We start from the raw sequence: 48,760 nt of genomic DNA on the forward strand, positions 1-48,760 counted from the left end.
CGGCGCGCAAGGCTGCGGGGGCTTGAATTGGAGAGCGATTTTCCACGTCCGGACAAACTCGGATTGGTCATGAAATATTTGTGGGCGTTGAACGACTCGTCGCTCGGCGGCGGGACAATGCGTCTTGAGCCACCATCGGGCAAGATGGTCCAGCTTTGCTCGTTGTCGAGGAAATTCGCCAGCATGATCTGCTCCAGCAATTGCTGGTGCACCGTCGGATTCTGGATCGGGGTTAACGCCTCGACGCGCCGATCGAGATTCCGCGGCATCAGATCGGCCGAGGAAATATAGAGCTTGGCCTTGGCCGAGGGCAGGCCGAAGCCGGCGCCGAAGGCATAGATCCGGGTGTGCTCGAGGAAGCGTCCGACAATCGACTTGACCCGGATGTTCTCCGACAGCCCCGGAATTCCGGGTCTCAGGCAGCAGATGCCGCGCACGACGAAGTCGATCTCCACACCGGCCTGGCTCGCATCATAGAGCGCGTCGATGATCTCGGGGTCGACCAGCGAGTTGCACTTGCCCCAGATCGCACCCTTGCGGCCTGCCTTCACATGGGCAATCTCCTCGGCGATGTCGGACAGCAGGCGCTGTTTCAGCCCCACCGGTGAGACGGACATCTGCTCCAGCTCGGCCGGCTCCGCATAGCCGGTGATGAAGTTGAAGACGCGCGCGACGTCCTGCCCCATCACCGGATCGGCGGTGAAGAAGGAGACGTCGGTGTAGATGCGCGCCGTGATCGGGTGATAATTGCCGGTCGCGATATGGCAGTAGCTGACGAGTTGGCCGGCCTCGCGCCGCACCACCATCGAGAGCTTGGCGTGGGTCTTCAGCTCGATGAAGCCATAGACGACCTGCACGCCCGCGCGCTCCAGATCCTTGGCCCAGCGAATATTCGCCTCCTCGTCGAAGCGCGCCTTGAGCTCGACCAGGGCCGTCACCGACTTGCCCGCCTCGGCAGCCTCGGCCAGCGCCCTGACGATCGGCGAGTTCGATGAGGTGCGGTAGAGCGTCTGCTTGATGGCGACGACGTTGGGGTCATGCGCCGCCTGCTGCAGGAACTGCACGACGACGTCGAAGCTTTCATAGGGGTGGTGGACGAGCAGGTCCTTCTGGCGGATCGCGGCGAAGCAATCGCCGCCATGCTCGCGAATGCGCTCGGGGAAGCGGGCGTTGTACGGCTTGAACTTGAGGTCCGGCCGGTCGACGCCGACCAGCTGCGAGAGCTCGTTCAGCCCGATCATACCATCGACCTGGACGATCTCGTCGGGATCGACCTTCAGTTCGCGCACGATCAGCCGGTGCAGATGCGGCGGCATGCCGTCGCTGACCTCGAGACGGATGACGACGCCACGGCGGCGCTGCTTCAGCATCGTCTCGAAGACGCGGACCAGATCCTCGGCCTCCTCCTCGATATCGAGGTCGGAGTCGCGAATGACGCGAAACGAGCCGGTTCCCTTGACGTCGTAGCCAGGGAATAGCTTGCCGATGAAGAGCGAGACGGTGTCTTCCAGCGTGATGAAGCGGTGCACGCCGTCGCGTGCCAGATCGGGCAGCTCGATGAAGCGGTCGATCTTCCCGGGAACCCGGATCAGCGCGTCGAGCTGCCGGCCATCGCTGATCCGCTCCAGCGCCAGCGCCAGCGTGAAGCCAAGGTTGGGGATGAAGGGAAAGGGATGCGCCGGGTCGATCGCCAATGGCGTCAGCACGGGGAAGACGAGATGGAGGAAGTGGTCCTCGAGCCAGGTGCGGTGCTGCGCACCGATGTCCTTCGGCCCCAGCAGCACGATCCGATTATCGTCCAGCTCGCGCTTGAGTTCGACCCAGCGCGCCTGCTGGTCGGCGGTAAGATCGGCCGTCGCCTTGGCGATTTCGATCAGCTGCTCGGCCGGGGTCAATCCATCCTGGCTGGGCGTGACGACACCCGCCTTGAGCTGCTCGCGCAGGCCCGAGACGCGGACCATGAAGAACTCGTCGAGATTATTGGCAGAGATCGAGAGGAAGCGGAGCTGCTCCAGCAGAGGATGGTTGCGGTTCGACGCCTCCTCCATCACCCGACGGTTGAACTGCAGCCAGGACAGCTCGCGATTGACGAAGCGGGCCGGCGAATGGCGCAGACCGATGGGACCGACCTGAGGCGCGATGTCCGCGGCCTTCACGTTTGTCGGTTCGATATTCATGAGTTTCGCCCTCGTCTCGAACGCAAGCCGGGCCGAGATCGCCCGCCTGTCAAACTTGAAGCCATCCTAGCGTGACGCTTCGATGACGGGCGAGTGCTATTCCTGCGTTGCCTCGAACCAATTGCCTTCCCCCACGTGGTTTCCTTGCCATGCTGCGGCGAGTGGCCTACTTGCGCGGCGCCGGCTCGTCCTGTTTGGTGCCGCTGGACATGCGGCCCGTGCCGCACCGAAGCGGCGAATCCGCGCGAACCCCACAGAGAGCATTCTTGAGCGACAGCACTGCCCCTCATGATGATGGCGACATCGTCTACCCATCCGCCGTTCCCTTCGTGCTGGCGCATCTCGCCTGTTTCGGGGCGCTCTGGAGCGGTGTGACCTGGACCTCGGTCTGGCTCGCGATCGGGCTGTACTGGTTGCGGATGTTCGCGGTCACCGGTGGCTATCACCGCTATTTCTCACATCGCTCCTACAAGACCAGCCGCTTCGGGCAGTTCCTGCTCGCGCTGCTGGCCCAATCGACGGCGCAGAAGAGCGTGCTCTGGTGGGCCTCCAAGCACCGTCACCATCATCGCTATGCCGATACCGAGCATGACGTGCATTCGCCGGTCATGACATCCTTCGCCTATTCGCATGTCGGCTGGATCTTCAGCCGCGATCACAGCACCTTCGACGATTCAACGATTCAGGACCTGACGAAGTTCCCCGAATTGCGCCTTTTGCACCGTTTCGAGCTGGCGCCCGCGATCCTGCTTGCCGGCCTCTGCTTCGCGATCGGCGGCTGGGCCGGCCTGATCGTTGGCTTCTTCTGGTCGACGGTTGCGGTCTATCACGCGACATTCTGCATCAACTCGCTCGCGCATGTGCATGGCGACAAGGACTATGTGACCGGCGACGAGAGCCGCAACAACTGGTGGCTGGCGATCATCACCATGGGCGAAGGCTGGCACAACAACCACCACGCCTATCAGTACAGCGTGCGTCAGGGCTTCCGCTGGTGGCAGTGGGACCCGACCTATTACGTGATCCTCGGTCTCTCGAAGATCGGCGCGGTCTGGGACCTGAAGGCGCCGCCGCAGGCCGTCGTCGATCGTTCGCAGGCCCTGCCGCCGCGCGTCATCGAACGCTCTGCCGAGCGGCTTGCGGCTTCGGTGCCGCTGGACCGCGTCGTCAGCGCCTTCCGGGAAGCCTATGCGGCGAGCCCTGCCCTGTCGGAGCTGCATCTGCCGACGATGACGCTCGCCGATTTGCGCGAAGCGCTCGCCGAACTGCAGCAACGTGCGGGTGACCGGCTGGCCGAAATGCAGCAGCAGGCCCAGGACGCCGTTGCGCAATGGCATCTGCCGGTCCTGCCGAGCCGCGAGGAGCTCAGCGAGAAGGCGGCCGCGATGTTCGTGCGGACGCCCTCGCTCGACGCGATCGCAGCCCGTGCGCATGAACTTCTGATCGAGGCCATGCATGCACGCCTCGTTGGGCCGTCGGCCAAGTCGGCTTCGGAAGGCGCGGCCTGAACGTTCGATTCAGGACGCGTCCGCAGCCCGGACATAGACGAACGCCTCGGTCCCGGATCTGAGCCACACCGCAATCCGGCGCTAATCCGAGACCTCGTAGGAATCGGCCGCGGCGAGCTCCGCGGCTGTGATGTTGAAGACGGTTCCGGCCACTTCGTCGGCAGGATTGCCGGACCGGGTCACGATCGGATGATGCGTCTCGCGGCTGGTGGCGATCACCTCCGGATCGGGGATCTCGACCATTGTGCGGGCGAAGCCGACAAGGGCGTCGTCACGGCCTTCGAGCTCTCGGCCGAATGTGGCGAGCTGGACGTTCCTCTGGCGCAATGTGCCGTAGGAAAACAGCCGGATCTCACGTCCGTCGGCCATACCGCTCTCCTTCCAACCTGCCTGGCTGCGCCGCCTGTTCAGTTCGCATCATCCGGAAAGAGGTCCGCCAGGACCTCGCCGGCCAGGGCGCGCGTGACGCGCCGCCCGCGTTCCAGCGAAAGCCTGTCGAGCGCGTCGACCAGTGCACGCGCCGCGGCAAACGAGCGCTCCATCCGCAGCGTCAGCGCTTCGATGATGCCGGCATCGACGATGAGCTGCCGGTCGATGAAGAGCTTGACCAGCAGCGCCCGCAGCAGCGCATCGTCCGGCGGCGCGATCGTCGCATGGGGCGCCAGCCGCAGGCGCGACAACAGGTCGGGAATACGTACGCCCCATTGATCGGGAGCTGCGCGTGCGGTCAGCAGCAGCGAGCCCCGCTTCGCCTTGATCGCGTTCAAGAGGTGGAACAGGGCGGCTTCGTCGCGAGGCCCTCTGTCGCAATCCTCGACGACGAGCGCCCCTCCGGAGATCAGGTGCGGCACGTTCTCCTCGGTCACCTCGGAGACGGGCACGACCCAGGCATGGGCCGCCTTGGCCCAGATCGCCGCGAGATGGGTCTTTCCCGCCCCTTCCGGGCCAACCAGGCGCAGCCAGGCCTCGGGCCAGTGCGGCCAGGCCTCGATCATCCCATAGGCGGCTTCGTTGGACGGGCCGATCAGGAAATCCTCGACGCCGTGGCGGCTGTCGACGGGCAGGTCGAAGGCGAGCTGACGCGGGCGGCTTGTATGGTCAGACATCGGCTCCGAGACGCTTGCGGACTTCGGCGGACTTCGAAACATCGCCGCCATGATAGATGTTGCTCGCCAGATACTGCCGAAGCGCGAAACGGCTCAAGACCCCGATGACTGCCGCCAAGGGAACCGCAAGCAGGAGCCCGACGAAGCCGAAGAGAGAGCCGAAGGCAAGCAGCGCGAACATCAGCCAGACCGGATGCACGCCGATCGAGTCGCCGACGAGCTTCGGCTGCAGGATGTTGCCTTCGATGAACTGACCGGCGGCAAAGACGCCGAGCGTCACCAACGGCCAGGTCCACTCCGGCCAGAACTGCACGATCGCGACGCCGACCGACAGCACGAGGCCCGTCAGCGAGCCGACATAGGGGATGAAGGAGAGGAAGCCGCTGATGATGCCGATGAGCGCGCCGAAGTTGACGCCGACGATGCTCAATCCGACGGCATAGAAGGTCCCGAGCAGGATGCAGAGCAGCGCCTGGCCGCGCAGGAAGCCGGCGATCGCCTTATCCATCTCGCTCAGCAGGCCGCGGATGGTGTCGCGATGGTCGAGCGGCAACCAGCTGTCGACGGTCGCGCACATGCGGTCCCAGTCGACCAGCAGATAGAAGGCGATGACGGGGGTCAGAACCAGCAGCGAGAACACGCCGATGATCGCGGTCCCCCCGGACCAGAGCGATTGCAGGACACTGCCGACCCATTTGGTTGCTTCGCCGACGAGATTTCCGAGTGAATTCTGGGCATCCTGGGCAAGCTTGCCACCACCCAGCTTCTCGAGGAGCGGCGCCCCCCGCTCCAGGATCAGCGTTTGCAGCTTGGCAGCGACCTCGGGCATCCGCGCGACGAAGCCGGCGAGCTGCTGGCCGAGCAAGGGCATCAGCAGCACGAGCGACAGCACGAAGATCAGAAGGAAGACGATCAGGATGACAATCGTCGCGGCCAGACGGCTCATTCCGAGCCGCTCGAGCCGATCCGCAAGGGGGTCGAGCAGATAGGCCAGCGCCAGCGCCGCGATGAATGGCAGCAGCACGTCGCGCAGCAAGACCAGGCACAGCACGAAGACTGCGAGCGAGATCAGCCAGAAACCGATTTGGCGTTGCAACGACATGAACAGGCAGTCCCCGGCGGATTCCGCGATGCGAGATCATCGACCGCGTCCACGAAGATGGGTGAACACGGAGCAAGTTCCAAGCCGCAGCACTGAAACGGACGCAATGGCGCCCGCTCGCCGCAGGTCAGGCCGCCATATGGCGCAGCCAGAACGCGAGATAGGCCGCCATTGATCCCAGCGTCAATACGGCGACCAGGAGTTGGCCGACATCGATCGCCGGCCCGGGATCGACCCCGAAGGCTTTGCTCCCGAGCATCAGCGCGGCGAAAATGAGCTGTGCTGCCGTGTTGAGCTTGCTGACCACGAAAGGAGCGATCTCGACGGGTTTTTCCATCACCCAGGACAGGATCACGGCGGAGACGATCATCAGGTCGCGCGAGACCACCAGGACGACCAGCCAGACCGGGATAGCCCCGACCAGCGCAAGCGTGATGTAGATCGAGACGATCAACGCCTTGTCCGCGACGGGGTCGAGATAGGCGCCGAGCTCGCTGGTCATGCCGAAGCGCTTGGCGATGAATCCATCGACCGCGTCCGAGACGCCGGCCGCCACGAAGAGGATGAAGGCCGTCTCCCAGCGTCCATTGGTGATCATCACCACGACGAGCGGCACCAGAAACAGCCGGCCGATGGTGATGAGGTTGGGAAGGGTCATGCTCTTCCGGATTCGCAGCGCTGTCCTGTGCGACGCTAGAGCCCGAAACGGTGCACCGGCAAGGCCGAATCCGTCATAGCGGCTTGCAAGGCGCGGCTGGCTTGCCTATCGCTCGCGCGAACGGAATGAAAGCCGAGGACCATGAGCAAGCCAGGAGCGAACGGACTGACCTATGCGCAGGCGGGCGTCGACATCGATGCCGGCAACGCGATGGTCGATGCCATCAAGCCGCTGGTGCGTGCCACGCGCCGCCCCGGTGCCGATGCGGAGATCGGAGGCTTCGGCGGCCTCTTCGATCTGAAGGCTGCGGGCTTCAATGACCCGATCCTGGTCGCCGCCAATGACGGCGTCGGCACGAAGGTCAAGATCGCGATCGAAAGCGGGCGGCATTCGACGATCGGCATCGACCTCGTCGCGATGTGCGTCAACGACCTGATCGTGCAGGGCGCCGAGCCGCTGCTGTTCCTCGACTATTACGCTACCGGCAAGCTCGATCCGCAGGTCGGCGTCGAGATCGTGCGCGGCATCGCCGATGGCTGCCGGCAAGCCGGCTGCGCGCTGATCGGCGGCGAAACTGCCGAGATGCCCGGCATGTATGCCGAGAAGGATTATGACCTCGCGGGCTTCGCGGTCGGCGCCGCCGAGCGCGGGGCACTGCTGCCGCGTGCGGATCTCGTGCCCGGCGACGTGGTCTTCGGCCTGCCCTCCTCCGGCGTCCATTCCAACGGCTACTCGCTGGTCCGGCGCATTGTCGCTCTGTCGGGACTGAGCTGGGAGGCTCCCGCCCCCTTCGCACCTGAGACCAGCCTCGCCGAAGCGCTGCTCGTGCCGACACGCATCTATGTAAAGCCCTTGCTGGCTGCGCTGAAGGCGACGGCGGGCATCAAGGCCCTTGCCCACATCACGGGTGGCGGCTTCCCCGACAATATTCCGCGCGTGCTGCCCGAAGGGCTCGGCGTTGCGCTCGATCTTGCGGCCATTCCGGTTCCGCCAGTCTTCGGCTGGCTTGCCAAGGTCGGCGGTGTTGCCGAGCGCGAGATGCTTCGCACCTTCAATTGCGGTATCGGCATGATCGTCACCGCTGAAGCCGGCAAGGCCGGCGAGGTCGAGGCCGCCCTGAGGGACGCCGGCGAAGCGCCGGTGCGGCTTGGCGAGATCGTCCCGGTCGCGGCCGGCGAAGAGCCGGTGAGCTATCGCGGGACGCTCAGCCTGTGATTCAGCCGGCGCGTCGTCGCACCGCGATCCTGATCTCGGGGCGCGGTTCCAACATGGCCGCGCTGATCGAGGCGGCGCAGGCCGGCGACTATCCGGCCGAGATCGCTCTTGTGCTCTCGAACGTGCCCGAGGCCGGTGGCCTGGCCCGGGCTGCGGCTGCCGGTGTGCCCGTCGCAACCGTCGATCACCGCTCCTTCGGTCGGGATCGTGAGGCTTTCGAGCGCGCCATGGACGATGTCCTGCGCGTCAACCAGATCGAGCTCATCGCGCTCGCCGGCTTCATGCGCATCCTGACGCCCTGGTTCGTCAGGCGCTGGGAAGGACGGCTGCTCAATATCCACCCCTCGCTGCTTCCCCTGTTCAAGGGCACGCATACTCATCGCCAGGCTCTCGAAGCCGGGGTCAGGGAGCATGGCTGCAGCGTGCATTTCGTCGTGCCGGAGCTCGATGCCGGGCCGGTGATCGCACAGACCCGGGTTCCCGTGCTCGCCGGCGACGATGAGGATGCCCTGGCGCACCGCGTGCTCGGCGTCGAACACGCGCTCTATCAGCGGGCGCTGGCGGAGGTTGCCTCCGGCAGGGCCACGCTGGCGGGGGGYGAGGTCGTGCGCGGCTGATCGATCGGGCAGGATCGGGCCTGTGCCGCCTCTTCCTCTTCCTTCTCCCAGCGACGKAACAGATCGGCCCGTCTTGCTGGATAGCGCTCTTCGCGCGGGACGAGATCGGTGATGCGATCCGTGCGAAAATGCCGGAAGGCCTGCCGCAGCTCGCACCAGGCGATGACGATCCGCACCCGCTCGTAGAATGTCATGCCGATCGGCCAGATCATCCGGTCGGTCTCCTGACCGGCCTCGTCGCGATACCGGATCGCGAGCTTGCGGCCCTGGCGGATCGCAGCCCTGATACCGGCGGCATCGATCTGATCGACCGGTTGGTCGCAGCGATAGGCCGGCGCGAACAGGGCGCCATCGAGCAGGATCGGCCGCAGATGCGGCGGCAGGACGGCTGCGACCTTGCTGACGACGTCTTCCGCCGCGCGTGCCAGCACCGGGTCGGCACGCTCGCCAAGCCAGCGCATGCCGACGAGAACCGCCTCGATCTCGTCCGGCGAGAGCATCAGCGGCGGCAGATCGAAGCCAGCGTCGAGCACATAGCCGATGCCGGCCTCGCCGCGCACCGGCACGCCCTGTCGCATCAATGCGCCGATATCGCGGTAGATCGTCCGCACCGAGACATCGAGCTCGGCGGCGAGGGTATCGGCCGTCACCGGCCTGCGACGTCGGCGCAGGCCCTGGATCAGATCGAGCAGACGTTCGGCACGTTGCATGACGAGGAATTCCCAAGCATCAGGTTGGGCAGGAGAATGCTCTAGCTCTGCTGACAAGAGTTGTCAGCAGTCTGTCAGCAGAAAACCAACGCCTTGCCTCTGCCAATGGGAGGATTTCGCATGATCACGCTACAGGTCTTCGGACCCGGGTTCGGCCTGCCGGACCCGAGCCCTTTCTGCATGAAGGCGGACATCCTCCTGCAGATGTCCGGCCTCCCGCATGAGCGCAAGATCGGCAATATGAGGCGGGCGCCCAAGGGCAAGCTGCCGCTGATCATCGACGCTGGCGAGATCGTCGCCGACAGCACCTTCATCAGACTGCATCTGGAGCGGAAATACGGCATCGACTTCGACAAGGGCCTGACGCCGGAACAGCGCGGCATCGCCTGGGCCGTCGAGAAGATGCTGGAGGATCATCTCTACTGGTTCGTGGTCAGCGAGCGCTGGGCCAATGACAGCAATTTCAACCGGGGGCCGCTTCAGTTCTTCAGAGTCGTGCCGGCGCCGTTGCGACCGCTGGTTGCCGCGATGGTCAAACGCCAGGTGCAGCGCACGCTCAAGGGCCAGGGCACCGGGCGCCACAGCCCGGTTGAACAGGCGGAACTCGCCCGGCATGCGCTGGGAGCCGCCGCCGCGATTCTGGGCGAGCGGCCCTATCTGATGGGCAGCGAGCCTTGCGGCGCGGACGCCACGCTTGGCGCCTTTCTGGCCTCGGGGCTGTGCACGCTCTTCGAGTCGCCGATACGCGGCCTGATCGAAAGCCACCCCAATCTCGTCGCCTATGCGGCGCGGATCGGGGCGCGCTATTTCGCCGACCGGAAGCTGATCAGCTCGGCCGCCTGAGCTTGCAGCGATCGATGAAATCGTAGCCCTTGGCGCGGGCGCTGTCGTTGAAATAGCCGGTTTCGCGGAAGGCCTGGATCTCGTCCTTGGTCATCGCGTTGACGGTGCCCTTGGCATAGCAGCTGCAAGGCGTGTGGACGGCTTCACGCGTCGTGCCGATCAGCTGCGACTGGGTGACCAGGCAGGCATCGAAGGCCCGAAGCTGGATCATGTAGGGCGTCAGGTTCTTGGCGGTCGGATCGGGCGGCGGCAAGGCGCTCGTGCCGCTCGCGGCCTGGGCCGAAACCGCAGCCATCATCAGGAACCCACCGGCCAGAACGACCGCACCTATCCGCCGCATCTTCATGATTCCGCAGTTCCTTCGACACATGCCCATGCCGGGGCAAGCATCATCCATGCCTCGCCCGCGCGCGGCGGAATGGTCACAGCCCTCCGTAAAGGTCAAGTGGCCGATCAGTCACGCCTTCTTGATCCACACTTTGTTGTCGTGGAAGGCGGCCCCGCCGAAGGGAGCGACCGCATCGGCGCCGGTGATGGTGTTGATGCCGCGCCCATGCTTGTGCGCCGCATTCGGCCAGATCGATTCGGCAATGACGACGCCGCGCACCACGCCGGAGAAGAACTTCGCCGTCAGATGCACGCTGCCGCGCCGGTTGCCGATAACGACTTCGCCGCCATCGGAAATGCCGAGCCCTTCCGCGTCCTGCGGATGCATCATCAAGCTCGGTCCGCCCTCCTTCTTCTGCGAGCTTGGTGTCTCGGTGAAGGTCGAGTTGAGGAAGCTGCGGGCGGGGCTGGTCGCGAGGCGGAAGGGATGCGTCTCGTCCGTGTTCTCGATTACGCCCCAATGATCGGGAAGACCCGGCATCTGGCTGTAGGGGCCGACCGGGCCGTCATTGGCGTTGGGCACCTTCGGCCAGTCCGGCTTGAAGCGGAACTTGCCGTCGCGATAGCCGAAACCGTCGACGTAATGCGCGCGATCGAACCCCGGCTGGATGTCGTGGAAATCAGCCGCGATCAGCTCGTCCAGCGTGCCGCGGCCGGTCTCGCGCAGCGTCCAGTCGACGATCTCGCGCGGCGTCATCGCGAACCCGCGATGTTCGGCGCCCAGGCGCTCGGCAAGCGCACAGATCACCTCGTGGTTCGAGCGGCACTCGCCAGGCGGCTCGACGAGCTTGCCACCCCACATGATGTGCTGATGCCCGCCGCCCTGGTAGAGGTCGTCATGCTCCATGAACTGCGTCGCCGGCAGCACGATGTCGGCCATGGCTGCGGTCTCGGTCATGAACTGCTCGTGCACGACCGTGAACAGGTCGTCGCGGGCAAAGCCCTGCTTGACCAGTTCCTGCTCGGGCGCAACAGAGACGGGATTGGTGTTCTGGATGAAGAGCGCCTTCACGGGCCCGCCCTGGCGCAAGGCCTCGGCGTCGCCAGTCAAAACCCTGCCGATCTGCGACTGGTCGAGCTGGCGGATGCGGGGATCCCGGACATCCAGCCCTTCGATCAGGCTCTTGCGCCACTGGTAGATGCCGCTGTTCGAATGAAAGGCGCCGCCGCCTTCGTACTGCCAGGCGCCTGTCACCGTCGGGACGCAGAGCGCCGCATGCATGTTCACCGCACCGTTGCGCTGGCGTGCGAAGCCATAGCCGAGGCGAAAGAAGCTGCGTTTGCGGGTGCCGACCAGGGTCGCGAATTCCTCGATCGCGGCGACGTCGAGTCCGGTGATCGCAGCCGCCCATTCCGGCGTGCGGCTGGCGAGATGCTCCTCGAGTTCGGCGGGCGCATCAGTGTAGCGCGCGAGATAGTCGCGGTCGGCATGGCCGTCGCGGAAGAGGACATGCATGACGGCGCAGGCGAGCGCGCCATCGGTACCCGGGCGCAGCACCAACGCGAGATCGGCCTGGGCCAGCGTCGGGTTGTGGTAGATGTCGATGGCGACGATCTTGGCGCCGCGCTCCTTCCGCGCCTTGATCGCGTGATGCATGACATTGACCTGGGTGTGCACGGCGTTCGTGCCCCAGATCACTACGCAGTCCGATTTCGCCATCTCGCGCGGATCGGGACCGGCGAGCCGGCCCGTGCCGGCGATGAACCCGGTCCAGGCCATCGTGGTGCAGATCGTCGAATACTGGCCGGAGTAGCGCTTGACGTTGCGCAGCCGGTTGATGCCGTCACGCATCACCAGCCCCATCGTGCCGGCATAGTAATAGGGCCAGACGGCGTCGGCGCCGTGCTCGGCCTCGATCGCGAGGAAGCGGCGTGCGGTTTCGTCCAGCGCCTCATCCCAGGAGATACGCTCGAACTGCCCGGAGCCCTTCGGTCCGGTGCGGCGCAAGGGGTGCAGCAGCCGGTCCGGATGATGGATGCGCTCGGAATACCGCGCCACCTTCGCGCAGATCACGCCGTYGGTGTAGCTCTGGCGCTTGCTGCCGCGCACCCGCCCGATGCTGCGCCCGTCGATCACCTCGACTTCCAGCGAACAGGCCGATGGGCAGTCATGCGGGCAGACTGACGGCAGATGCGTGATGCGGGGCAGTTCGGTCATGGATGATCCTTCAGCCCGCTACTGGTGACGCGCCGGGCTTTTGCGGTCAATGCCGGCGGCGTCAACCCGGGATTAACGATAACGCTTCAGATTGTCGGAACTTCCGCTTGCCAAGGCGCCGTTGCGCCGGAGTTCGATAATGCGTTGCGTTGCGTTTCTGACCGGCCTTGCGGCCAGTCTCTGCCTGTCGCCTGCCGGCTCAGCTCAAGCCCAGTCCAGCGATTACACCACCCTCACCTCCCCCGAATCCGTCCAGAACTGGCACCTGACCCTGGGAGGCGGCCTGCGCTACACGCCGGACTATTCCGGTTCGAACGACTATGTCTTCCGGCCGCGGGCGATCGTGAACCTGGCGCGTGGCACCAAGAGCACCTGGTGGTCATCGGAAGACGATGCGATCAGCATCGGATTCTTCTCCGGCAAGGCCTGGCGCGTCGGCTTCTCCGGCAACCTGCTCTGGGAGCGCAAGGCGAGCACCAACCCTGCGCTGATCGGCATGCCGGACGTCAAGTTCGGCGCCGAGCTCGGCGGTTTTGTCGAATTCTACCCGACCTCCTGGCTGCGCGGCCGCGTCGACCTGCGCCGCGGCGTGATCACGCATGACGCGCTTGTCGCCGAATTCAAGATCGACGCCTTCCAGAAGATCGGGGCCTGGACGATCGGCGCCGGCCCGCGCATGAGCGTCGTCGGGGCCGACTATGTCCGGACCTATTTCGGCGGCAATTACGCGGGCAGAGGCGGCCTGCTGCAGCGTTACAATGCTGGGATCAACTCGATCGGCGCGATCGCGCAGGTGACCTATAACTGGTCCGAGAAGCTGCAGACGACTGCCTATCTCGAATACAAGCACCTCGTCGGCGATGCGACCAGATCGCCGATCGTCAAGCCGTTCGGCTCACGGGATTCGCTGACTGTCGGCGTCTCCGCCAGCTACGCCTTCGATCTCGGCTTCAAATAGTTCCCCGAACGAAAACGGCGGAGCCACTGGCTCCGCCGTTCGAAGACGATCAGCAGTCGCGCCGCGTCAGCCGACGATCTCGTTGCCGGCGAAGAACTGCGCGATCTCGATGGCGGCGGTCTCCGGCGCATCCGAACCGTGAGCGGTGTTCTCACCAACCGACTCGGCGAAGAGCTTGCGGATCGTGCCCTCGGCGGCATTCGCCGGGTTGGTGGCGCCCATCACGTCGCGATAGGTGGCGATGGCGTTCTCGCCTTCCAGGACCTGAACGACGACCGGGCCGGACGTCATGAACTCGACCAGCTCGCCGAAGAAGGGCCGTTCCTTGTGGACGGCATAGAAGGTCTCGGCCTGGCCCTTGGTCATCTGAATGCGCTTCTGCGCGACGATGCGCAGGCCAGCCTTCTCGATCACCGCGTTGACCGCGCCGGTCAGGTTGCGCCGCGTCGCGTCGGGCTTGAGAATGGAAAAGGTACGCTGGACAGCCATCGTTGGTTCCTTAGGGACAATCTGGAGAATGCGGCGGCTTATAGCTGCCGCCTCCCCGCCCTACAAGGCTGCCCGGCCGGCTTCGTTTGCCTGTCCTGCTCCGTGTCGGTCCRGCGGGAGCCGTCCATCAAGCCCGACGCGTCTCCAGCTTGAAGCGAAAGCCGGCTCGGATATAGTTCATATCTGAACCATGCAGCCATAGCTGGTCGAAACGGGAGGATCGCATGCGCTTTCACAAGACCTCGGCCAGGGCCGCTCTGCTCGGATTCGCGACGCTGGCACTCGCCGGCACCGGCTCCGCCCTGGCACAGGATGTCAGCGGCACCTGGCTGCGCGATAGCGGGGCCTCGCGGGTGCGCTTTGCCAAATGCGGCGAGGCGATGTGCGGCACACTGGCCTGGCTGAAGGACACGAACGGCCCCGCCAAGGTCGGCCAGCGCATCTTCTACGACATGAAGCCGACCGGCGCCGGCAAATGGAGCGGCAGCGCCTTCAATCCGGAGGATGGCAAGACCTATTCCGGCACGATGTCCTTGTCCGGAGATGCGCTGACCACCTCGGGCTGCGTGCTCGGCGGTATCATCTGCCGCTCGGTGAAATGGACTCGGGCGAACCGACGCGACGAGCTTAGGGCGCTGTCCGGTCAACTGCGCCGTCAGCAACCGGCATCTGGGCCGCCAGCCCGGCACGCGCCGAGCGTGGCGGGAGGGCGACGGTCAACCCAAGGTCGACCATCGCCAATGGATCAGCTCAGCGGGCCCGCTGCCCGAACAGAACGGCCTTCTCTTCCGGCGTGCTGATGCCGGCCGGATTGCGCAGTTCAGCGCCGATCGCGAGGCCGCGCTGCACGGCCGGGCGGGCCTGCATCGTTTCCAGCCAGCGCCCGACATTCGGGAACTGCCTGATGTCCTGCCCTTGCTTCTCCCAGCCTCTGGCCCAGCCGATGCAGGCCATGTCGGCAATCGAGTAAGCGCCGCAGATATAGTCGCGGCCCTCGAGACGGCGATTGAGCACGCCATAGAGCCGGTTGGCCTCGTTGGTGTAGCGATCGATGGCGTAAGGCAGCTTCTCGGGCGCGTAGATGCGGAAATGATGGGTCTGGCCGAGCATCGGCCCAAAGCCGCCCATCTGCCAGAACAGCCATTCATCGACCGCGACGCGGCCACGCTCATCGGCAGGGTAGTATTGTCCGGTCTTGCGGCCGAGATATTGCAGGATCGCACCGGACTCGAAGACCGAGATCGGCTCTCCGCCGGGCCCATCATGATCGACGATCGCCGGCATGCGATTATTCGGCGAGATCTCCAGGAAGTCGGGCTTGAACTGATCGCCCTTGCCGATATTCACGGGGATGAGGTTGTAAGGGAGCCCGCACTCCTCGAGCATGATGGTGATTTTCCAGCCGTTGGGCGTCGGCCAGTAGTAGAGATCGATCGGCTTTGACGAACGTGCGAGCATCACAGCTTTCCTGTCGCGATTGGGCCGGGATCTGATGTAGGCCGCCCGGCAGGCCGTCGGTAGGGTTGCCGACCTGCTTGGCAAGCAGGTTGGTCATGTCCGGGCATGGTAAGCCGCCCGCGATCGGCCTGGACGGCTCTGCGGCCTTCAGACCGGCTTCTTGAAGCCTTCGTGGCTCTGGTCGAAGCCAAGATTGCGATAGAAGCGATGGGCGTCGGTGCGAGCCTTGTGCGAGGTCAGCTCGACCAGCCCCGCTCCCTTCTCCTTTGCGAAGGCGAGCCCGTGGGTCATCATCACTGCGCCGATCCCCATTCCCCGCGTTTCCGGCGCAACGTGGACACTCTCGAACTTCGCACGCTTGCGCCCTCGTGCGGCGAAACCCGGAATGAGCGTGACCTGGAAGGTGCCGACGACCTCTCCGGCGCGCTCGGCGACGAAAAGTGTGGTGTCGGGACTCGCCAGAACCTCGTCGAAGGCCCGCTCATAGTCCGGGTGCGCGGCTTCAGCTGCGGCGTCCTGTTCCGTCACTTCCTGTGTCGCGGAGCCAAGCACGATCAGGCTGGCGACACGCTGGACATCGTCGCGCCGGGCCTGGCGAATGGAAATCTCGGACGGATCGATCTTGCTCTTGCTCATGGTCAGGCCTCCGGACCGCTGGACAGCCCCGCGGTTGGCGCGGTGTTAGCAAAGCCCTTTCTGAAACGGAACTCGGCATGCCGGCCCATGCGGCACGCTGACGGGCTCCGCCGGCTGCCGTCACTCGGCAAACAGGCGCTTTGCCATCAGCAAGGTGTTGGGCGTGTCGTCGCGGCCGTCGAAGCGGGCCGAGCGCTGCAGGAAGAAGCCCATCCGCTCGTAGAACGCGATCGCGGGCTCGTTCTGCAGCTCGACTTCCAGGCGYGCAACCGGCGCCAGGGGGAAATGGGCGAGCGTGACGTGCAGCAGGGTGCGGCCGATCCCGACGCCCTGATAGGTCGGCAGGACATAGAGCCGCGTCAGCAGCGCCGCCCGGTCGCGCTCCCGGCGGGCGGACGAGGTCGCAACGATCTGGTCATCGACCAGAGCGACGAGAAAGGCTTCGCCGTCGCGACCGAGCTGGGCGCTCAGATTCTCCAGCGAATGCCAGGCATTGGTGATCTCGGCGACACGCTGCCAGCCATAAATGCCGTCATAGGTGGCATGCCAGGTCTCGACCAACAGCGAGCGGACGGCCGGGAGATCGGCCGCAACCGCGTCGCGGATGATGAGCCTGTCTGGCGTCACTCGATACCCAGCTTCTTCTTCAGGATCTCGTTCAGCGCCTGCGGATTGGCCTTTCCGCCCGACGCCTTCATGGCCTGGCCGACGAACCAGCCAAGCATGGTCGGCTTCAGCTTGACCTGCTCGACCTTGTCGGGATTGCCGGCGATGATCTCGTCGACCGCCTTCTCGATCGCTCCAGTGTCGGTCACCTGCTTCATGCCGCGCGTCTCTACGATCTCGCGCGGATCGCCCCCTTCGGACCAGAGGATCTCGAACAGATCCTTGGCGATCTTGCCCGAAATGACGCTCTCGCCAAGCAGATCGACGAGGCCGCCGAGCTGGGCGGCAGAGACCGGCGAGGCGGTCACATCCTTGCCTTCCTTGTTCAGGCGGCCGAACAACTCGTTGATCACCCAGTTGGCGGCGGCCTTGCCGTCGCGGCCCTTGGCGACAGCCTCGAAGTAATCCGCCTGCTCGCGCTCGGCGACGAGCACGGAGGCATCATAGGGCGTCAGGCCGTATTCGGCGATGAAGCGCGCCTTCTTGGCGTCGGGCAGTTCCGGCAGCGCTGCCTTCAGATGCTCGACGAAGGCATCGTCGAATTCGAGCGGCAGCAGGTCCGGGTCCGGGAAATAGCGATAATCATGCGCCTCCTCCTTGGAACGCATCGAACGGGTCTCGCCCTTGCCGGGATCATAGAGCCGCGTTTCCTGGTCGATCTTGCCGCCATCCTCGAGGATGCCAACCTGGCGGCGCGCCTCGACATCGACCGCCTGGCCGATGAAGCGGATCGAGTTGACGTTCTTGATCTCGCAGCGCGTGCCGAGGGGCTCGCCGGGGCGGCGCACCGAGACGTTGACGTCAGCGCGCAGGTTGCCCTTCTCCATGTCACCATCRCAGGTGCCGAGATAGCGCAGGATGGTGCGCAGCTTGGTGACAAAGGCCTTGGCCTCGTCGGCCGAGCGCAGGTCGGGGCGCGAGACGATCTCCATCAGCGCGACGCCGGAGCGGTTGAGATCGACGAAGCTCATCGTCGGATGCTGATCATGGATCGACTTGCCGGCATCCTGCTCCAGATGGAGGCGCTCGATGCCGACGCTGATCTGCTCGGTCGGCGAGAGATCGACGACGATCTCACCTTCGCCGACGATCGGGCTCTTGTACTGGCTGATCTGGTAGCCCTGCGGCAGGTCGGGATAAAAATAGTTCTTGCGATCGAACACGGACCGGTTGTTGATGCGCGCGTTCAACCCTAGGCCGGTACGAACTGCCTGACGCACGCATTCGGCATTGATCACCGGCAGCATGCCGGGCATGGCCGCGTCGACCAGGCTGACATGCTCGTTCGGCTCGCCCCCGAAGGCGGTGGAGGCGCCTGAGAAAAGTTTCGCGTTGGAGGTGACCTGGGCATGGATTTCCATGCCGATGATGATTTCCCAATCGCCGGTTGCACCCTTGATCAGCTTCTTCGGGTCGGCAGGGCGGGCATGCGCGTTCATATCGGTCTTCCAACTCTGGTCAGGTCGCGTCTTCGGTAGAACCTTGGCGCCCGGGCGGCAAGCGTCTGTTGCCATCCTGTCACCCCCTGGCCGGAATGTTGCTAATCTGTCGTCATTCGACGGTGCTGTCGAGTGACGGAACTTGACAATCGTCAGCACGCAACCTTTCTTGCGCGCGGCCCGGAAACCGAGAGTGGTTGCGCCGGCCCCGCTATCCGGAGTTTTTCCATGCGAATCCGCCGCTCAACGGGTCGGACTCTTGCCACCTTCGCGGTGCTGCTCGCGACGTCCGCCGCCACGGCCCTCGCCCAGGGCGCCCCACCGGCTCCGCCGGTCCAGACTGCAGCGCCGCTCGCCAAGCGCGTGACCAACTGGGACGAGTACACAGGCCGCTTCGAAGCGCGCGAGCAGGTCGAGATCAGGGCCCGCGTCTCCGGGTTCCTCGACAGCATCCATTTCCGCGACGGCGATCGGGTGAACAAGGGCGATCTACTCTTCACAATCGACCAGCGCCCGTATCAGCTTGCCGTCGATGCGGCACGCGCTGAAGTCGCGCGCGCCAAGGCCCAGGTCGAGCTCGCCCAGAACGAGGTCGAGCGCGCCGAGGCTCTGACGCAGAACCGGACGATCACGGTTCGCGACATTGACCAGCGCCGCGCCAACCTGAACGGTGCCGTCGCGTCCCAGCAGGCGGCCGAGGCCAATCTCAAGACCGCCGAGCTCAATCTGGAATGGACGCAGGTTCGCGCCCCCCTGTCCGGCCGGATCTCGAACAAGCGCGTCGATGCGGGCAACCTCGTCGCGGGCGGCCAGTCGGGTGCGACGCTGCTGACGACGATCGTCGCCACCGATCCGATCAATTTCGTGTTCGATACGTCGGAAGCCGATTACCTCCGCTATTCCAGGCTTGCCGGCGAACAGCGCGGGCTGACGAACCGTGAAAGCGCTCCGACCGCACAGGTCAGGCTCGCCGACGAGACGAGCTGGAAGCGCCAGGGCAAGATCGACTTCGTCGATAACGCCTTCAATGCCCGCTCAGGCACGATTCGCAGCCGCGCCGTATTCGAGAACAAGGATCAGTTCCTGACGCCCGGCACCTTTGGGCGCGTGCGCATCTATGCCGGCCAGGTCGACGCATTGCTCGTTCCCGACGCCGTCATCGTCTCGGACCAGGCCAGCAAGATCGTGCTGACGGTCGGCGCCGACAACAAGGTCGTGCCCAAGCCGGTAGTGCTCGGTCAGATCGCGGACGGGTTGCGTGTGATCACCAAGGGCCTGGAGAAGGACGACAAGGTCATCATCAACGGGCTCGCCAGCCCGATGGTGCGGCCGGGCGCGACCGTCACACCGCAGGCCGGCGAGATCAAGGTCGCCGCAACCAACTGACGGCTTACGCCGCCATCACCGGAAGCGGACGGCATCGGCCGCCCGCCCTGCCCTCCCGGCCAGGACCCCAGCATGTTCCGCTTTGCGCATTTCTTCATCGACCGGCCGATCTTCGCGACCGTTCTCTCGATCCTGCTGACGATCGCCGGCGCCATCGCGCAGCGCAGCCTGCCGATCGCGGAATATCCCGAGATCGCGCCGCCGACCGTCACGATCACCGCGACCTATCCGGGCGCATCGGCCGAGGTCGTCGCCTCGACCGTCGCAGCGCCGATCGAGCAGGAGGTCAACGGCGTCGACGATATGCTCTATATCTCGTCGCAATCGACCGGTGACGGGCGTGTTACGATCAGCGTCGTCTTCAAGGCCGGCACGGATGTCGACCAGGCACAGGTGCTGGTGCAGAACCGGGTCTCGGCGGCCGAACCGCGCCTGCCGCAGGACGTCCGTACGCTCGGCCTGCAGGTCCGCAAGGCCTCGCCCGACTTCCTGATGGTCATCCACATGCTGTCGCCCGACGGCTCGCGCGACCAGCAATACGTCTCGAATTACACGACGCTGAACGTGAAGGACGTGCTGACCCGCGTCGAAGGCGTCGGCGACGTGCAGGTCTTCGGCGCGCGCGACTACTCGATGCGTGTCTGGCTCGATCCCGCCAAGGTCGCGGCGCGCAATCTGACGGCCGGGGATGTCATCGCCGCGATCCGCGCCGCCAACATCCAGGTCGCCGCCGGAGCAATCAACCAGCCGCCGGCGAAGTCGGATGGCGCCTTCCAGCTTTCGGTCAATACGCAGGGACGCCTCACCAGCATCGACGAGTTCTACAACATCGTCGTCCGCGCGGACGCGGATGGCGGCACGATCCGCGTCCGCGACGTGGCCCGCGTCGAACTCGGCGCGCAGGACTATCTGTCGAACTCCTATCTCGACAACAAGGAAGCCGTCGCGATCGGCGTGTTCCAGCGTCCGGGCTCGAATGCGTTGTCGGCATCCGAAGCGCTCATCAAGACAATGGACGGGTTGTCGAAGAACTTCCCGGCCGGGGTCGAGATCTGGCGCAAGGCATGAGCGCCAAGGACGCAGCGCACAAGACCATGGACGAGGTCGGCGGCGCCCTGCTCGCGATTGCGCTCGTGCTGTGCGCCGTGTTCATCCCGACCGCCTTCATCACTGGTCTGCAGGGCACGTTCTACCAGCAGTTCGCAGTCACGATCGCAGCCTCAACGGCGATCTCGTGCTTCGTTTCGCTGACCCTGTCACCGGCGCTGTCGGCGATCCTGCTGAAGCCGCACAGCCATGAGGAGCCGAAGGGTTTCTTCGCGGCGATCAGTGCGCCGCTGCGTTGGTTCTTCAAATATTTCAACATGGCCTTCGACTGGCTCTCGCGCGCATACGGCGCGGCGACCTCGCGCCTGATCCGCGTCGGCGTCCTGATGCTGCTGGTCTATGCCGCCCTGATCGCGGTCGCCGGCCAGCGCCTGGCGGCGATTCCGACGGGCCTCGTCCCGCAGCTCGACCGCGGCTACTTCATCGCCGTCGTGCAGCTGCCTCCGGGCTCGTCGCTGCCGCGGACCGACGAGGTCATCCGCAAGGCGACCGACATGCTGCTGTCGCGGCCTGGCGTCGCCCATATCGTCGCCTTCGCCGGCCTTGATGGCGCAACCTTCACCCTGGCGCCCAATGCCGGCGTCGCCTTCGTCACCCTCACCGACTTCAGGGAAAGGGCCAAGGCGGGCCTCACGACCCAGGGCATCCTCAACGATCTGCGCAGCCAGCTGGGCCAGATCGGCGAGGCCTTCGCCCTGGTGATCGAGCCTCCTGCCGTTCCCGGAATCGGCAACGGCGGTGGTCTCAAGGGCTATGTCCAGGATCGCGGCGGGCGCGGCCTGCCGGCGCTCGAGGGCGCGACCTGGGCAGTGGCGGGAACCGCCGGCCAGGCTCCGGGCATCCAGCAGCCGTTCACGCTGTTCTCGACCAGGACGCCACAGATCTACGCCGATATCGACCGGACCAAGGCTGAAATGCTCGGTGTGCCCGTGACCCGGGTGTTCGAGACCCTGTCGGTCTATATGGGGTCGGCCTATGTCAACGATTTCAATATCCTGGGCCGCACCTTCCGGGTCACGGCGCAAGCCGACAATCCCTATCGGCTCGACATCCGCGACGTCGCGGCATTGAAGACGCGCAATGTCGACGGCGAGATGGTGCCGATCGGCTCGGTCGCGACCTTCTCCGACACGACCGGCGCCTATCGCGTGCCGCGCTACAACCTCTATCCGGCGGCCGAGGTCCAGCTTTCGATGGCGCGCGGTTACTCGACCGGCCAGGGCATCGCGGAGGTGGAGAAGATCGCGCAGCAGGTTCTGCCGGCCGGGTTCGGTTTCGAATGGACCGAGATCGCATTGCAGGAGAAGCTTGCCGGCAACACTGCGATCATCGCCTTCGGCCTCGCCGTCGTCTTCGTCTTCCTGCTGCTGGCGGCACTGTACGAGAGCTGGACCTTGCCGCTCGCCGTCATCCTGATCGTGCCGATGTGTATTCTCGCGGCGATGGTCGGCGTCGGTTACAAGGACTTCGATCGCAACGTGCTCGTCGATATCGGTCTCGTCGTGCTCGTCGGCCTTGCTGCGAAGAACGCGATCCTGATCGTCGAATTCGCCAAGCAGGCCGAGGACGAGGGCATGAGCCGGCGCGAGGCTGCGATCGCAGCGGCCAGGACCCGGTTGCGACCGATCCTGATGACGTCGCTCGCCTTCATCCTTGGCGTGCTGCCCCTGACGATCTCCGTCGGTGCCGGCGCCGAAATGCGCCAGGTTCTCGGCGTCGCGGTGTTCTCCGGCATGATCGGCGTGACGCTGTTCGGCCTGCTGTTCACCCCGGTCTTCTATGTGGTGGTGCGCTGGCTCGCTTCTGTGCTGAGCCGGAAGAAGAAGGGCGAGCCGACCGCCGGCAAGGATGCCCATCCGGCAGCCCACTGAAGCCTGCTGAACAACGAAACCCCGCCTTGCCGATCCGGCAAGGCGGGGTTTCTCTTTTAGGCGAACTTTCGAGCCAGGAGCCGGCACGCGAAGGCGACGCTAGCCGCCGCCACAGCCGCGATCAGGTTCGCGAGGGGCTGCGCGCCGGCATCGCCCCTCACCTGCTGCACGATGATCAGGAGAAGCAGGAGCGCGGCGACGAAGGCCAGCGCCCCTTGCAGGAAAGTGAGACAGGCCCAGGCGATGGCGCGGCTGAAGATCATGCCGCCAGCCCAGACCCAAAGCATGGTCCAGCGGAAATCTGTCCGCGCCATGCCGGACAAACCGCGAGGTGATGCAGAGCCGGAAACGATCCGGAAACTCCGAAGATCCACGTGACGAATCCCGGGCTCCTGCCTGGAGGCGCCCGGGATTGGCGCCGCGCTCAGGCGCTTACGCCCACCACTTCTCGCCAACCGTGAAGCGGCCAGCCGCGTCCTCGATGACCTGGCCGAGCGAGAACAGCGTCTCCTCGTCGAAGGGGCGGCCGATCAGCTGCAGGCCAAGCGGCAGGCCCTGCGCATCCTGTCCGGCGGGCACCGCGATGCCCGGCAGGCCGGCCATGTTCACCGTGACCGTGAAGACGTCGTTGAGATACATCTCGACCGGATCAGACGAGCCCTTCTCGCCGATGCCGAAGGCCGCCGAGGGCGTCGCCGGCGTCAGCACGGCGTCGATTCCGTCGGCATAGGCCAACTCGAAATCGCGCTTGATCAGCGTGCGGACCTTCTGGGCCTTGAGATAATAGGCGTCGTAATAGCCGGCCGAGAGCACATAGGTGCCGATCATGATGCGGCGCTTGACCTCGGCGCCAAAGCCTTCGGCGCGGGTCTTCTCGTACATCTCGACGATGTCGCGGCCCGGCACGCGCAGGCCGTAGCGCACGCCGTCATAGCGGGCGAGGTTGGAGGAGGCTTCCGCCGGCGCGACGATGTAATAGGCGGGCAGAGCGTATTTCGTGTGGGGCAGCGAGATGTTGACGATCTCGGCACCGGCTGCCTTCAGCCAGGCGATGCCCTGCTGCCAGAGAGCCTCGATCTCGGGCGACATGCCGTCGAGCCGGTATTCCTTGGGAATGCCGATCTTCATGCCCTTCACCGAGCGGCCGACCGCGGCCTCGTAGTCCGGCACGGCGAGGTTCGCGGAGGTCGTGTCCTTGGCATCGTACCCGGCCATCGAGCGCAGCATCACGGCGCTGTCGCGCACCGTCTTGCCGATCGGACCGGCCTGGTCGAGCGAGGAAGCGAAAGCGACCGTGCCCCAGCGTGAGCAGCGGCCATAGGTCGGCTTGATGCCGACTGTCCCGGTGAAGGCCGCCGGCTGGCGGATCGAGCCGCCGGTATCCGTCGCGGTGGCGGCCAGGCAGAGGTCGGCGGCGACGGCGGCGGCCGAGCCGCCCGACGAGCCGCCCGGAACCAGATGGTTGCCCTCGATTGCGCCGGAGCCACCTGCTCCGACATTCGAGCCGCTGCGGCGCCAAGGATTGACGACATTGCCGAAGGCGCTGGTCTCGTTCGACGAGCCCATGGCGAACTCGTCATTGTTGAGCTTGCCGAGCATCACCGCGCCGTCGCGCCAGAGCTGGCTCGTCACGGTCGATTCATAGGCTGGCACGAACTCGCCAAGGATCTTCGAGCAGGCGGTGGTGCGCACGCCCTCGGTGGCGAAGAGGTCCTTGATGCCGAGCGGCAGGCCTTCGAGCGGGCCGCCCTCGCCCTTCGCCAGCCTGGCATCGGAGGCCGCGGCCTGCTTCAGCGCGTGGTCCGGCGTCTCCAGCACGAAGGCGTTGAGCGCGCGGGCCTTCTCGATGGCGGCGATATGCGCCTTGGCGAGGTCAGTCGCGGAAAAGGTCTTTGCCTTGAGGCCGTCGCGGGCCTCGGTCAGCGTCAGGCGGGTCAGGTCGGTCACGTCAGTGGTTTCCGGCAAATTGAACTGGGAGGAGCCCGCGGAGCGCGCCTGGCGCTTCCGGGGAGATAGAACGGGCGGATCAGCGCCTATTCGACCACCTTCGGCACCATGAAGAAATTGTCCTCGGAGACCGGCGCATTGGCGACGATCCGATCGGCGATCTCGCCATCCGTGACGACATCCTGGCGCTGCGTCATCGCCATCGGCGTGACCGATGTCATCGGCTCGACGCCGCTGACATCGACCTCGTCCAACTGCTCGACGAAGCCGAGAATGGCGTTGAGCTCGCCTTGCAGCTTGGGCAGATCGGCCTCGGGCACGGCAATGCGCGCCAGATGCGCGACGCGCTTCACGGTGGCGAGATCGACCGACATGGCAGGCTCCTGAAACTGTGGCTGAACAAGCCGAAACTGATTTGCCCGCGCTATAGCGCGTCGGCGGCAAAAGGATAAGTCAATACTGACGGGTCGTCGGAATCCCGGCCAGAACGCCGGGATCCATCGTCATGGACCGAAGCTGGATGGAGACGGGAATAGCGCGCTTCGTTGCCGATCCCGGATGACGCGGCCTTGCGTCAGATCTCGACCGCCTCGCCCTTCCCGGGCACGAGGGCCCGAACATCGCTGCCCTTCAACGCCGCGACGAACTCGTCGGCATTCTGGGCGATGATCGGGAAGGAGCCGTAATGGCAGGGGATCGCGACCTTCGGCTTGACGAAGCGGGTCATGGCCAGCGCCGCGGTCTTCGCGCCCATGGTGAAGCGGTCGCCGATCGGACAGATGCAGATGTCGACGGCATTCAGTTCGCTGATCAGCGCCATGCCCGGGAAGATGTCGGTGTCGCCCATATGCCAGAGCGTCTTCTCGCCCGGGGCCTTGATGACCACGCCATTGGCGCTGCCGAGCGGGAAAGCGACACCGGCCTCGACCAGGCCGGCCGAGTGATCTGCCCTGACCAGGGTGGTCTGGAAGGAGCCGAGATCGACCGTGCCGCCGGTATTCATCGGCTCGAACTTCTTCAGGCCCTTCGAGGCAAGGTACATGCACAGGTCGAAATTGGTGACGACGGTCGCGTGATTGGCCTCGGCGATGGCAAGCGTGTCGCCGATATGGTCGCCATGGCCATGGGTGATCACGATATGGCTGACGCCCTTCGATGCCTCGGCGGCATTACCCTCGAAGGCCGGATTGCCGGTGAAGAACGGATCGATCAACAGCGAAGCGCCGGGGAGATCGAGGCGGAAGGCCGAATGGCCGAACCAGGTGAGCTTCATGGCGGAACCCCTTAGGCTGACGGGCAAGACAGCCTATCTAGGCCGGCAACGCGCGCCGTCCAAGTCGACTTTGCATCGGGCGACGTGCACGCTGCCACGCCTGGACCAAATGGAACCCTCGCCATGACCGACGCCGCAACCCTTTCCCGCCGCATTGCCCAGGGCCGTGGCGACGAGCCGGCCGATCTCGTCATTCGCGGCGCCAGGCTGTTCGATCTCGTCACCGGCGCCCTGGTCGAGACCGATATCGCGCTCTGCGGTGGAACGATCGTCGGCACCTATGGCCGTTATGAGGGCATCGCGAGCTTTGATGCCCGGGGGCTGATCGCGGTGCCCGGCTTCATCGACACGCATCTTCATGTCGAATCGTCGCTGGTGACGCCGTTCGAGTTCGAGCGCTGCGTGCTGCCGCACGGGGTCACGACCGCGATCTGCGACCCGCACGAGATCGCCAATGTCCTTGGCGTCGAGGGTATCAGCTATTTCCTGCGCTGCGCCGAGGCGATGCGCATGGATTTGCGCGTGCAGCTCTCGAGCTGTGTGCCGGCGACGCATCTGGAAACAGCAGGGGCCCGACTGGAGGCGGGCGACCTGACGCCGCTGATGGACCATCCCAAGGTGATCGGGCTCGCCGAGTTCATGAACTTCCCGGGCGTGCTTCACCGCGATCCCGGCTGCCTCGCCAAGCTCGAAGCCTTCTCTCACCGGCATATCGATGGCCACGCCCCGCTGGTCCGTGGAATGGACCTGAACGGCTACCTCTCGGCCGGCATCCGCACCGATCATGAAACGACCACGGCCGAGGAGGCGCGCGAAAAACTCGCCAAGGGCATGGCGATCCTGATCCGCGAGGGCTCGGTGTCGAAGGACCTGCATGCCCTGATCCCGCTGATCACCCGCGACGCCTCGCCCTTCCTCGCGTTCTGCACTGATGATCGCAACCCGCTCGACATCGCCGAGGAAGGCCATCTCGACTACATGATCCGCACTGCGATCGCCGCCGGGGCGGATGTGCTTGCGACCTATCGCGTCGCGACGCTCGCGGCTGCACGGAATTTCGGCCTGTTCGATCGCGGCTTCATCGGGCCCGGCAAGCGCGCCGACATCGTGCTCGTGGATGATCTCGCGACCTGCCAGGTGAAGTCTGTCTTTGCGGGAGGCCGGCTCGTCGAGGGGGCCCTCTTCGCGGATCGCAAGCCCATTCCGCCGGTTGGCCTCGGCAGTGTCCGGTGCCGCAGACTGGAGCCGGGAGATTTCAAGGTCGCGGCCCGGTCCGGCGACACCCCCGTCATCGGCGTCGTGCCGGGCCGCATCATCACCGAGCGGCTGGCGATGTCCCTGCCCGCCCGGGATGGAGAGGCCCTGCCCGACCTCACGCAGGACGCGGTCAAGGTCACGGTGATCGAACGGCATGGCAAGACGAACGGCATCGCGACCGGCTTCGTCCACGGCTTTGGCATGAAACACGGCGCCATCGCCTCTTCCGTCGGCCATGACAGCCATAATCTCTGCGTCGTCGGCGTCGACGAAGCCTCGATGGCGGCTGCCGCCAACCGGCTGATCGAGATCGGCGGCGGGTTCGCCGTCGCGGATGGTGGCGTGGTCAAGGCGGAGCTGGCGCTGCCGGTTGCCGGCCTGATGAGCGACCAGCCTTTCGAGGTCGTGCGGCACGGCCTGGAGGGCTTGAGAACGGAAGCGAGGGCGCTCGGCGTCGTGCTGGCCGAGCCGTTCCTGCAGGTCGCCTTCCTGACCTTGCCGGTGATYCCGCATCTGAAGATCACCGACAAGGGGCTGGTCGATGTCGACCGGTTCGACTTCGTCTGAGATCTAGCTTCACGGCATCGGCCCGCAGAGTGGATTGCGGACTTCAGGCCGATGCCGACACAGAAAGTCGGATCATCGGACCGGATGCGAGCCGGTTCGTTGATATAGACTTTTGTCTTTGCATCGGCTTTCCCGAAAACCGCAATCCACTCTGCGGGCCGATGCTTTAGGCGGAGAGGATTTCCTCAGGGATCAGAATCCCTTCAGCGCGGGCCTTCGCACGCAGATTCAAGCGCCTCGTCCCCGGCAGGCGCGTGCCTGGCTGGTCCTCTATCGCGTGGGCCAGCAGCTTCATGCGTTCGGCGAACCAATTGCCGCCCATGCTGGCGGGATCGATCGCGAGGATGAGCTGGCCGGTATCGGGTGGACCGCCCTTGTCGTCGATGAAGGAGGACGCCTGGAAGGCGAAATGCGTGCCGACCAGTGCCGCGGCGAGGATCTCCACCATCATCGCCAAGGTCGCGCCCTTGGCGTCGCCGAGCGGCACCATGGTGCCGGCAATCGCGGCGGCCGGGTCGGTTGTCGGCTTGCCATCCGCATCGAGCGCCCAGCCTTCGGGGATGGGCTCGCCCTTCTGTCTGGCGGCGACGATCGGCCCGCGCGCGACCTTGCTCAGCGCCATGTCGATGACGACCGGCTCGCGCCCGGCGAGCGGTGCGGCAAAGGCAATGGGATTGGTGCCGAAGACCGGCTTCGAGCCGCCCCAGGGCGCCATCGCGCCCGGCGTATTGGCGAAGAGCAAGGCGACGAGCCCCTGCTCGGCCAGGCGCTCGACATGCAGTCCCGCAGCGCCGCAATGGTTCGAGCGCCTGATCGGTGCCGCGACGACGCCCTGGGCGCGTGCGAGTTCGGGCAGCTCGCTGACCGCAAGATCGATCGCGGGATAGGCAAAGCCATGGGCGGCGTCGATGGCGAGCACGCCGGGCTTCGGTCGCCGGGCGATCGGCACGGCCTGGCCATCGATCTTTCCCGATTTCAGCATGGCCAGATAGGTCGGCACACGCGAAAGGCCGTGGCCCTTCAAGCCGTCGGCCTCGGCCATCACCAAGGCCCAGGCAACGGAGGCGGCATTGGCCGCTGAAGTCCCCGCAGCGGCGAACAGCGCCGCAATTCTGGCTTCGGCCTCCTCCAGAGAAAGGCGGGTCATGTCCGCCCCTCCAGCGCGGCGATGACGCGCTCCGCGACGAGGCCGGAAACGCGCCCGTTCGATTCGACGGTATTGCCGGCGATATGCGGCGTCAGGATCAGGTTCGGCGTGCCGGCGAAGAGCTTGGCGCCGCCGCGCAGCGGCTCCTCCTCGAAGACGTCGAGCGCCGCACCGGCGAGCCTGCCGCTCTTCAGGGCCTCGACCAGCGCGGCCTCGTCCATGACTCCGCCACGCGAGGCGTTGATCAGGATCGCGTCCGGCTTCATGCGCGCGAAGGACGCGCTTCCGATTAGCCCCTTGGTCTCCGAGGTCAGCGGCAGATGCAGGCTGATTACATCCGAGGTCGCAAGCAGGGCATCGAGCTCCAGCCGCTCGACATTGCTCCAGACCGGATCACCGGCTGGAACATAGGGGTCGTAGGCGGCGATGCTCATCCCGAGCAAGCGGGCATGCGCCGCAGCGTCACGCGCGATGGCGCCAAAGCCGACGAGCCCCATGCGCTTGCCGGCGATCTCGCGGCCGATCAGCTTTGTCTTTGGAAATTCGCCAGCCAGCATGGCTGCATTGGCGAAATAGGCGCCGCGCAACAGGGTCATCGCCGTGCCGATGACATATTCGACGACCGAGAGGCTGTTCGCCCCGGTCGCCGGGAAAACCTTGATGCCGCGGCCGGCGCAGGCTTCCATGTCGATATTGTCGAGGCCGACGCCAAGCCGGCCGATGACCGTCAAATTCTTCGCGCCTGCCAGCAACGCCCCTCTCACCTGCGTCTGGTTGCGGACGATGAGGGCCGGGATGTCGGCGACCAGCCGGGCGAGTTCGTCCGGCTTGCCGAAGAGTTCAGGGTCGTGATGAACCGCGTAGCGGGCGCTGAGGCTTGCGACCGCAGCCTCATCCATGAATTCGGTGATGACGATATCGGTCATGGCTCTCCCGCCTTGCGTGGCTGCTCAACCCAATGCTGTCAGGCCGCCGAGGACGAGCCCGAGAATGACGAGGCTGGTCCCGGTGACGACGACAAGATGCCGCCAGCCCAGCCGCACCATCGAGCCGATCGAGGTGCCGAGCCCGAGCGCGGCGATCGCGATCAGAAGCCCCCAGCGCGAGGCCTCCAGCAAGGCCGCGCGCACCGGCTCATAGAATCCGGCCAGCGTGGGCTGCGTCGCAAACGCGCTGTTGACCAGGCAAAGCGCCAGGAAGACGAAGGCGAAAACCGGGACCGGCACCTTGGCATCACTGGGATGGCCGCCTTCGCGCGCCATCCACCAGCCGACGAGCAGCACCGCGGGCAGCAGCAGGAAGACGCGGAACAGCTTGACGATGACGGCAGCATTGGCCGCATCGTCGGAAACAGACTGGCCGGCGCCGACGACCTGCGCGACGTCGTGAATCGAGGCCCCCAGCATGACGCCGGTTTGGGTCGGGCTCAGGCCGAGCCAGACGCAGATCAGCGGGTAGGCCAGCATCGCGATCGTCGCGAGCGCATTCATGGCGATGACCGTGAAGGCGACATCGGCGGCCTTGCCGCGATAATCCGGAAGCACGCTCGCCGTCGCCAGCGCCGCAGAGGCGCCGCAAACCGCGGTCGCAACCCCGGCAAGCGCGCCAAAACCGTGTTCGCGCCCGAGCAGGCGGGCCAGCCAGAAGCCGGAGATGACTGTCACGATCATCGAGAACACGACCAGCAAAGCGGTCGACAGGCCGAGCGCGATGATGTCGCCGAGCGCGATGCGCAGGCCGAGCAGCGCTATAGCCCAGCGCAGCATCTTCTTGACGCAGAAGACCATGCCAGCCTGGAACCGAACGGTATTCGCCAGCGGATGCAAGGCCATGCCGATCAGCAGGGCGATGACAACTGCAGGGATGCCGATCTTGCCGCCGAGCCAGGTCTTCAGGACCGGCTCAGCCAGGACCGACGCAATGGCAACAGCGGTCGAGAGCACGATCCCGTCGAGAAGCGGGCGCCAGGCGCTCAGCGGAGAGGATGAGGCGACGGACAAGAACTCTGCTCCGGCTTGCTCTGCCAGTCTTCGGCAGGTGGAGGGCGGGCGGCATAGCGCCCGCCCGCCGGTTTAGTGTCCGGTCAGGCCGAGCGATAGAGCTTGGTCATCGAAAACTCGCGATGCCCCAGTGCTTCGGCCGCGGTCATACGCCCATTGGCGGTGCGCACGATATTCTGGATGAGCGCATCGCCGGCCTGCGAAATCGTCAGGTCGCGGCGCAGGATGCCGGAGACGTCGACATCGATATGCTCCGGCATGGTGCGCATCGTCTTGGGATTGCCGGTGATCTTGATGACCGGGACGATCGGATTGCCGATGACGTTGCCCTGCCCCGTCGGGAATGTGTGCACGACATAGCCGCCGGCCGCCATCAGGGTCACGCATTCCGCCGCGGCCGAGGAGGTGTCCATGTAGTAGAGGCCGGGGCCCTTGGCCGGCGCTTCCGCCGGCTCGAGGATGTCGATGAACTTGCACTCCCGGCCGATCTTCTCGAGATTGCCGAGCGCCTTTTCCTCGATCGTGGTCAGGCCGCCGGCGATGTTGCCCTTGGTCGGCTGGCTGTCGGAGAGGTCGTCGGTCTTGTGGGCCTCGATCACGTCGTCCTGGTAGGCCTTCCACATCTTGTACCAGCGCTCGCCGACCTCCGGTGTCGCGGCGCGGGCCTTGCAGAGATGCTCCGCACCGGTGATCTCGGAGGTCTCGCCGAAGACGCCATAGACGCCGCGCGGAATCCATTTGTCGTACATGTTGCCGACGGTCGGGCAGGAGGAGAGCCCGGTCGTGGTGTCGGATTCACCGCATTTGGTCGAGACCCAGAGCTCCTCGATGCCGCATTTCTCGCGCTGCAGCTCGGTCGCCCACTGCACGAACTCCTTGGCGACATAGGACGCCTTGGCGATCGTGGCGATGTCGCCATGGCCCTCGATGCCGAAGCCGACGACCGGCTTGCCGGTCTTGGCGATGCCGTCAACGACCCGCTTGGTCCAGCCATCCTCGATGCCGATGACGATGACGGCGGCTACATTGGGGTTGGATCCCGTGCCGATCAGGGTGCGGAAATGGACCTCGAGATCCTCGCCGAACTGCAGGCGGCCATAGGCATGCGGAATCGCGAGCGTGCCCTTGATATTATTGGCGACCGCCTCGCAGGCGGCATTGGAGAGGTCGTCGAGCGGCAGCAGCAGGACGTGGTTGCGCACGCCGACGCGGCCATTCTCCCGGCGCCAGCCATGGAACGAATCGAGACTGCGGCCGGTCGGGCGCTTCACCATCGGCGCCTTGAACTCGGGCGCTTCGATCTTGCGGCCCTTGATGCGTCCGAGCTTGCCCTTCACGAGATCGAAATTGGCGACGATCGACATGGCGTTTCCTTCGTTTTCTTGACGGGCTCGACCCTGGCGGGAGCCCCGGAACAGGTCAGGCGGCGAACGTGCCGATCACCAGCGCTTGGTCTTGGCGTTGTGCACGTGGAGATGCTCGCCCTTGCCGATATCGGCKACGGCCTTGCCGATGTCCTGGCCGTATTTCCAGATCGTGTCGCCCTTCTTGATGTCCTTGAGCGCGACCTTGTGGCCGATCGGGATGTCCATCTTCGCGGCCAGGCGAAAATCCGAATTGTCGTGGGTGACGACGCAGAGCATGTCCGTCCCGGCCTTCAGGCCCTCGACGACGACGACACCGACGGTGTCCTTCTGCTCATGCACCAGGAGATGGGGCTTGCTCATGTAACGCCTCCTTCAAGCTTGCGAAGGTTCGCTCTGGCCCGTGCGAAAATCGGGCTCGACCTGCGCTCGGTGAAGTCTTATATAAGACATATGAGTGTGCACAAGCTCGAAAATGCAGAGCGGCGCGGCGCGGTCGACACGGCTGAGCCGCTGGGCTTTCGGCCGCTCTATCGCCAGGTGAAGGCGATCCTCGTTCGCCGGCTCGTCGATGGCGTCTGGGCGCCGGGCGAAGGTCTGCCGAGCGAAGGGCAACTCGCTGCCGAGATCGGCGTCAGCCAGGGCACGGTGCGCAAGGCGCTGGACGAACTGGCTTCCGAAAATCTCGTCGTTCGCCGACAGGGGCGCGGCACCTTCGTGGCCGAGCACGACGAGCGCCGCATCCTGTTCCAGTTCTTCAAGCTGGTGCCCGACCATGGCGAGCGGCGCTTTCCCGACAGCGCCGTGCTGAGCATCGCGACCGGACTGGCTGACGCAGCCGAGCAAGCTGCGCTGGATCTCGACGACAAGGCGCCGGTCATTCGCATCCGCCGGATGCGCTCGCTCGATGCGGCGCCGCTGATCGTCGAGACGCTGACCCTGCCGCAACATCTGTTCCCGGGGCTGGAGCATGGACCGGTGCCCAACAATCTCTACAGCCTGTTCGCGGCGCGCTACGGCGTGACGATCGCGCATGCGCGTGAGAAGCTGAAGGCCGTCGCCCTGTCCCCGGTGGATGCAGCTGCGCTCGGTGTCGAAGCCGGCCGGCCCGCCTTGCAGATCGACCGCGTGGCTCTGGCGCTTGACGGCATGCCCGTCGAACGACGCCTCAGCCTCTGTCTGACCGAGGAGGCTCATTACCTTTCCGACCTGCGCTGAGGCGCGGGCGGCATACCCGTTCCATACCAAGCCGCCGGAGAGCGGTTCGTCACGACCGGAGGAAATGAATGATTGCCAAGACGACGAGACGCCTCGCACTCGCGGGGTTGCTGGCGCTAGGACTTGCCTCGCCCGCGGCGGCGCAGGGATTTCCAACCAAGCCACTGACATTGATCGTGCCCTTTGCGGCGGGCGGACCGAGCGACGTGATCGCGCGGTTGCTTGCCGACCATATGGGTCGCACGCTCGGCCAGCAGGTGGTGGTCGAGAACATCGCCGGTGCCGGCGGCACGGCCGGCGCCAAGCGCCTCGCCGCATCCGACGCCGACGGCCACACTCTGCTGATCCACCATCTCGCGCTCGCGGCCGCGCCTTCGCTCTACAACAATCTCGGATACGACACGCAGACCGCTTTCGCGCCCGTCGGGCTGGTGAATACCGGGCCYATGGTCGTGGCCGGCAAGCTCGCATTGCCGCCGGTGGACGCCAAGGCGTTCTTCCCCTTCGCCAAGCTGCAGGCCGACAAGCTGACCATCGCCCATGCCGGGATCGGCTCGAACGCCCATCTCTGCGCGGTCCTGCTCTCGCAGGCGCTCGGCGCGAAGTTCACACAGGTTGCCTATCGCGGCACAGGTCCTGCGATGAACGATCTCGTCGCCGGGCAGGTCGACGTGCTCTGCGACCAGTCGACCACCGCGGTGCCGCAGGTCCAGGGCGACAAGGTCCGTGCCTATGCGGTGACCTCGACCGAGCGCCTCGGCGTGCTGCCGAACACGCCGACCGCGCGCGAGGCCGGCACCGATCTGGAGATGACGATCTGGCACGGGCTCTACGCGCCGAAGGCAACTCCGGCAGCGGCGCTCGACAAGCTGAACGGCGCGCTGAAGGCCGCTCTCAAGGACCCCGTCGTCCTGGAGCGCTTCAAATCGGTCGGCACCAGCGCCTTTCCTGAAGCTGAATGGAGCCGCGACGCCCATGCCAAGCGCTTTGGCAGCGAGATCAGCAAATGGGCGACCTCACTCAAGGCCGCCGGCGTGACCCCGCAGAACGTGAACTAGACGCCATCCCCCACGCGCCGCTCGCCAGTACGGGCGGCGCGTGCTACCCGGCCCTGATGTCAGCCAATCTGGTTCCTCTCGAAACCTTCCTGAATCTGCCCGATCACGCGCGGCTGCTCGGCCTCGACCTCGGCACCAAGACGATCGGCCTCGCGCTGTCCGATGTGGAGCGCCAGATCGCAACGCCGCTGGAGACGATCAAGCGGGTCAAATTCGGGCTCGACGCAGCAGCCCTGCTGAAGATCGCCACGAAATTCGACGTCGCAGGGCTGGTCATCGGCCTGCCGCTCAACATGGATGGCACGGAAGGGCCGCGCGTCCAGTCGACACGGGCCTTCGTCCGCAACCTCGCCCCCCTCACCGCCTTGCCGATCGCATTCTGGGATGAGCGCATGTCGACGCTGGCCGTGACGCGCACCTTGCTCTCGGCGGACGCCTCCAGAGCCAAGCGCGCCGAGGTGGTCGACAAGATGGCTGCGGCCTACATCCTGCAGGGTGCGCTCGATCGCCTGATGCGCATGGAGCCCCCGGACACCGACGAGGCCTGACATGCGAACGCCGCCACGGTTTCCCGCGACGGCGCCTCTATCCTGACATTGCCGGGCGGCGGGTTACGGAATGACGTAGCCGCGCTTGATCGCCTTCTTTTGCGCCTCTCGGTGGTTCTTGATCGCGCGCTTCTGATCCTCGAGGCTCATGCCTGCCATCGGATTGTTGTTGCGCGGCCCGCGATCATAGCCGCCGCCATCATAGGAGCCGCGCCGGTCGTCGTAGCGTGGGCCGCGCCGGTCGTCATAGCGTGGGCCGCGATCGTAGCCGCGGTCATACCCGCGATCAGGGCCACGCCCGTAACGCGGGCCGGGCTCGTAATAAGGATCGCGGTTACTGCCGCCATAGTACTGCGCCGAGGCGGGAGCCGCCCACAGCACTGCCGACGCCGCAAGTCCAAGGCCGACCAGCAGGGCCTTGCTGTAAACGCTCATTCTCGTCCTCCATGACCGCGCACAAAGCCGGTCCGCCTCAAAACTCAAATCCCGGGCCGACGATCAGTTGCCGCCGCGCGCCGGATCGGTGGTTCCGTTACGGGAACCACCATAGGGGCCACGCTCTGAATAATAGTTACCGGGGCCGTAGTACTCGCCATGGTAGCGCGGGCGCTGATAGACAACCACGGGCTCCTCATAGACATAGGCGGGCTGGTAGCCGTAACTCGGCTGATAGTAGCTCGGCTGGYAGCCGTATCCCCCGTAGGCGTAGCCATCATCGTAGTAGTAGGTCCCGGAATAGGCCGGCCGGTTGGCTGCGATGGCAGCCGCGCCGAGAAGACCAACACCAACGGCGCCTGCGATGGCAACGTTACGGTTGCAACAGCCCCAGCCCCGTCCACGATAGTAGCTGTATCCGGCGCCGGCCTTGTCGAGGCGGCTTGCGTCAACGCCGGCGCGGGGCTCGCTGGCCGCCGCCGGCAGGACGAATCCAGCGGCCGAGACCGAGACGGTGGCCAAAGCCACGATGGCGGATTTCCTGAGAGAAGACACGGGTCATATCTCCTGCGATTCACGCGCCTGAACCTGGATCGCATGATCAGGCATCATGCTTGAATGCGGCCTGAACCAATCACGGCGGGATTGCGGCGGATGCAACTCGGACTGCGCGGGACGCGCGCTTGTTCGGGGCCGGCTGTCGTGAGAGGGGTTACGAAACGCCTCCGATGACAGTTTCCCGTCCATCAACGTCAGCTTTGGCAGATTGTTCCGGCGCTCGGATTCGCGCTGCCGGCGCCAAAGGCCGTCGCAGCCAGGTCCCGATATGAATCCGATCATCAACAGCCTGGTGGCGATCTTCCTGGTGCTCGCGACCGGCTGGGCCCTGAAGGCTCGCGGTTTCGTCTCCCCCAGCCACTGGGCCGGGGTCGAACGGCTGACCTATCAGGTGCTGTTCCCGGCAGTCGTCATTCACACCCTGGCCGTCGCGGATCTGAGCCAGTTGCCGGTGCTGGCGATGGGGCTGACCCTGGTCACCGCGATTCTCGGCGTATCGACCGTCCTCCTGATCGTTCGCCCCCTGCTTTCGCGTGTCGGAATCAACGGCCCGGCCTTCACCTCGGTCCTGCAGGGCTCGGTGCGCTGGAACACCTTCGTCGCGCTGGCCCTGGCGGCCGGGCTGCACGGCCGTGAGGGGGCAACGTTGATGGCGATCGCGGTGGCCTCGATGATCCCGCTGCTGAACGTGCTCTGCGTCCTCGTCTTGGCGCGCTTTGCCGTCGGGCGCCCGATGAGCGCGGCAGAGACGGCGCGCTCGATCGCAGTGAATCCCTTCATCTGGTCGTCTGCCGTCGGACTTCTGCTCAACCAGATGCAATGGATGCTGCCCGCGGCCCTCACGACCTATGTCGATATCCTCGGCCGGGCGGCGCTGGGTGTCGGGCTGCTCGTGGTCGGCGCCGGGCTCGAGATCCATCGCTTGAAGCAACCGCGACTAGCCCATGGCCTTGCCATCGGGCTCAAGCTCGTCGTGATGCCGCTCGTCGCCTGGATATTGGCGCGGCAGTTCGGCGTCACCGGCACCGCACTGACGATCACGGTGGTCGCGGCTGCGGTGCCGACGGCTACCGCGGCCTATTTCCTCGCGCGCGACATGGGTGGCGACGCCCCGTTGATGGCCGAGATCACCACGATGCAGACCCTTCTGGCGCTCGTGACATTGCCGGTGGCGGTCCTGCTTCTGGGATGATTCCAGACGCGCGTCAGACCCGCCTGCCGATGCACGCAGAAATTGAATTCGTTATTCCGTTAGGTCATTCTACGCATTGAGATCGCGTCGCTGCACGACCGCAGCGCCGCATCGTTCAAGGGCAAGCTGCCATGACTGCGCGAGGGCCGAGGCCAGGCCGCAAGACCAGAAATCCTCCCCATACGCCATTCGAGGCCGCTTCGTTCTCGACCACTCCCGTGAGCCTGGAGAGCTCCGCCGCCCAGCAACTCGGAGTTGCCGAGTACATCGAGAGCATTTGTGTGGAATTGCGCATGATGGCCCGGGCGGCCAAGCTCGAAACGCTGGTCTACTTCCTCGACATGGCCCGGATCGAGGCCACGATCCAGATCGAGAGCCACGGAACGCTCGGCAAGCCATCCGACTGAAGACGTTCTCCGACGGAAGGAAGCCCTCCGACTGACGGCCGATTCCGCGAGGTTTGATGGCCGGGCGGGCCGTCCCGACGCGCTCAGGGCATGACGCGCGAAAGCGCGCCGCCGGGATGGCGCAGAATCGTGCCGTCGAGTTCCAGCTCGATCAGCAGCCGGCCGACATCGCGGGCGGAGCGGCCGCTGGCCCGGATCAGGTCGTCCAGGGAAACGGGAGCTGCTCCAAGCAGGGCCAGGACGCGCGCGCGGATCTCATCGCCTCCCCCTTCTCCTTCCGCTTCGCCTACCGCTTCCGACGGTGGTTCGAGATCGGAGCCGGCGATGGCAGGGGGCAGAACCGTCCTCGGCGCCGGGGAGATTTCCGGCAGATCGAGTTCGTCCCAGAGGTATTCTGATTCCGGATCATAGCCCGCGCGTGGTTGTGCGAGGCCTGTCGGCAGGGCGCCGCCATGGCCCAGCAACGGTGCGAGCGCCTCGATGACATGCGCGGCCTCTGCGCATAGCGTCGCGCCTTCACGGATCAGGTGATTGCCGCCCTCGGCGCGCGGATCGAGCGGCGAGCCCGGTACGGCAAAGACCTGGCGCCCCTGTTCATTGGCGAAGCGGGCGGTGATCAACGACCCAGACTTGCGTGCCGCCTCGACGACGACAGTGCCGAGCGCAAGCCCGGAAACTAGGCGGTTGCGCCGCGGAAAGTCGCGTCCGCGCGGGGCCCACCCCATCGGCATTTCGCTGATCGCCGCTCCCGACATGATCAGTCGCTCGAACAATTGAGCGTTCTGGGGCGGATAGATTTCGTCGAGCCCACCTGCCAGTACGGCGACCGTGCCGGTGCCCAGGCTCGCGCCATGGGCAGCGGTATCGATGCCGCGCGCCAACCCCGACACCACGACGAAACCGGCCTCGCCGAGATCCTGCGCCAGCCTGGCGGTGAATTTGAGGCCGGCCGCCGAGGCGTTACGCGAGCCGACCAACGCGACGCAGGGGCGCAGCAGGACCTCGCCGCGACCAAGCACGAGCAAGAGCGGCGGCGCGGAATCGATCGCCTGCAGCGGCCGCGGATAGTCGGGCTCTCCGAGGGCGATCAGTCGGCCGCCACACCGGCGCAGCGCTTCGATCTCGCGTTCGGCCTCGGCAACGGAGCAAATCCGGATGCTGCGGCCCGAGGTCCGTGCCAGTTCTGGCAGCGCATCGAGCCGCGGCACCGCCAAACCGATTCATCAGAGCGCGGAAGGTGCGTGGGCCGATGCTTTCGCTGCGGATGAGCCGGAGCCAGTCGAGACGCTGGCGATCGGTGAGTGCGATGCCAGCCATCCCTGATCAGCCCTTCTGGCCGATCTTGCCCTCGCTGCGGTCCAGCAGCCTGGCAATGTTCTCGCGATGCATGAACCAGAGCAGCACAGTCAGAACGGCCATCAGCACGGCCATGCGCGGCTCGTTCGCCCAGAACCAGAGCAGCAGCGGCGTCAGCAGGCTGGCGAGCAGCGCAGCAAGCGATGAATAGCGGCTGAGATAGGCGACGCTAAGCCAGATTGCCGCGAAGGTCACCGCGATCGGCCATTTCAACCCGATCAGAATGCCGAGATAGGTGGCGACGCCCTTGCCGCCCTTGAAGCGCAGCCAGACCGGGAAGAGATGCCCGAGGAAGGCACCGAGCCCGGCGAGGAGCGCAGCATCCCGGCCGCCGATCAGATAGAGCCCGACGAGCACGGCCGCCGTGCCCTTGAGCATGTCGCCCACCAGGGTCAGCGCCGCCAGCTTCTTGTTGCCGGTGCGCAGGACATTGGTGGCGCCGATATTGCCCGAGCCGATGCTGCGAAGATCAGGTCCGCCGCTGAGGCGCGTCAAAACGACACCGAAAGGGATCGAGCCCAGCAGATAACCGATGGCCACGGCAGCCAGTGCCGAAGACCCGGGCAGGCCCAAACTCATCATCTCAGGCATTCCGCCCCCGCTTCCCCAGGCCATCGCCGCAAGAGCTTAGACTGCGTCCGCCTCGTAGACCACTCGTCCGGCAACGAAGGTTGTGCGTACCAACCCATCGAGCCGCGCCTCGTCGAAGGGCGAATTCTTGGCCCGCGATTTCAGCTTGCGCTTGTCGACGACATAGGGCGCGTCGGGATCGAGCAGGATCAGATCGGCCGGAGCTCCGACCGAGAGGCGCCCGCACGACAATCCAAGCAGAGCGGCCGGGCGCGTCGAAAGCGCCGCCAGCAGTGTCGGCAGATCGGTCTGCCCTGCATGGACCATGCGCAGCGCTGCCGACAGCATCGTCTCGATGCCGAGCGCGCCATTGGCGGCCTCGGCGAAGGGCTGGCGCTTGGTCTCGACATCCTGCGGGTCATGGTCGGAGACGACGACATCGATCACGCCCTCGGCCAGCGCGGCCACCATGGCGAGCCGCTCGTCCTCATGGCGCAGTGGCGGCGAGACCTTGCAGAAGGTGCGGTAGTCGCCGACGTCGTTCTCGTTCAGCGTCAGATTGTTGATCGAGACGCCGCACGTGATCCGCACGCCATCGGCCTTGGCCCGGCGCACGAGTTCGACGGATTCGGCGCAGGAGATCATCGCGGCGTGGTAGCGCGCGCCGGTCGCCCGCGCCAGGCGGATATCCCGCTCCAGCATGACGGTCTCGGCTTCGATCGGAATGCCCGGCAGGCCCTTGCGGCTGGCGAACTCACCCTCGTTCATCACGCCGGCGCCGCGCAGGTCCGGATCCTCGAGATGGTTCATCAGCAGCGCATCGAAATCGCGGCCGTAGATCATGGCGCGGCGCATGACCTGCGGATTGCGCACGGCCCGGGAGCCATCGGTGAAGGCGACTGCGCCTGCTTCGAGCAGCAGGCCGAACTCGGTGATCTCCCGGCCCTCGATCCCCTTGGTCAGGGCAGCAGCCGGCAGCACGTTGACGACCGCCTTGTCGCGGGCACGGCGCTTGATGAAATCGATAATGGCGGGATCGTCGATCGGCGGATCGGTATCCGGCCTGCAGACGACCGTGGTGACCCCGCCGGCCGCGGCGGCCTGCGAGCCCGTGCCGAGCGTTTCGCGGAACTCCGCTCCCGGTTCACCGAGAAAGGCGCGCAGATCGACCAGCCCTGGCGCGAGGATTAGGCCGCCCGCATCGACCCGCTGCACGCCCTCGCCCGTCGCCGGAGCGGCGCCCCAGGCGATCTCCGCAATCGCACCATCGCGCAGCAGAAGCGCACCCGGCCCCTGCCGGCCCGATGCAGGATCGACCAGTTGGGCGTTGACGATCGCAAGCTCGCGCATTTCGGACATGATCTCGCTCGGTCTCGCCTTCAGTGTTGTGTTCCAACCGGCCGGGGAATGGCTCGGCCGCGCTCAGCCATTGGGCAGATGCTGGGCCAGCGCATCCAGAACCGCCATGCGGACGGCGACCCCCATCTCGACCTGCTCGCGAATCAAGGACTGAGCGCCGTCAGCGACTTCCGAGGAAATCTCGACGCCGCGATTCATCGGGCCGGGATGCATTACGAGCGCGTCCGGGCTGGCCAGCGCGAGCTTGTCGCGGTCAAGGCCGAAATAGCGGAAATACTCCTTCGGCGACGGCACGAAGGCGCCGTGCATGCGCTCGAGCTGGAGACGCAGCATCATCACGATATCAGCCCCTTCCAGTCCCTTCTTCATGTCGGTGAAGACGGAGACGCCCATACGCTCGATGCCAACCGGAAGCAGGGTCGAGGGGGCGATCAGGCGGACCTTTGCGCCAAGCGCATTGAGCAGGATGATGTTGGAGCGGGCGACCCGCGAATGCACGATGTCGCCGCAGATCGCGACGGTCAGCCCGGCGATCCGGCCCTTGTTGCGGCGGATCGTCAGCGCATCGAGCAGGGCCTGGGTCGGGTGTTCATGCGCACCGTCGCCGGCATTGACGACAGAGCAGTCGACCTTGCGGGCGAGCAGGTTGACCGCACCGGCGGCGTGATGGCGCACCACCAGAATATCGGGGCGCATCGCGTTCAGGGTGGCGGCCGTGTCGATCAGCGTCTCGCCCTTCTTCACCGAAGAGGATGCTACCGACATGTTCATCACGTCGGCGCCGAGGCGCTTGCCGGCAAGCTCGAAGGAGGCCTGCGTGCGCGTCGATGGCTCGAAGAAGAGATTGATCTGGGTGCGGCCGCGCAGGGTCGCCGTCTTCTTCTCGACCTGTCGCGAAAGCGCGACATAGTCCTCGGCGCGATCGAGGAGAGCCTCGATATCCAGATGCGACAGGCCCTCGATGCCGAGGAGGTGGCGGTGCGGATAGGTCGGGGCTGGCGATGTCATTTGAAGGTGGTTGTTTAGGCACAGACTCAAGACGGCGCAAGCGGCGAGATGGCCATTGTCCAGCGCTTCGTCCAAGGGCGGGCCGGAGCGACCGCGCGGGGAACGGCCGGAAAGCGACAGTTGATCGCCGCGCCACTGTTGCATTCGCGCAGCAATCCCTATTTGACAGCGCTGTCGTGCTGAACCACTTTCGCGCGCAATTCCGAACCTGACCCCGGGCGCCCAGCGCCAAGCCAGGCCGGACCGGCACGATGCGTGCTGGCCCTGCCCCTTTGTCATGAGACTTTAGCTGCCATGAAGCTCCTCGTCGTCGAGTCGCCGGCCAAGGCCAAGACGATCAACAAGTACCTGGGCTCCGATTACGAGGTCATCGCCTCGTTCGGGCATATTCGCGACTTGCCCGCGAAGGACGGCTCGGTTGATCCCGAAGACGACTTCAAGATGCTCTGGGAAATCGAGGGGCGCGGCGCCAAGCAGGTCGCGGAGATCGCCAAGGCGGCCAAGGGTGCCGAGAAGATCATTCTCGCAACCGACCCGGATCGCGAGGGCGAGGCGATTTCCTGGCACGTGCTGGAAGCGCTTAACCAGAAGCGCGCCATCAAGGGCATTCCGGTCGAGCGCGTCACCTTCAACGCCGTGACCAAGGATGCGGTGCAGAAGGCCCTCGCCAACCCGCGCCAGATCGATCAGGCCTTGGTCGACGCCTATCTGGCGCGCCGCGCGCTGGACTATCTCGTCGGCTTCACCCTGTCTCCGGTGCTTTGGCGCAAGCTGCCCGGTGCCCGCTCGGCCGGGCGCGTCCAGTCGGTGGCCCTGCGCCTCGTCTGCGAGCGCGAACGCGAAATCGAAGCCTTCAGGGCCCGGGAATACTGGTCGCTGGTTGCGACGCTCGCGACCGATACCGGCGCGACCTTCGAGGCTCGCCTGGTCGGAGCCGACGGCAAGAAGATCACCCGGCTCGACATCGGCACCGGGGCGGAGGCCGAAGCCTTCAAGGCGGCGCTGGAGACAGCTCTCTTCAACGTGGCGCAGGTCGAGGCCAAGCCGGTCAAGCGCCACCCCTACCCGCCCTTCCAGACTTCGACGCTGCAGCAGGAAGCCTCGCGCAAGCTTGGCATGGCACCCGCCCGCACCATGCAGGTTGCGCAGCGGCTCTATGAAGGCGTCGACATCGGCGGCGAGACCGTCGGTCTCATCACCTATATGCGAACCGATGGCGTCGACATGGACGGCAGTGCCATCACGGCTGCCCGCAGCGTCATCGGCAAGGAGTTCGGTGCGGCCTATGTGCCGAGCGCGCCCCGCAAATACACGGTCAAGGCCAAGAACGCGCAGGAAGCCCACGAGGCCATCCGCCCGACCGATCTCGGCCGGCTGCCAGCGATGGTCGTGCGCCATCTCGAGCCCGAACAGGCCAAACTCTACGAGTTGATCTGGAAGCGCACCATCGCGAGCCAGATGGAATCGGCCTCGCTGGAGCGCACGACGGTGGACGTCGCCGCCAAGGTCGGCTCGCGTCATCTGGAGCTGCGTGCCACCGGTCAGGTCGTGCTCTTCGACGGCTTCCTGACGCTCTATCAGGAGAGCCGCGACGACGAAGAGGATGAGGACAGCAAGAAGCTGCCGCCGATGAAGGCGGGTGACGGGCTGGAAAAGCGCGCCATCGCCGCCGATCAGCACTTCACCGAGCCGCCGCCGCGCTTCTCCGAGGCGAGCCTGGTCAAGCGCATGGAAGAGCTCGGCATCGGCCGGCCCTCGACCTATGCCGCGACGCTGGCCACGCTGCGCGACCGCGAATATGTCCGCATCGAGAAGAAGCGGCTGGTGCCCGAGGACAAGGGCATGCTGGTCACCGCTTTCCTCGAGAGCTTCTTCGGACGCTATGTCGAGTTCGACTTCACGGCGAGCCTGGAAGAGAAGCTCGACCGTGTCTCAAATGCCGAGATCGACTGGAAGGCGCTGCTGCGCGAGTTCTGGGAAGAGTTTACCCAGGCCATCGCCGGCACCAAGGACCTGCGCGTCACCGAGGTGCTGGAAGCGCTGAACGGTGTGCTGGGAGAACATATCTTCCCAGCGCGCGGCGATGGCGGCGATCCGCGCACCTGCCCGACCTGCGGCACCGGTCAGCTCTCGCTGAAGCTTGGCAAGTTCGGCGCTTTCGTCGGCTGCTCGAACTACCCGGAATGCCGCTACACCCGGCCGCTGACCGTTCCGGCCAATGACGGCGAGGCCACGGCCGAGGGTGGCCAGGGCGCGCCCGGCGTGCGGGTCCTTGGCAAGGATCCGGTCACGGATCAGGATGTGACGCTGCGTGACGGTCGTTTCGGCCCCTATGTCCAGCTCGGCGAGGGCGAGAAACCGAAGCGCCAGAGCTTGCCCAAGGGCATGAGCGCGGCTGCCGTCGATCTCGACAAGGCGCTGGCACTGCTTGCGCTGCCCAAGGAGGTCGCGAAGCATCCGGAGAGCGGCGAGCCGATCCTGGTCGGCATCGGTCGCTACGGCCCCTACGTCCAGCACGGCAAGACCTACGCCAATATCGACAAGGACGACGATGTCCTCGCGCTCGGCGGCAACCGCGCCATCGACCTTATCGTCGCCAAGGAGAGCGGCGCGGGCGGAGGACGGTTCGGTCGTGGAGCGGCGGTGCCAGGACGGGAGGTCGGCGAGCATCCTGCTGGCGGCAAGCTCGTCGTGCGCGCCGGCAAATACGGCCCCTATGTCAACTGGGGCAAGGTCAACGCGACCCTGCCCAAGGCGATGACGCAGGAGAGCCTGACGCTCGAACAGGCGGTCGAACTCGTCAACGCCAAGGCCGAAGCCGGAGGCGCGAAGGGCGGAGCGAAGGCAGCCGCCAAGACGAAGCGTCCAAGCGCGGCGAAGGCGCCAGCCAAAGCGCCGGCAAAGAAGGCTGCCGGCAAGACGGCCGCCAAGGCTGCGCCGAAGTCGAAGGCCAAGACCAAGGCCGACGCCGAGGGCTGACCCTCGGCGTGCTCTCGCTTCAGGGAAGAGGCTGGCCAAGCTTATCGCGGCGAGGCTTCTGCCCGGCTCAATCTTCGCGCCCTATGGACATGCTCCCATAGGGCCAGCGCTGTTCTTGATGCCGATAGGCTTCCCCCTGCTCCAGGAAAAGCGGCCAGCCTGGGTCGGCGCAATGCAGCGACCGATTGGATTCGTTGCGCAGTGGAGGAAAAGCGGCCTCGGACGCGGGCCGCGAAGTCCGGCCTACATGCTGGCTACGACGACCAGGCGTTTGACCTCACCCCTGAGATAGGCCTGCAGGAACTTGTCGTAGTCCCTGAACGAAACGCATCCGTTCGAATCCCCTCGCGGTCCGAGGAGGTAGGTATGCGCCAACAGGCCGGCGCGTCCGTGGATGGCGCCGCTGCCGCCGACCGGGTGGAGCCGTATGGCCCGCACACCGTGGAAAAGAGCCTCGCGCTCCTTCAGATCGTAGACATGCGGCGGCGTGACACCCTGCATCCTCACATGCGCGAAGCGTGGGTCGTCCATCTTGTCGCCGAGCCCAGAATGCGCCTCGAGCCGGTCGCCATTTGGCATGTACACCATGCGCGCCGAGATATCGTAGATGGCCGTCGCCTGGGCCGAGACGCCCGCCGAAGCCGGCAAGGTCGGGCTGAGCTTTCTGCCGCGGCTCCTGTCGACGACGTCGTCCTCCGGCGCCGCATAGGCGAGAGCCGGCCCCGACGAGCGCTGCACCCCAAAGATCTTCTCGAAGAACGAGCGGTTATCTGCTGCCGTCGGCGCGGGCGGGACGGCGGCGGTCCGTGTCCGCCGGGTGGTCTGGCGCTCGACTACGCGCGGAGCCTCCGGATCGGCGGGAAGGCGAAGCTCGGACGGGCGCGGCACCGGAAGCGGCGTAATCTGAGCGAGCTTGGGCGCGTCCTGCGGCTGCGGCACCGGCGCAACGATCTCCGGTTCGACGGCCGGAGCCGGCAGCTCGACGGGGTCGGCAGGGGGCGCCGCGGCGGATTGGAAGCCGGCGGCCAGGGGAGAGCTTTCGCCAAGGGTGAGAGGAGCCGGCCCCAGCGAATAGTCGGGATCAAGGAGCGGATCGTAGCGTCGGCTGGAAGCGACCAAGATCGGTTCCAGCATGGGGGCAAGCTCACGCACGGCAGAGACGATCGGCTGACCGTCCTTCTGTGCCCAGAAGCCGGCTGCCGCGCTCAGACCCAGGGTCGCGACGACGAAGGCAATTCGGGAGAAACGGATCCTGTGTCGGCGATTGCGCGCACGAGGGGCGAGGCCAGCAGTCGGACCGGACGAAAAACTCATGCGTCGTACTCTCGGGATACTCTGGTACTCTTCCCGCCTCCGACGCGCGCCAACACCCACCCCGCTCACGCAGACTCATCACGATGAGCCGCAAGCGGGTCGGCTTGCTGTCCCGATCTTCAGTGCTGGGAAACCCTAACTGTGTTCGATCTTGATTAAGCGCGCGCTTGGTTAATCATGAATGAAGCTGAATCATGTTTTTCAAAGTGCGACCCTTTGGCGCGTCCGACGCTCAGCCCCCTCGGCAATCACTGCGGCAGGCCCCGTATCTAACGACGGTGAGGGAAGCTGTGGCGTTGCGTGGCTCGCTCCGTCCGGCTTGAGTTTCACGAGGCGTTAACCCTGCCCCGATACGCATTCAGCACCACCGTCCCTTCCAAAATAGTAGCCGTAACTGTCGATGCGTAAGTTGAAACTCTATCCGCAACGTATCGACGGAAACGACGATCATTGCCCGACATCCATGCCCGGCAGCTCTGACGAGAGGGCCGCGAGGCAGGTCCCTCACGGTCTGCGCGCTCAGCTGCCCGTTTCCGCGGTCATCACTCCCGTGCACCGAGCGCCGGACCCTGACGCGGCGCCCAGTCGTGTGCGCTACACAAGGACGCCGGACCATCTCCTGCGGAAGGTGTGGGGTGGGCTGGGGGCTACGACGACACCCATGGTGGACGTCGACGCGGTCGTTGAGGCCAAGGTCGAGATCGATCCATGCGATGCGATCCCGCCTGCGGACGAAGACCATGTGAGTTTCGAAGAAGCCACGCCGGAAGTAGCCGCACGGGAAGTCATGGAGATCGTTCCCGCTGAGAGCGAGGCGGATGGCGCACTCGAGCTCTACGCGAATATCTCGGACCATGCGTTCTGGGATCTTGGGTCGATCTCTGCCGAAGGCATGTCCAGCCCCGCGCCTGAGGCGCCGTGGGAGGAGCCAGCGACGCCTCTGCACCGGGACTATGCCGAAGACGCTCCATCCTCAGTCGAGAGCGGGGACGCTGATGCGGTCCTTGCTCTTCCGGTTAGCGACCTAGCACTGAACGTCATTCCCAGTTCCGCTCCGGCCTTGAGCTGGTCGCAAACCTATACGGTCAACCTCCAACTCGGAGGCGCTGCATGGTCCAAGAGCGACATCGCGCCCGGTGTGCAGGCGTCCGGCGAAAGCCGCTCGCATGCCGAGCCCCGCGTGGCGCAAGCCGTTCTGCCTGCAGCCAAGCTGGAAAGCGAGCCTGAGCCAACCCGGAATGGCGAGGCCGACGAACCTGCCGGTGTCGATCGTCAGGCAAGACGACGCAAGGCGCTGCCTGCGCCCGCACCCCTCATGCAGACGGGCGTCTTCGAGCTGCCGCCGCTGAGCTATCTTGCCGAGCCGAAGACGCAGCCCGAGGCGGCGGTCTCGACCGAGACCCTGCAGCAGAATGCGGGATTGCTCGAAGGGGTGCTCGAGGATTTCAACATACGCGGCGAGATCGTCCAGGCCTGTCCCGGCCCGGTCGTGACGCTGTACGAGCTTGAGCCGGCGCCGGGCATCAAGTCGTCGCGGGTGATCTCGCTGGCCGACGACATCGCCCGCTCGATGAGCGCGATCTCGGCGCGTGTCGCCGTCGTCCAGGGCAAGAACGCGATCGGCATCGAACTGCCCAATGCCAAGCGCGAGACCGTCTTCCTGCGCGAGCTGCTCGCCAGCCAGGATTTCGAATCGACCAAGCACAAGCTGGCGCTYTGCCTCGGCAAGACCATCGGCGGCGAGCCGGTGATCGCCGATCTTGCCCGCATGCCGCATCTGCTCGTCGCCGGCACCACCGGCTCGGGCAAGTCGGTCGCGATCAACACCATGATCCTGTCGATCCTCTACCGGCTSAMSCCCGMRCAGTGCCGGCTGATCATGGTCGATCCCAAGATGCTCGAGCTCTCCGTCTATGACGGCATCCCGCATCTGCTCACCCCCGTCGTCACCGACCCGAAGAAGGCGGTGGTCGCGCTGAAATGGGCGGTGCGCGAGATGGAGGAGCGCTACAAGAAGATGTCGARGCTCGGYGTGCGCAACATCGACGGCTTCAATGTCCGGGTCGGCGAGGCGCTGGCTGCCGGCGAGATCATCACRCGCACCGTGCAGACCGGCTTCGACAAGCATTCCGGCGAGGCGATCTACGAAGAAGAGGTGATGGATCTGGGGCCCCTGCCCTATATCGTCGTCATCGTCGACGAGATGGCCGACCTGATGATGGTCGCCGGCAAGGAAATCGAGGGCACGATCCAGCGCCTGGCGCAGATGGCGCGCGCCGCCGGCATCCATGTCGTGCTGGCGACCCAGCGGCCCTCGGTCGACGTCATCACCGGCACGATCAAGGCCAATTTCCCGACCCGCATCTCGTTCCAGGTCACCTCGAAGATCGACAGCCGCACCATTCTCGGCGAGATGGGCGCCGAGCAGCTGCTCGGCCAGGGCGACATGCTCTACATGGCCGGTGGCGGCCGCATCACCCGCGTGCACGGGCCGTTCGTCTCGGATGCCGAGGTCGAGAAGGTCGTGGCGCATCTGAAGACGCAAGGCCGGCCGGACTATCTCGACGCGGTCACCGCCGAGGAGGAGGCCGGCAGCGATGACGAGGATGGCGGCGCCGTCTTCGACAAGAGCGGCATGGGCCAGGCCGAGAGCGAGGATCCCTACGACCAGGCGGTCGCGGTCGTGCTGCGCGACAAGAAGGCCTCGACCTC

At 65.6% G+C, this 48,760-nt stretch carries 41 protein-coding genes and 4 pseudogenes (1 of these 45 running past the window's edge); 16 read left to right on the forward strand and 29 right to left on the reverse strand.

The features are described 5' to 3' along the window. Positions 1-2,177 carry the 5' portion of an RNA degradosome polyphosphate kinase gene (locus tag AC1D34_RS04980; protein WP_441507649.1) on the reverse strand. Its footprint begins 19 nt before the window's first position, so 2,177 of the gene's 2,196 nt are visible here — the first part of the coding sequence; the start codon lies at positions 2,175-2,177; its stop codon lies off the left edge, out of view. 266 nt (positions 2,178-2,443) lie between these two features. Between AC1D34_RS04980 and AC1D34_RS04985 the strand changes: the two genes are divergently transcribed. Further along, the gene (locus AC1D34_RS04985; protein WP_476776609.1) at positions 2,444-3,685 is read left to right on the forward strand and encodes an acyl-CoA desaturase; all 1,242 of its coding nucleotides are present in this window, start codon (positions 2,444-2,446) and stop codon (positions 3,683-3,685) included. Positions 3,686-3,766: 81 nt separating this feature from the next. On the opposite strand, the gene AC1D34_RS04990 is transcribed toward AC1D34_RS04985, so the two are convergent. The 4 genes from AC1D34_RS04990 to AC1D34_RS05005 form a co-directional block, all read right to left on the reverse strand. Continuing rightward, the gene (locus AC1D34_RS04990; protein WP_476823647.1) at positions 3,767-4,054 is read right to left on the reverse strand and encodes a gamma-glutamylcyclotransferase family protein; all 288 of its coding nucleotides are present in this window, start codon (positions 4,052-4,054) and stop codon (positions 3,767-3,769) included. Between the two features lie 38 nt (positions 4,055-4,092). Next, on the reverse strand, positions 4,093-4,791 hold the full coding sequence (locus AC1D34_RS04995) for a P-loop NTPase family protein (RefSeq protein WP_441491718.1): 699 nt from the start codon (positions 4,789-4,791) through the stop codon (positions 4,093-4,095). After that, positions 4,784-5,893, reverse strand: a complete 1,110-nt coding sequence (locus AC1D34_RS05000; protein ID WP_476823648.1) for an AI-2E family transporter — start codon at positions 5,891-5,893, stop codon at positions 4,784-4,786. The genes AC1D34_RS04995 and AC1D34_RS05000 overlap by 8 nt, the downstream gene beginning before the upstream one ends. Positions 5,894-6,020: 127 nt before the next feature. Continuing rightward, entirely contained in the window at positions 6,021-6,551 is a 531-nt protein-coding gene (locus tag AC1D34_RS05005) for a CDP-alcohol phosphatidyltransferase family protein (protein ID WP_441507644.1), read from the reverse strand. A 141-nt stretch (positions 6,552-6,692) separates the two neighbouring features. Here AC1D34_RS05005 and purM point away from each other — a divergent pair, with 141 nt between their 5' ends. Further along, positions 6,693-7,766: a phosphoribosylformylglycinamidine cyclo-ligase gene (gene purM, locus AC1D34_RS05010; RefSeq protein ID WP_441491721.1), complete on the forward strand. Its 1,074-nt coding sequence runs from the start codon at positions 6,693-6,695 to the stop codon at positions 7,764-7,766. A 53-nt stretch (positions 7,767-7,819) separates the two neighbouring features. Further along, positions 7,820-8,383, forward strand: coding sequence for a phosphoribosylglycinamide formyltransferase (purN, locus tag AC1D34_RS05015; RefSeq protein ID WP_441507672.1), 564 nt, complete (start codon positions 7,820-7,822; stop codon positions 8,381-8,383). Here the strand turns inward: purN and AC1D34_RS05020 are convergent. Continuing rightward, positions 8,314-9,093: a helix-turn-helix transcriptional regulator gene (locus tag AC1D34_RS05020; RefSeq protein WP_476823649.1), complete on the reverse strand. Its 780-nt coding sequence runs from the start codon at positions 9,091-9,093 to the stop codon at positions 8,314-8,316. The two genes, purN and AC1D34_RS05020, sit on opposite strands and share 70 nt — an antisense overlap. A 120-nt stretch (positions 9,094-9,213) precedes the next feature. Between AC1D34_RS05020 and AC1D34_RS05025 the strand changes: the two genes are divergently transcribed. After that, positions 9,214-9,936, forward strand: a complete 723-nt coding sequence (locus tag AC1D34_RS05025; RefSeq protein ID WP_441507641.1) for a glutathione S-transferase family protein — start codon at positions 9,214-9,216, stop codon at positions 9,934-9,936. Here the strand turns inward: AC1D34_RS05025 and AC1D34_RS05030 are convergent. Both AC1D34_RS05030 and AC1D34_RS05035 read right to left on the reverse strand, forming a co-directional pair. After that, positions 9,920-10,282, reverse strand: coding sequence for a hypothetical protein (locus AC1D34_RS05030; RefSeq protein WP_441507640.1), 363 nt, complete (start codon positions 10,280-10,282; stop codon positions 9,920-9,922). The genes AC1D34_RS05025 and AC1D34_RS05030 overlap by 17 nt on opposite strands. A gap of 111 nt (positions 10,283-10,393) precedes the next feature. Next, positions 10,394-12,481, reverse strand: a complete 2,088-nt coding sequence (locus tag AC1D34_RS05035) for a molybdopterin-containing oxidoreductase family protein (protein WP_476823650.1) — start codon at positions 12,479-12,481, stop codon at positions 10,394-10,396. A gap of 139 nt (positions 12,482-12,620) precedes the next feature. Between AC1D34_RS05035 and AC1D34_RS05040 the strand changes: the two genes are divergently transcribed. After that, a complete protein-coding gene (locus AC1D34_RS05040) occupies positions 12,621-13,439 on the forward strand; it encodes a MipA/OmpV family protein (RefSeq protein ID WP_441507638.1) in 819 nt (272 codons plus the stop codon). Positions 13,440-13,505: 66 nt separating this feature from the next. On the opposite strand, the gene ndk is transcribed toward AC1D34_RS05040, so the two are convergent. Continuing rightward, positions 13,506-13,928 (reverse strand): nucleoside-diphosphate kinase, encoded by a 423-nt coding sequence (gene ndk, locus AC1D34_RS05045; protein ID WP_441491726.1) that lies wholly within the window; start codon positions 13,926-13,928, stop codon positions 13,506-13,508. Positions 13,929-14,152: 224 nt separating this feature from the next. Between ndk and AC1D34_RS05050 the strand changes: the two are divergent. Then, positions 14,153-14,542, forward strand: a pseudogene (locus AC1D34_RS05050) (DUF2147 domain-containing protein); the annotation flags it as partial. Positions 14,543-14,678: 136 nt separating this feature from the next. Here the strand turns inward: AC1D34_RS05050 and AC1D34_RS05055 are convergent. From AC1D34_RS05055 to gatB, 4 genes are all read right to left on the reverse strand, one after another. Continuing rightward, positions 14,679-15,386 (reverse strand): glutathione S-transferase N-terminal domain-containing protein, encoded by a 708-nt coding sequence (locus AC1D34_RS05055; protein ID WP_441507636.1) that lies wholly within the window; start codon positions 15,384-15,386, stop codon positions 14,679-14,681. A gap of 147 nt (positions 15,387-15,533) precedes the next feature. Further along, the gene (locus AC1D34_RS05060) at positions 15,534-16,022 is read right to left on the reverse strand and encodes a GNAT family N-acetyltransferase (protein WP_441491729.1); all 489 of its coding nucleotides are present in this window, start codon (positions 16,020-16,022) and stop codon (positions 15,534-15,536) included. 120 nt (positions 16,023-16,142) lie between these two features. After that, entirely contained in the window at positions 16,143-16,649 is a 507-nt protein-coding gene (locus tag AC1D34_RS05065; RefSeq protein ID WP_441491730.1) for a GNAT family N-acetyltransferase, read from the reverse strand. Further along, positions 16,646-18,127, reverse strand: a complete 1,482-nt coding sequence (gene gatB, locus AC1D34_RS05070) for an Asp-tRNA(Asn)/Glu-tRNA(Gln) amidotransferase subunit GatB (RefSeq protein ID WP_441491731.1) — start codon at positions 18,125-18,127, stop codon at positions 16,646-16,648. Before gatB ends, AC1D34_RS05065 begins: the two co-directional genes overlap by 4 nt. Before the next feature lie 228 nt (positions 18,128-18,355). On the opposite strand from gatB, the gene AC1D34_RS05075 reads away from it, so the two are divergent. Then, complete coding sequence (locus AC1D34_RS05075; protein ID WP_441507635.1) at positions 18,356-19,513, forward strand: efflux RND transporter periplasmic adaptor subunit; 1,158 nt, start codon at positions 18,356-18,358, stop codon at positions 19,511-19,513. Between the two features lie 72 nt (positions 19,514-19,585). Then, positions 19,586-22,491, forward strand: a pseudogene (locus AC1D34_RS05080) (efflux RND transporter permease subunit). 56 nt (positions 22,492-22,547) lie between these two features. Here AC1D34_RS05080 and AC1D34_RS05085 read toward each other — a convergent pair. From AC1D34_RS05085 to AC1D34_RS05100, 4 genes are all read right to left on the reverse strand, one after another. Beyond that, positions 22,548-22,805, reverse strand: a complete 258-nt coding sequence (locus tag AC1D34_RS05085; protein WP_476823651.1) for a hypothetical protein — start codon at positions 22,803-22,805, stop codon at positions 22,548-22,550. A 118-nt stretch (positions 22,806-22,923) separates the two neighbouring features. Further along, positions 22,924-24,438 carry an Asp-tRNA(Asn)/Glu-tRNA(Gln) amidotransferase subunit GatA gene (gatA, locus tag AC1D34_RS05090; RefSeq protein WP_441507632.1) on the reverse strand — a complete coding sequence of 505 codons (1,515 nt, stop codon included), beginning with the start codon at positions 24,436-24,438 and terminating at the stop codon, positions 22,924-22,926. A gap of 86 nt (positions 24,439-24,524) precedes the next feature. Further along, positions 24,525-24,812: an Asp-tRNA(Asn)/Glu-tRNA(Gln) amidotransferase subunit GatC gene (gatC, locus tag AC1D34_RS05095; protein ID WP_113512524.1), complete on the reverse strand. Its 288-nt coding sequence runs from the start codon at positions 24,810-24,812 to the stop codon at positions 24,525-24,527. Between the two features lie 200 nt (positions 24,813-25,012). Then, on the reverse strand, positions 25,013-25,711 hold the full coding sequence (locus AC1D34_RS05100; protein ID WP_476823652.1) for a metal-dependent hydrolase: 699 nt from the start codon (positions 25,709-25,711) through the stop codon (positions 25,013-25,015). Between the two features lie 123 nt (positions 25,712-25,834). On the opposite strand from AC1D34_RS05100, the gene ade reads away from it, so the two are divergent. After that, positions 25,835-27,535: an adenine deaminase gene (ade, locus tag AC1D34_RS05105; protein ID WP_441507630.1), complete on the forward strand. Its 1,701-nt coding sequence runs from the start codon at positions 25,835-25,837 to the stop codon at positions 27,533-27,535. A gap of 166 nt (positions 27,536-27,701) precedes the next feature. On the opposite strand, the gene AC1D34_RS05110 is transcribed toward ade, so the two are convergent. From AC1D34_RS05110 to AC1D34_RS05130, 5 genes are all read right to left on the reverse strand, one after another. Beyond that, the gene (locus AC1D34_RS05110) at positions 27,702-28,682 is read right to left on the reverse strand and encodes an Ldh family oxidoreductase (RefSeq protein ID WP_441507629.1); all 981 of its coding nucleotides are present in this window, start codon (positions 28,680-28,682) and stop codon (positions 27,702-27,704) included. Next, positions 28,679-29,608 (reverse strand): hydroxyacid dehydrogenase, encoded by a 930-nt coding sequence (locus tag AC1D34_RS05115; RefSeq protein WP_441491579.1) that lies wholly within the window; start codon positions 29,606-29,608, stop codon positions 28,679-28,681. Before AC1D34_RS05115 ends, AC1D34_RS05110 begins: the two co-directional genes overlap by 4 nt. Before the next feature lie 24 nt (positions 29,609-29,632). Beyond that, positions 29,633-30,682: a YeiH family protein gene (locus AC1D34_RS05120; protein WP_441491578.1), complete on the reverse strand. Its 1,050-nt coding sequence runs from the start codon at positions 30,680-30,682 to the stop codon at positions 29,633-29,635. Between the two features lie 83 nt (positions 30,683-30,765). Continuing rightward, positions 30,766-31,956, reverse strand: a complete 1,191-nt coding sequence (locus AC1D34_RS05125; RefSeq protein ID WP_441507671.1) for a UxaA family hydrolase — start codon at positions 31,954-31,956, stop codon at positions 30,766-30,768. A gap of 165 nt (positions 31,957-32,121) precedes the next feature. Continuing rightward, complete coding sequence (locus tag AC1D34_RS05130) at positions 32,122-32,409, reverse strand: UxaA family hydrolase (protein ID WP_043234293.1); 288 nt, start codon at positions 32,407-32,409, stop codon at positions 32,122-32,124. 90 nt (positions 32,410-32,499) lie between these two features. On the opposite strand from AC1D34_RS05130, the gene AC1D34_RS05135 reads away from it, so the two are divergent. The 3 genes from AC1D34_RS05135 (at position 32,500) to ruvX (ending at position 34,870) form a co-directional block, all read left to right on the forward strand. After that, a complete protein-coding gene (locus tag AC1D34_RS05135; protein WP_476769745.1) occupies positions 32,500-33,264 on the forward strand; it encodes a GntR family transcriptional regulator in 765 nt (254 codons plus the stop codon). Between the two features lie 68 nt (positions 33,265-33,332). Continuing rightward, entirely contained in the window at positions 33,333-34,322 is a 990-nt protein-coding gene (locus AC1D34_RS05140; RefSeq protein ID WP_441491576.1) for a tripartite tricarboxylate transporter substrate-binding protein, read from the forward strand. A gap of 56 nt (positions 34,323-34,378) precedes the next feature. Next, on the forward strand, positions 34,379-34,870 hold the full coding sequence (gene ruvX / locus AC1D34_RS05145; RefSeq protein ID WP_476823653.1) for a Holliday junction resolvase RuvX: 492 nt from the start codon (positions 34,379-34,381) through the stop codon (positions 34,868-34,870). Between the two features lie 63 nt (positions 34,871-34,933). Here ruvX and AC1D34_RS05150 read toward each other — a convergent pair whose 3' ends face one another. Then, positions 34,934-35,305, reverse strand: coding sequence for a hypothetical protein (locus tag AC1D34_RS05150; protein WP_441491574.1), 372 nt, complete (start codon positions 35,303-35,305; stop codon positions 34,934-34,936). A gap of 63 nt (positions 35,306-35,368) precedes the next feature. Then, on the reverse strand, positions 35,369-35,860 hold the full coding sequence (locus AC1D34_RS05155) for a hypothetical protein (protein ID WP_476823654.1): 492 nt from the start codon (positions 35,858-35,860) through the stop codon (positions 35,369-35,371). A 271-nt stretch (positions 35,861-36,131) separates the two neighbouring features. Here AC1D34_RS05155 and AC1D34_RS05160 point away from each other — a divergent pair, with 271 nt between their 5' ends. Together AC1D34_RS05160 and AC1D34_RS05165 are read left to right on the forward strand one after the other, a co-directional pair. Continuing rightward, positions 36,132-37,055, forward strand: a complete 924-nt coding sequence (locus AC1D34_RS05160; protein WP_441507625.1) for an AEC family transporter — start codon at positions 36,132-36,134, stop codon at positions 37,053-37,055. 218 nt (positions 37,056-37,273) lie between these two features. Then, on the forward strand, positions 37,274-37,462 hold the full coding sequence (locus AC1D34_RS05165) for a hypothetical protein (RefSeq protein ID WP_441491571.1): 189 nt from the start codon (positions 37,274-37,276) through the stop codon (positions 37,460-37,462). An 83-nt stretch (positions 37,463-37,545) separates the two neighbouring features. Here the strand turns inward: AC1D34_RS05165 and dprA are convergent. The 4 genes and pseudogenes from dprA to AC1D34_RS05185 form a co-directional block, all read right to left on the reverse strand. Then, a pseudogene (gene dprA / locus AC1D34_RS05170) lies at positions 37,546-38,770 on the reverse strand (DNA-processing protein DprA). A gap of 15 nt (positions 38,771-38,785) precedes the next feature. Next, the gene (plsY, locus tag AC1D34_RS05175; protein ID WP_441507669.1) at positions 38,786-39,397 is read right to left on the reverse strand and encodes a glycerol-3-phosphate 1-O-acyltransferase PlsY; all 612 of its coding nucleotides are present in this window, start codon (positions 39,395-39,397) and stop codon (positions 38,786-38,788) included. A gap of 48 nt (positions 39,398-39,445) precedes the next feature. After that, positions 39,446-40,738 (reverse strand): dihydroorotase, encoded by a 1,293-nt coding sequence (gene pyrC / locus AC1D34_RS05180; RefSeq protein ID WP_441507668.1) that lies wholly within the window; start codon positions 40,736-40,738, stop codon positions 39,446-39,448. 72 nt (positions 40,739-40,810) lie between these two features. Next, positions 40,811-41,755: an aspartate carbamoyltransferase catalytic subunit gene (locus tag AC1D34_RS05185; RefSeq protein ID WP_069880943.1), complete on the reverse strand. Its 945-nt coding sequence runs from the start codon at positions 41,753-41,755 to the stop codon at positions 40,811-40,813. 294 nt (positions 41,756-42,049) lie between these two features. Between AC1D34_RS05185 and topA the strand changes: the two genes are divergently transcribed. Continuing rightward, positions 42,050-44,734 (forward strand): type I DNA topoisomerase, encoded by a 2,685-nt coding sequence (gene topA, locus AC1D34_RS05190; RefSeq protein ID WP_441507623.1) that lies wholly within the window; start codon positions 42,050-42,052, stop codon positions 44,732-44,734. A 243-nt stretch (positions 44,735-44,977) separates the two neighbouring features. Here topA and AC1D34_RS05195 read toward each other — a convergent pair whose 3' ends face one another. Next, positions 44,978-46,048, reverse strand: coding sequence for a DUF2778 domain-containing protein (locus tag AC1D34_RS05195; RefSeq protein WP_441507622.1), 1,071 nt, complete (start codon positions 46,046-46,048; stop codon positions 44,978-44,980). A 1,330-nt stretch (positions 46,049-47,378) separates the two neighbouring features. On the opposite strand from AC1D34_RS05195, the pseudogene AC1D34_RS05200 reads away from it, so the two are divergent. Next, positions 47,379-48,760: pseudogene (locus AC1D34_RS05200) on the forward strand (DNA translocase FtsK); the annotation flags it as partial.

This window comes from Allobosea sp. P1_A7 (genome assembly GCF_056406775.1).

Excerpts from the sequence above, each read along its gene's own strand:
- AC1D34_RS04990 (WP_476823647.1), bottom strand. The coding sequence starts at position 4,054 with ATGGCCGACGGACGTGAGATCCGGCTGTTTTCCTACGGCACATTGCGC.
- AC1D34_RS04995 (WP_441491718.1), bottom strand. The coding sequence starts at position 4,791 with ATGTCTGACCATACAAGCCGCCCGCGTCAGCTCGCCTTCGACCTGCCC.
- AC1D34_RS05000 (WP_476823648.1), bottom strand. The coding sequence starts at position 5,893 with ATGTCGTTGCAACGCCAAATCGGTTTCTGGCTGATCTCGCTCGCAGTC.
- AC1D34_RS05005 (WP_441507644.1), bottom strand. The coding sequence starts at position 6,551 with ATGACCCTTCCCAACCTCATCACCATCGGCCGGCTGTTTCTGGTGCCG.
- purM (WP_441491721.1), top strand. The coding sequence starts at position 6,693 with ATGAGCAAGCCAGGAGCGAACGGACTGACCTATGCGCAGGCGGGCGTC.
- AC1D34_RS05025 (WP_441507641.1), top strand. The coding sequence starts at position 9,214 with ATGATCACGCTACAGGTCTTCGGACCCGGGTTCGGCCTGCCGGACCCG.
- AC1D34_RS05030 (WP_441507640.1), bottom strand. The coding sequence starts at position 10,282 with ATGAAGATGCGGCGGATAGGTGCGGTCGTTCTGGCCGGTGGGTTCCTG.
- AC1D34_RS05040 (WP_441507638.1), top strand. The coding sequence starts at position 12,621 with ATGCGTTGCGTTGCGTTTCTGACCGGCCTTGCGGCCAGTCTCTGCCTG.
- ndk (WP_441491726.1), bottom strand. The coding sequence starts at position 13,928 with ATGGCTGTCCAGCGTACCTTTTCCATTCTCAAGCCCGACGCGACGCGG.
- AC1D34_RS05055 (WP_441507636.1), bottom strand. The coding sequence starts at position 15,386 with ATGCTCGCACGTTCGTCAAAGCCGATCGATCTCTACTACTGGCCGACG.
- AC1D34_RS05060 (WP_441491729.1), bottom strand. The coding sequence starts at position 16,022 with ATGAGCAAGAGCAAGATCGATCCGTCCGAGATTTCCATTCGCCAGGCC.
- AC1D34_RS05075 (WP_441507635.1), top strand. The coding sequence starts at position 18,356 with ATGCGAATCCGCCGCTCAACGGGTCGGACTCTTGCCACCTTCGCGGTG.
- AC1D34_RS05085 (WP_476823651.1), bottom strand. The coding sequence starts at position 22,805 with ATGGCGCGGACAGATTTCCGCTGGACCATGCTTTGGGTCTGGGCTGGC.
- gatC (WP_113512524.1), bottom strand. The coding sequence starts at position 24,812 with ATGTCGGTCGATCTCGCCACCGTGAAGCGCGTCGCGCATCTGGCGCGC.
- AC1D34_RS05100 (WP_476823652.1), bottom strand. The coding sequence starts at position 25,711 with ATGAAGCTCACCTGGTTCGGCCATTCGGCCTTCCGCCTCGATCTCCCC.
- AC1D34_RS05110 (WP_441507629.1), bottom strand. The coding sequence starts at position 28,682 with ATGACCCGCCTTTCTCTGGAGGAGGCCGAAGCCAGAATTGCGGCGCTG.
- AC1D34_RS05115 (WP_441491579.1), bottom strand. The coding sequence starts at position 29,608 with ATGACCGATATCGTCATCACCGAATTCATGGATGAGGCTGCGGTCGCA.
- AC1D34_RS05125 (WP_441507671.1), bottom strand. The coding sequence starts at position 31,956 with ATGGTGAAGCGCCCGACCGGCCGCAGTCTCGATTCGTTCCATGGCTGG.
- AC1D34_RS05135 (WP_476769745.1), top strand. The coding sequence starts at position 32,500 with ATGAGTGTGCACAAGCTCGAAAATGCAGAGCGGCGCGGCGCGGTCGAC.
- ruvX (WP_476823653.1), top strand. The coding sequence starts at position 34,379 with ATGTCAGCCAATCTGGTTCCTCTCGAAACCTTCCTGAATCTGCCCGAT.
- AC1D34_RS05150 (WP_441491574.1), bottom strand. The coding sequence starts at position 35,305 with ATGAGCGTTTACAGCAAGGCCCTGCTGGTCGGCCTTGGACTTGCGGCG.
- AC1D34_RS05160 (WP_441507625.1), top strand. The coding sequence starts at position 36,132 with ATGAATCCGATCATCAACAGCCTGGTGGCGATCTTCCTGGTGCTCGCG.
- plsY (WP_441507669.1), bottom strand. The coding sequence starts at position 39,397 with ATGAGTTTGGGCCTGCCCGGGTCTTCGGCACTGGCTGCCGTGGCCATC.
- pyrC (WP_441507668.1), bottom strand. The coding sequence starts at position 40,738 with ATGCGCGAGCTTGCGATCGTCAACGCCCAACTGGTCGATCCTGCATCG.
- AC1D34_RS05185 (WP_069880943.1), bottom strand. The coding sequence starts at position 41,755 with ATGACATCGCCAGCCCCGACCTATCCGCACCGCCACCTCCTCGGCATC.
- topA (WP_441507623.1), top strand. The coding sequence starts at position 42,050 with ATGAAGCTCCTCGTCGTCGAGTCGCCGGCCAAGGCCAAGACGATCAAC.
- AC1D34_RS05195 (WP_441507622.1), bottom strand. The coding sequence starts at position 46,048 with ATGAGTTTTTCGTCCGGTCCGACTGCTGGCCTCGCCCCTCGTGCGCGC.